Annotated in this window: 57 protein-coding genes (2 of these 57 only partly in view); 29 read left to right on the plus strand and 28 right to left on the minus strand. The window is 72.8% G+C overall.

What is annotated here, in order from left to right:
• Positions 1–288: 288 nt before the first annotated feature.
• From ACZ7GX_RS15095 to ACZ7GX_RS15105, 3 genes are all read right to left on the minus strand, one after another.
• Positions 289–558 (minus strand): hypothetical protein, encoded by a 270-nt coding sequence (locus ACZ7GX_RS15095; RefSeq protein WP_498776846.1) that lies wholly within the window; start codon positions 556–558, stop codon positions 289–291.
• Between the two features lie 61 nt (positions 559–619).
• Complete coding sequence (locus ACZ7GX_RS15100) at positions 620–1,552, minus strand: CU044_5270 family protein (protein WP_498776848.1); 933 nt, start codon at positions 1,550–1,552, stop codon at positions 620–622.
• On the minus strand, positions 1,545–2,114 hold the full coding sequence (locus ACZ7GX_RS15105) for an RNA polymerase sigma factor (RefSeq protein WP_498776850.1): 570 nt from the start codon (positions 2,112–2,114) through the stop codon (positions 1,545–1,547). The genes ACZ7GX_RS15100 and ACZ7GX_RS15105 overlap by 8 nt, the downstream gene beginning before the upstream one ends.
• A gap of 157 nt (positions 2,115–2,271) precedes the next feature.
• Here ACZ7GX_RS15105 and ACZ7GX_RS15110 point away from each other — a divergent pair, with 157 nt between their 5' ends.
• Positions 2,272–2,934: an LmbU family transcriptional regulator gene (locus tag ACZ7GX_RS15110; protein WP_498776852.1), complete on the plus strand. Its 663-nt coding sequence runs from the start codon at positions 2,272–2,274 to the stop codon at positions 2,932–2,934.
• Here ACZ7GX_RS15110 and ACZ7GX_RS15115 read toward each other — a convergent pair.
• The 5 genes from ACZ7GX_RS15115 to ACZ7GX_RS15135 form a co-directional block, all read right to left on the minus strand.
• Positions 2,903–3,355: a nuclear transport factor 2 family protein gene (locus ACZ7GX_RS15115; RefSeq protein WP_498776854.1), complete on the minus strand. Its 453-nt coding sequence runs from the start codon at positions 3,353–3,355 to the stop codon at positions 2,903–2,905. The genes ACZ7GX_RS15110 and ACZ7GX_RS15115 overlap by 32 nt on opposite strands.
• A 63-nt stretch (positions 3,356–3,418) precedes the next feature.
• Positions 3,419–4,453 carry a hemolysin family protein gene (locus ACZ7GX_RS15120; protein WP_498776856.1) on the minus strand — a complete coding sequence of 345 codons (1,035 nt, stop codon included), beginning with the start codon at positions 4,451–4,453 and terminating at the stop codon, positions 3,419–3,421.
• Positions 4,450–5,790, minus strand: coding sequence for a hemolysin family protein (locus ACZ7GX_RS15125; protein ID WP_498776858.1), 1,341 nt, complete (start codon positions 5,788–5,790; stop codon positions 4,450–4,452). Before ACZ7GX_RS15125 ends, ACZ7GX_RS15120 begins: the two co-directional genes overlap by 4 nt.
• Before the next feature lie 151 nt (positions 5,791–5,941).
• The gene (locus ACZ7GX_RS15130; RefSeq protein ID WP_498776860.1) at positions 5,942–6,982 is read right to left on the minus strand and encodes a LacI family DNA-binding transcriptional regulator; all 1,041 of its coding nucleotides are present in this window, start codon (positions 6,980–6,982) and stop codon (positions 5,942–5,944) included.
• Between the two features lie 113 nt (positions 6,983–7,095).
• Entirely contained in the window at positions 7,096–7,704 is a 609-nt protein-coding gene (locus ACZ7GX_RS15135) for a TetR/AcrR family transcriptional regulator (RefSeq protein ID WP_498776862.1), read from the minus strand.
• A 65-nt stretch (positions 7,705–7,769) separates the two neighbouring features.
• On the opposite strand from ACZ7GX_RS15135, the gene ACZ7GX_RS15140 reads away from it, so the two are divergent.
• From ACZ7GX_RS15140 to ACZ7GX_RS15155, 4 genes are all read left to right on the plus strand, one after another.
• Positions 7,770–8,534 carry an SDR family NAD(P)-dependent oxidoreductase gene (locus ACZ7GX_RS15140; RefSeq protein WP_498776864.1) on the plus strand — a complete coding sequence of 255 codons (765 nt, stop codon included), beginning with the start codon at positions 7,770–7,772 and terminating at the stop codon, positions 8,532–8,534.
• 126 nt (positions 8,535–8,660) lie between these two features.
• Entirely contained in the window at positions 8,661–9,800 is a 1,140-nt protein-coding gene (locus ACZ7GX_RS15145; RefSeq protein WP_498776866.1) for a Gfo/Idh/MocA family protein, read from the plus strand.
• Positions 9,797–10,915, plus strand: a complete 1,119-nt coding sequence (locus ACZ7GX_RS15150; protein WP_498776868.1) for a dihydrodipicolinate synthase family protein — start codon at positions 9,797–9,799, stop codon at positions 10,913–10,915. Before ACZ7GX_RS15145 ends, ACZ7GX_RS15150 begins: the two co-directional genes overlap by 4 nt.
• A complete protein-coding gene (locus ACZ7GX_RS15155; RefSeq protein WP_498776870.1) occupies positions 10,912–11,745 on the plus strand; it encodes a sugar phosphate isomerase/epimerase family protein in 834 nt (277 codons plus the stop codon). The genes ACZ7GX_RS15150 and ACZ7GX_RS15155 overlap by 4 nt, the downstream gene beginning before the upstream one ends.
• On the opposite strand, the gene ACZ7GX_RS15160 is transcribed toward ACZ7GX_RS15155, so the two are convergent.
• Complete coding sequence (locus ACZ7GX_RS15160) at positions 11,742–13,064, minus strand: Dyp-type peroxidase (protein WP_498776872.1); 1,323 nt, start codon at positions 13,062–13,064, stop codon at positions 11,742–11,744. The genes ACZ7GX_RS15155 and ACZ7GX_RS15160 overlap by 4 nt on opposite strands.
• Before the next feature lie 124 nt (positions 13,065–13,188).
• Here ACZ7GX_RS15160 and ACZ7GX_RS15165 point away from each other — a divergent pair, with 124 nt between their 5' ends.
• On the plus strand, positions 13,189–14,028 hold the full coding sequence (locus ACZ7GX_RS15165) for a PP2C family protein-serine/threonine phosphatase (protein ID WP_498776874.1): 840 nt from the start codon (positions 13,189–13,191) through the stop codon (positions 14,026–14,028).
• 35 nt (positions 14,029–14,063) lie between these two features.
• Here ACZ7GX_RS15165 and ACZ7GX_RS15170 read toward each other — a convergent pair whose 3' ends face one another.
• Positions 14,064–14,330 (minus strand): hypothetical protein, encoded by a 267-nt coding sequence (locus ACZ7GX_RS15170; RefSeq protein WP_498776876.1) that lies wholly within the window; start codon positions 14,328–14,330, stop codon positions 14,064–14,066.
• A 168-nt stretch (positions 14,331–14,498) separates the two neighbouring features.
• Here ACZ7GX_RS15170 and ACZ7GX_RS15175 point away from each other — a divergent pair, with 168 nt between their 5' ends.
• Complete coding sequence (locus ACZ7GX_RS15175) at positions 14,499–15,374, plus strand: helix-turn-helix domain-containing protein (RefSeq protein ID WP_498776878.1); 876 nt, start codon at positions 14,499–14,501, stop codon at positions 15,372–15,374.
• Positions 15,371–15,559, plus strand: coding sequence for a DUF397 domain-containing protein (locus ACZ7GX_RS15180; protein WP_498776880.1), 189 nt, complete (start codon positions 15,371–15,373; stop codon positions 15,557–15,559). The genes ACZ7GX_RS15175 and ACZ7GX_RS15180 overlap by 4 nt, the downstream gene beginning before the upstream one ends.
• A gap of 99 nt (positions 15,560–15,658) precedes the next feature.
• Here ACZ7GX_RS15180 and ACZ7GX_RS15185 read toward each other — a convergent pair whose 3' ends face one another.
• The 3 genes from ACZ7GX_RS15185 to ACZ7GX_RS15195 all read right to left on the minus strand — a co-directional run bounded on the left by ACZ7GX_RS15185 (position 15,659) and on the right by ACZ7GX_RS15195 (position 18,346).
• Positions 15,659–16,624 (minus strand): hypothetical protein, encoded by a 966-nt coding sequence (locus ACZ7GX_RS15185; RefSeq protein WP_498776882.1) that lies wholly within the window; start codon positions 16,622–16,624, stop codon positions 15,659–15,661.
• A gap of 100 nt (positions 16,625–16,724) precedes the next feature.
• Positions 16,725–17,243, minus strand: coding sequence for a hypothetical protein (locus ACZ7GX_RS15190; RefSeq protein WP_498776883.1), 519 nt, complete (start codon positions 17,241–17,243; stop codon positions 16,725–16,727).
• A gap of 62 nt (positions 17,244–17,305) precedes the next feature.
• A complete protein-coding gene (locus ACZ7GX_RS15195) occupies positions 17,306–18,346 on the minus strand; it encodes a serine hydrolase (RefSeq protein WP_498776885.1) in 1,041 nt (346 codons plus the stop codon).
• Between the two features lie 99 nt (positions 18,347–18,445).
• Here ACZ7GX_RS15195 and ACZ7GX_RS15200 point away from each other — a divergent pair, with 99 nt between their 5' ends.
• A complete protein-coding gene (locus tag ACZ7GX_RS15200) occupies positions 18,446–19,153 on the plus strand; it encodes an SDR family oxidoreductase (protein WP_498776887.1) in 708 nt (235 codons plus the stop codon).
• Here ACZ7GX_RS15200 and ACZ7GX_RS15205 read toward each other — a convergent pair.
• A complete protein-coding gene (locus ACZ7GX_RS15205) occupies positions 19,107–20,063 on the minus strand; it encodes a helix-turn-helix transcriptional regulator (RefSeq protein ID WP_498776889.1) in 957 nt (318 codons plus the stop codon). The genes ACZ7GX_RS15200 and ACZ7GX_RS15205 overlap by 47 nt on opposite strands.
• Before the next feature lie 42 nt (positions 20,064–20,105).
• Between ACZ7GX_RS15205 and ACZ7GX_RS15210 the strand changes: the two genes are divergently transcribed.
• Both ACZ7GX_RS15210 and ACZ7GX_RS15215 read left to right on the plus strand, forming a co-directional pair.
• A complete protein-coding gene (locus tag ACZ7GX_RS15210) occupies positions 20,106–20,750 on the plus strand; it encodes an alpha/beta fold hydrolase (RefSeq protein WP_498776892.1) in 645 nt (214 codons plus the stop codon).
• A gap of 33 nt (positions 20,751–20,783) precedes the next feature.
• Positions 20,784–21,515, plus strand: coding sequence for a maleylpyruvate isomerase family mycothiol-dependent enzyme (locus ACZ7GX_RS15215; protein ID WP_498776894.1), 732 nt, complete (start codon positions 20,784–20,786; stop codon positions 21,513–21,515).
• Positions 21,516–21,611: 96 nt separating this feature from the next.
• Here ACZ7GX_RS15215 and ACZ7GX_RS15220 read toward each other — a convergent pair whose 3' ends face one another.
• Positions 21,612–24,437 (minus strand): glycoside hydrolase family 9 protein, encoded by a 2,826-nt coding sequence (locus tag ACZ7GX_RS15220; protein ID WP_498776896.1) that lies wholly within the window; start codon positions 24,435–24,437, stop codon positions 21,612–21,614.
• A gap of 300 nt (positions 24,438–24,737) precedes the next feature.
• On the opposite strand from ACZ7GX_RS15220, the gene ACZ7GX_RS15225 reads away from it, so the two are divergent.
• A complete protein-coding gene (locus tag ACZ7GX_RS15225; protein ID WP_498776898.1) occupies positions 24,738–25,604 on the plus strand; it encodes an LLM class flavin-dependent oxidoreductase in 867 nt (288 codons plus the stop codon).
• Positions 25,604–26,500: an alpha/beta fold hydrolase gene (locus ACZ7GX_RS15230; RefSeq protein WP_498776900.1), complete on the plus strand. Its 897-nt coding sequence runs from the start codon at positions 25,604–25,606 to the stop codon at positions 26,498–26,500. Before ACZ7GX_RS15225 ends, ACZ7GX_RS15230 begins: the two co-directional genes overlap by 1 nt.
• A 7-nt stretch (positions 26,501–26,507) precedes the next feature.
• On the opposite strand, the gene ACZ7GX_RS15235 is transcribed toward ACZ7GX_RS15230, so the two are convergent.
• Entirely contained in the window at positions 26,508–27,017 is a 510-nt protein-coding gene (locus tag ACZ7GX_RS15235) for a carboxymuconolactone decarboxylase family protein (protein WP_498776902.1), read from the minus strand.
• A gap of 457 nt (positions 27,018–27,474) precedes the next feature.
• Between ACZ7GX_RS15235 and ACZ7GX_RS15240 the strand changes: the two genes are divergently transcribed.
• Positions 27,475–28,542, plus strand: a complete 1,068-nt coding sequence (locus ACZ7GX_RS15240; protein WP_498776904.1) for a glycoside hydrolase family 19 protein — start codon at positions 27,475–27,477, stop codon at positions 28,540–28,542.
• 38 nt (positions 28,543–28,580) lie between these two features.
• Here the strand turns inward: ACZ7GX_RS15240 and ACZ7GX_RS15245 are convergent, their stop codons facing one another.
• Both ACZ7GX_RS15245 and ACZ7GX_RS15250 read right to left on the minus strand, forming a co-directional pair.
• A complete protein-coding gene (locus ACZ7GX_RS15245) occupies positions 28,581–29,411 on the minus strand; it encodes an alpha/beta fold hydrolase (RefSeq protein WP_498776906.1) in 831 nt (276 codons plus the stop codon).
• Positions 29,412–29,422: 11 nt separating this feature from the next.
• On the minus strand, positions 29,423–30,439 hold the full coding sequence (locus ACZ7GX_RS15250) for a C40 family peptidase (RefSeq protein WP_498776908.1): 1,017 nt from the start codon (positions 30,437–30,439) through the stop codon (positions 29,423–29,425).
• Between the two features lie 193 nt (positions 30,440–30,632).
• Here ACZ7GX_RS15250 and ACZ7GX_RS15255 point away from each other — a divergent pair, with 193 nt between their 5' ends.
• Together ACZ7GX_RS15255 and ACZ7GX_RS15260 are read left to right on the plus strand one after the other, a co-directional pair.
• Entirely contained in the window at positions 30,633–31,373 is a 741-nt protein-coding gene (locus tag ACZ7GX_RS15255) for a lytic polysaccharide monooxygenase (RefSeq protein ID WP_498776910.1), read from the plus strand.
• An 87-nt stretch (positions 31,374–31,460) separates the two neighbouring features.
• Positions 31,461–32,027, plus strand: a complete 567-nt coding sequence (locus tag ACZ7GX_RS15260; RefSeq protein WP_498776912.1) for a DUF305 domain-containing protein — start codon at positions 31,461–31,463, stop codon at positions 32,025–32,027.
• A 60-nt stretch (positions 32,028–32,087) separates the two neighbouring features.
• On the opposite strand, the gene ACZ7GX_RS15265 is transcribed toward ACZ7GX_RS15260, so the two are convergent.
• Together ACZ7GX_RS15265 and ACZ7GX_RS15270 are read right to left on the minus strand one after the other, a co-directional pair.
• Positions 32,088–32,990, minus strand: coding sequence for an RluA family pseudouridine synthase (locus tag ACZ7GX_RS15265; RefSeq protein ID WP_498776914.1), 903 nt, complete (start codon positions 32,988–32,990; stop codon positions 32,088–32,090).
• Positions 32,991–32,992: 2 nt separating this feature from the next.
• Positions 32,993–33,589: a DUF4386 domain-containing protein gene (locus tag ACZ7GX_RS15270; protein ID WP_498776916.1), complete on the minus strand. Its 597-nt coding sequence runs from the start codon at positions 33,587–33,589 to the stop codon at positions 32,993–32,995.
• A gap of 89 nt (positions 33,590–33,678) precedes the next feature.
• Between ACZ7GX_RS15270 and ACZ7GX_RS15275 the strand changes: the two genes are divergently transcribed.
• Complete coding sequence (locus ACZ7GX_RS15275) at positions 33,679–34,347, plus strand: TetR/AcrR family transcriptional regulator (RefSeq protein WP_498776918.1); 669 nt, start codon at positions 33,679–33,681, stop codon at positions 34,345–34,347.
• Here the strand turns inward: ACZ7GX_RS15275 and ACZ7GX_RS15280 are convergent.
• On the minus strand, positions 34,331–34,954 hold the full coding sequence (locus tag ACZ7GX_RS15280) for a DUF4230 domain-containing protein (protein ID WP_498776919.1): 624 nt from the start codon (positions 34,952–34,954) through the stop codon (positions 34,331–34,333). The genes ACZ7GX_RS15275 and ACZ7GX_RS15280 overlap by 17 nt on opposite strands.
• Positions 34,955–34,976: 22 nt before the next feature.
• Positions 34,977–35,657 (minus strand): SDR family NAD(P)-dependent oxidoreductase, encoded by a 681-nt coding sequence (locus ACZ7GX_RS15285; protein ID WP_498776921.1) that lies wholly within the window; start codon positions 35,655–35,657, stop codon positions 34,977–34,979.
• A gap of 61 nt (positions 35,658–35,718) precedes the next feature.
• On the opposite strand from ACZ7GX_RS15285, the gene ACZ7GX_RS15290 reads away from it, so the two are divergent.
• Genes ACZ7GX_RS15290 through lipB form a run of 6 tightly spaced genes read left to right on the plus strand, consistent with a single transcriptional unit; the run spans position 35,719 to position 39,663 of the window.
• Positions 35,719–36,000 carry an acyl carrier protein gene (locus tag ACZ7GX_RS15290; protein ID WP_498776923.1) on the plus strand — a complete coding sequence of 94 codons (282 nt, stop codon included), beginning with the start codon at positions 35,719–35,721 and terminating at the stop codon, positions 35,998–36,000.
• Positions 35,987–37,198 carry a beta-ketoacyl-[acyl-carrier-protein] synthase family protein gene (locus ACZ7GX_RS15295; RefSeq protein ID WP_498776925.1) on the plus strand — a complete coding sequence of 404 codons (1,212 nt, stop codon included), beginning with the start codon at positions 35,987–35,989 and terminating at the stop codon, positions 37,196–37,198. The genes ACZ7GX_RS15290 and ACZ7GX_RS15295 overlap by 14 nt, the downstream gene beginning before the upstream one ends.
• 13 nt (positions 37,199–37,211) lie before the next feature.
• Entirely contained in the window at positions 37,212–38,183 is a 972-nt protein-coding gene (locus tag ACZ7GX_RS15300) for a beta-ketoacyl-ACP synthase III (protein WP_498776926.1), read from the plus strand.
• Between the two features lie 3 nt (positions 38,184–38,186).
• Complete coding sequence (locus tag ACZ7GX_RS15305) at positions 38,187–38,531, plus strand: 3-hydroxyacyl-ACP dehydratase FabZ family protein (protein WP_498776928.1); 345 nt, start codon at positions 38,187–38,189, stop codon at positions 38,529–38,531.
• Positions 38,528–38,971: a 3-hydroxyacyl-ACP dehydratase FabZ family protein gene (locus ACZ7GX_RS15310; RefSeq protein ID WP_498776930.1), complete on the plus strand. Its 444-nt coding sequence runs from the start codon at positions 38,528–38,530 to the stop codon at positions 38,969–38,971. The genes ACZ7GX_RS15305 and ACZ7GX_RS15310 overlap by 4 nt, the downstream gene beginning before the upstream one ends.
• 11 nt (positions 38,972–38,982) lie before the next feature.
• Positions 38,983–39,663: a lipoyl(octanoyl) transferase LipB gene (gene lipB / locus ACZ7GX_RS15315; protein WP_498776932.1), complete on the plus strand. Its 681-nt coding sequence runs from the start codon at positions 38,983–38,985 to the stop codon at positions 39,661–39,663.
• 38 nt (positions 39,664–39,701) lie between these two features.
• On the opposite strand, the gene ACZ7GX_RS15320 is transcribed toward lipB, so the two are convergent.
• Positions 39,702–41,462: a 1-deoxy-D-xylulose-5-phosphate synthase gene (locus ACZ7GX_RS15320; RefSeq protein WP_498776934.1), complete on the minus strand. Its 1,761-nt coding sequence runs from the start codon at positions 41,460–41,462 to the stop codon at positions 39,702–39,704.
• 556 nt (positions 41,463–42,018) lie between these two features.
• Here ACZ7GX_RS15320 and ACZ7GX_RS15325 point away from each other — a divergent pair.
• A complete protein-coding gene (locus ACZ7GX_RS15325) occupies positions 42,019–42,513 on the plus strand; it encodes an HAD domain-containing protein (RefSeq protein WP_498776936.1) in 495 nt (164 codons plus the stop codon).
• Positions 42,514–42,538: 25 nt separating this feature from the next.
• On the opposite strand, the gene ACZ7GX_RS15330 is transcribed toward ACZ7GX_RS15325, so the two are convergent.
• Positions 42,539–43,711, minus strand: coding sequence for an alpha/beta hydrolase (locus tag ACZ7GX_RS15330; protein ID WP_498776938.1), 1,173 nt, complete (start codon positions 43,709–43,711; stop codon positions 42,539–42,541).
• Between the two features lie 13 nt (positions 43,712–43,724).
• The gene (locus ACZ7GX_RS15335) at positions 43,725–44,507 is read right to left on the minus strand and encodes a MerR family transcriptional regulator (RefSeq protein WP_498776940.1); all 783 of its coding nucleotides are present in this window, start codon (positions 44,505–44,507) and stop codon (positions 43,725–43,727) included.
• A gap of 150 nt (positions 44,508–44,657) precedes the next feature.
• On the opposite strand from ACZ7GX_RS15335, the gene ACZ7GX_RS15340 reads away from it, so the two are divergent.
• On the plus strand, positions 44,658–45,392 hold the full coding sequence (locus tag ACZ7GX_RS15340; RefSeq protein WP_498776944.1) for a sugar phosphate isomerase/epimerase family protein: 735 nt from the start codon (positions 44,658–44,660) through the stop codon (positions 45,390–45,392).
• Positions 45,389–46,498 (plus strand): Gfo/Idh/MocA family protein, encoded by a 1,110-nt coding sequence (locus tag ACZ7GX_RS15345; RefSeq protein ID WP_498776946.1) that lies wholly within the window; start codon positions 45,389–45,391, stop codon positions 46,496–46,498. Before ACZ7GX_RS15340 ends, ACZ7GX_RS15345 begins: the two co-directional genes overlap by 4 nt.
• Here ACZ7GX_RS15345 and ACZ7GX_RS15350 read toward each other — a convergent pair.
• Together ACZ7GX_RS15350 and ACZ7GX_RS15355 are read right to left on the minus strand one after the other, a co-directional pair.
• Entirely contained in the window at positions 46,479–47,069 is a 591-nt protein-coding gene (locus ACZ7GX_RS15350) for a TetR/AcrR family transcriptional regulator (protein ID WP_498776948.1), read from the minus strand. The two genes, ACZ7GX_RS15345 and ACZ7GX_RS15350, sit on opposite strands and share 20 nt — an antisense overlap.
• A 109-nt stretch (positions 47,070–47,178) precedes the next feature.
• Complete coding sequence (locus ACZ7GX_RS15355) at positions 47,179–48,429, minus strand: YncE family protein (RefSeq protein ID WP_498776950.1); 1,251 nt, start codon at positions 48,427–48,429, stop codon at positions 47,179–47,181.
• A gap of 306 nt (positions 48,430–48,735) precedes the next feature.
• Here ACZ7GX_RS15355 and ACZ7GX_RS15360 point away from each other — a divergent pair, with 306 nt between their 5' ends.
• The 3 genes from ACZ7GX_RS15360 to ACZ7GX_RS15370 form a co-directional block, all read left to right on the plus strand.
• Entirely contained in the window at positions 48,736–53,193 is a 4,458-nt protein-coding gene (locus tag ACZ7GX_RS15360; RefSeq protein ID WP_498777196.1) for a carbohydrate-binding protein, read from the plus strand.
• Between the two features lie 64 nt (positions 53,194–53,257).
• Positions 53,258–54,076 (plus strand): TIM barrel protein, encoded by an 819-nt coding sequence (locus tag ACZ7GX_RS15365; RefSeq protein WP_498776952.1) that lies wholly within the window; start codon positions 53,258–53,260, stop codon positions 54,074–54,076.
• A 46-nt stretch (positions 54,077–54,122) separates the two neighbouring features.
• Positions 54,123–55,001, plus strand: partial view of an RICIN domain-containing protein gene (locus tag ACZ7GX_RS15370; protein ID WP_498776954.1) — the 5' portion only. Its footprint extends 18 nt past the window's final position; only the first 879 of its 897 coding nucleotides appear in the window; it begins with the start codon at positions 54,123–54,125; its stop codon lies off the right edge, out of view.
• Positions 55,000–55,001 carry a 2-nt sliver of an RNA polymerase sigma factor gene (locus tag ACZ7GX_RS15375; protein ID WP_498776956.1) on the minus strand. Its footprint extends 1,216 nt past the window's final position, so a 2-nt sliver of its 1,218-nt coding sequence is all that appears in the window; its start codon lies beyond the right edge, outside the window — the gene reads right to left on this strand; only part of the stop codon is in view: it crosses the right edge, with 2 bases visible at positions 55,000–55,001. The two genes, ACZ7GX_RS15370 and ACZ7GX_RS15375, sit on opposite strands and share 20 nt — an antisense overlap.

Raw genomic sequence — 55,001 nt, forward strand, 5'->3', positions numbered from 1 at the left:
ACGCTCCACCCCAGACGACACCCACCACACCGTAGTGACAACACACCCCGCCACCAGCACCAACACACCTACCAGCGCCTAACTAAACGGCATTGCCCTTGACACGCGCGGTAGGGCGGAGCCAGGTCGGCGGGATGACACGAAGCCCTTCCTTTGGGGAAGGGCGTGGGCAGGGCGTGTCAGTGGACGGGCGCCTGGGCTGGTGTTGGGTGGGCTGCGCAGGCGTCCCCGGCAAGGGGACCCCTGTTTTTATTTTGCCGGCGAGGTCTGACAATTTGAGGCGGTCGGTTAGAGCGGAGGGATCAGGCCTGGGAATTTGCGGGCGCCCACGCAGTGTGGGCACTCGCGGCCGTTGTCGACGGTTCGCGGGGTGCCCCCGATCACGGCGGAGGTCGGGTTGGCGATGAACCCCGCCCCGCCGCACAGGTGGCAGATGGTGCGGGGTTCCGAGGTCACGCCGAACAGGTCGTCCTCGTCCTCGACGTCATCGTCGTCGAACCCGTCCTCGTCCTCATCGGGGTCGAAGTCGTCCTCGTCGTCATCCTCACGCGGATCCACGTGACCAACCGTAGTCGGGTGGGACCGGGCGCGCCCCGGCGGACCGGTCCCACCCGCGGGGTCACGGCAGCTGCCCCACCTGGTCCACCACTGCCCGCGCGGTGATGGCGTGGAAGTTCGTGCCGAGCAGCTCGTAGGTCTTCGCGTCGAACACGATCACCACCGGCTTGGCCTTCGGCGACGAACCCGGCGGCACGGGCCACGTGATGCCGACCCCCGGCCGACCCGCCGCGTCACGAGCATCCGCCACCACCGTCAGCCCCGGCACGCGAGCCGCCGCCTCGTACAGCGCCGCCCTGCTCAACGGCGGCAGGAGCGACTCGTTGATCAGGCCGAGGACGTCCTTGCCGCGCGCGTTGACGCTGCCCGGCTCGCCGCTGGCGTTCGCGTCGAGGTAGGCCAGCATCCCGTCCACGTCGGTCGGCAGGTCGGACCGGTACGCCGGGCGCGGCTCGCACGGCTCCGTGCCGAGCACCACGGCAGGATCCTTGAAGACCTCCTGCTGCCCGTTCACGCACCCCGGGAACCGGGACGTCGTGCCGTCGGGGTGCTTGAGCAGGCCGTCGTGGGTGCCGTCGACCGACAACCAGATCTCCCGGGCCGGCTCCGGGCCCGCCTCGCTGCGCGTGTACACGAACTGGTCCGGGCGGGGCGGCGCGGACGGATCGGCGCGGGCCGCCCTGGCGGCGAACGCCAGCAGCCGCACGGGGTCGGTCACCGGCTCGGCCACCGGGGACGTCGTGGACGTGGTCAACGCCTGGCCACCCGGCGCGGGCTGACCGGAGGGCAGCAGCGTGATCGTCGCCGCCACGGCCGCCGCCAGGCCGATCGCCGACGCGCCGACCAGCGAGTACCTGGACCGGCGCTTGCGCAGCCGCACCGTGCCCCGTTCGGCGATGCCGGCCAGCAACGCCGCCCGCGCGGGCGCCAGCGCCGCCTCGTCCGGCAACGGCGTCTCGTCGCCCAGTTCGCGCAAAAGCTGCAGGTCATCCATTGTTCAGCAACTCCTCGACCTCGGTGGGGTTCCGCCCGCCCAACGCCTCCCTGACCTTGCGCCGGGCCCGGTGCAAGCGGGACCGCACCGTGCCGACGGGGATCGCCAGCGCCGCCGCGACCTCCTCGTAGCCCAGCTGTTCCCACGCCACGAGCAGCAGCACGTCGCGGTCCTCGGCGGACAGCCCGTCCAGCGCGCCCGCCAGCCGCGACCGCACGGCCCACGCGGTCACCTCGGCGGCGACGCGGTCCGAGTGGTCGTGCTCGGCGAGGTCCGCCGAACGCTCCCGGTAACGGCGCGCCTCGTGCCTGCGGTGCTGTCCGACGAGGTTGGTCGCGATGCCGTACAGCCACGGCCGGGCGTCCGGTCTGGCCGGGTCGTAGCGCTGCCGCTTGTCGAACGCGGTCAGGAACGTCTCGGCCACGAGGTCGTCCGCGACCTGCGCGCCGAGCCTGCGCTCGAGGTACCGCCGGATGTGCGGCGCGTGCCGGTCGAAGATCGCCGCGAAGGCGTCCGGCTCGTGCCGCGACCGGTCGATGATCTCGGCGTCGGTGGGTGTCATGGTGGCCTTTCCGGCTGGTTCCCGGTGAAGGGCGGTCACCCGTTATCCGCCGCCCGGCCCGATCGGGTTCACGGTGTGAGCGGAAGTTGACCGGTGTGTGAGGCCCCTGGAGTAACAAGAACACCCATAAGCTGATCAGGGGGAGCAAGTGGACAAGGTGAACGCAGTGCAGCGCCGTCGTCCCGGCGGCGCGGTCGAAGGCCGGATCCTCACCACGCCGGTGGGGCTGGCGTTCCCTCGGGACGTCACGTTCGAGACGTGGGAGCAGGCGGGTCAGCGGATCTCCCGCATCGCCAGCTCGTCGGCCTGGTACCTGGGTGACTGGCTGGTCTTCGGGCAGGACAAGTACACGGACAGGTACCGCCGGGCGGTCGAGGCCGTGGGGCTGGACTACCAGACGCTGCGCAACTACGCGTGGATCGCGCGGAAGTTCGAGCCGTCACGGCGTCGTCAGGGCCTGCCGTTCCAGCACCACGCCGAGGTGGCCGCGCTGCCGCCGGCCGAGCAGGACGAGTGGCTCGACCGCGCCCAGCGGGAAGGCTGGTCGCGCACGGCGCTGCGGCGGGCGTTGCGGGAGAGCCGCGACCCGGGCGCGAGGTCCGAGCGGGTGGTGATGCCGCGGGTCAACCCGGGCAGCGACGCGGTGGACCGGTGGCGGCGGGCCGCGATGGCCGCGAACGCCGACTTCGAGGCGTGGATCGTGACGGCCCTCGACCGCGCCGCCGACCAGGACCTCGAGTTGGTCAGCGTGCCGCCGTTGGCGGAACTGCCGGAGGAGCGCGAGTACGTCAGCTTGCCCGCTGTGAGGCCAGCGTCATGATGTGCTGATTGCCCGTGGCCCACGTCGTGGTCATGGTGATCGCGTCGATGCGCCAGCCGCCGTCGGCGCGCACGAGGCCGAAGCGGTAGTGGCCGCCCAGGGTCCAGGTCGGGTCGCCGTGCGGGTTCGCCAGCACGTGCACGGCCTGGAACTGGGCGGTCACCACGGCCCGGTCGCCGTCGACGTCGACCAGGTGGTTGGACACCAGGTGCTGCGTCGCGTCGAGGCCGCCGAGCCCGGCGCGCCACCCGGCGACGACGTCGGCGGCCGCGAGCCGGGCGGGCTCGCCGCCGGTGAGGCTGGTGTAGTCGAGGTGCACCTCGTCGGCGAACACGGTGAGCAGGGCGTCCCAGTCGCGGCGGTCGGCGAACCACGCCATGCGGGTGGTCGCGTCGACGATCTCGAAGCGGTCGTTGATCACGGCGAGAACCTTAGGCGGACAGGCGTGGCGCGGGGTCGGAATCACGGCACCCGCGCCACCCCGTCACAGCTCGCGGCGGACGTGCGTGCCGTCGCGGACGGTGCCGACGTACTCCTCGACCAGGTCCTCCAACGCCACCAGGCCGCGCACGACGCCGTCGGCCGACACGGCCTGCGCCAGGTGGCTCTGCGAGCGCCGCAGCGCCGCCACCGCGTCGTCCAGGCTCGCGTCCACCGGCACCCGCGGCAGGCCGCGGACCCGGCCCGGCGGCACCCGCGTCGACGGGTCGGCGTGCGCCAGGTCCAGCACGTCCTTCACGTGCAGGTAGCCGATCAGCCGGTCGTCCTCGCGCACCGGGAACCGGGAGAAGCCGGTGGCCGACACGGCGGCCTCCACCTCCTCCATGGTCGGCCGCGACGGCACCGACGTGATCCGGTCCAACGGCACCAGCACGTCGGCCACGGTCCGCTCGGCCGACGACAGCGTCTGCGTCAGCCGCCGGTGCTCGGAGTCCTCCAGCAAGCCCTCCTGCCGCGACTGCCCGATCAGCAGGGCCAGCTCGTCCCGCGTGTAGGCCGACTCCAGCTCGTCCCTCGGCGTCACGCCGACGAGCTTCAGCACCGCCGTCGACACCACGGTGAACCCGCGCAGCAGCGGCGCGACCAGCCGGCAGAACCAGTAGTGCGCGGGCACCAGCAGCAGCGCGGTGCGCTCGGGACCCGCGATGGCCAGGTTCTTCGGCACCATCTCGCCCAGCACGGTGTGCAGCGCCACCACGATGATCAGCGCCAGCGCGAACGCCACGCCGTGCCGCACCGCGTCCGGGATGCCGACGCCGTGGAACGGCGCCTCCAGCAGCGCCGCCACCGCCGGCTCGCCCAGCGCGCCCAGGCCGAGCGAGCACAGCGTGATGCCCAGCTGCGCGCCCGCGATCAGCAGCGGCAGCTCGCGGCCGGCCTTGATCACCGTGCGCGCCCGGCTGCTGCCCGTGTCGGCCAACGCCTCCAGCCGGTCCCGCCGGGCGGTGATGATGGCGAACTCGGCGCCGACGAAGAACGCGTTGCCCGCCAGCAGCAGCATGATCACCAGCACGATCATCGCGACACCCCCGAGTGGTCGGAGGTCGCCGGGGCGACCCGGGCCACCCTCAGCTCGGCGATCCGGTGCCGGTCCATCTGCACCACGGTGATCCGCCAGTCGTCCACCCGGATCTCGTCACCCGCGTCGGGGATCCGGCCCAGGGTGGCCAGCACCAGGCCCGCGACGGTCTCGTAGTCGCCCTCGGGCATCCGGAACCCGGTCGCCTCGGCGATCTCGTCGTCGCGCAGCAGCCCGGACACCAGCCACGCCTCGCCGCCGAGCCGCCGCACCGGCGAGGTCTCCCGCCGGTCGTGCTCGTCCCGTACGTCGCCGACGATCTCCTCGACCAGGTCCTCCAGCGTGACCAGGCCCGCCGTGCCGCCGTACTCGTCGACGACCAGCGCCGTCTGCAGCCCGGAGGCGCGCAGCCGGTCCAGCAGCGCGTCGCCCTCCAAGGTGGCGGGCACCGTCTGCACCGGCCTGGTCAGCGCCGACACCGGAGTGGTCGCCCGCTGCGACCGGGGCACGCCGAACGCCTGCTTGACGTGCACGATGCCGCGCACCTCGTCCAGGTCGCCGGTGTAGACCGGGAACCGGGAGAACCCCGTCTCCCGCGCCTTGGCCACCAGGTCGAGCACGGTCGCGTCCGAGCGCAGCGACTCGACCCGCACGCGCGGCGTCATCAGCTCCTCCGCCGTGCGGTCGCCGAACCGCAGCGAGCGGTCCAGCAGGGTCGCGGTGCTCGGGTCGATGGTGCCCTGCTCGGCGCTGGAGCGGATCAGCGCGCCCAGCTCCTGCGGCGAGCGGGCCGAGGCCAGCTCCTCCGCGGGCTCGACGCCGAGCCTGCGCACCAGCCAGTTCGCGGTGCCGTTCAGCAGGGTGATCAGCCACTTGAACACCGCGGAGAACCCGGCCTGCACGCCCGCGACGGCACGTGCGGTCGCCAGCGGCTTGGCGATGGCGAGGTTCTTCGGCACCAGCTCGCCGAACACCATCGACAGCGACGTGGCCAGCGCCAGCGCCAGCGTCAACGCGATCGGCCCGGCCACCGACGCGGGCACGCCGGCGCCGGTCAGCGCGGGGGAGATGAGCTGCGCGATGGCGGGTTCGGCGATGTAGCCGGTGATCAGCGTGGTGATGGTGATCGCCAGCTGCGAGCCGGAGAGCTGGAAGGACAGCGACCGGTGCGCCTTCTCCACGGTCCGCGCCTTGGCGTCACCCACCTGGGCGACGTGCGCCTCGACCGTGCTGCGCTCCAGGGCGGTCAGGGAGAACTCGGCGGCGACCGCGATGAACGTGCCGACGGTGAGGAGCACGACGGCGCCGAGGCCGAGCAGGCTGAACAGGATGGTCATCGGACCCACCGGTGGTGGGCGGGGCGGGGCTGGCAGCCGGGTATCGGACCCGGCTCGGTACTGCAGCCCGGTGACTGCGCGTCGCGCACGGAAGGGATCACTCCTCGTGAGGGGTGGTCGAACGGAGTCCAGAATAGAGCGTAATCACCGGTCAGCGCAGTCCGATACCGCTGGGTTGCGAAGTCGACGCCCGGAGCACGACCTCGCCGGCGACCCGGACCGTGCGCGGGGAGGCCACCACGTCGTCGAGCACCAGCCGTGCCGCCCGTTCGCCCATCTCCTCCAGCGGCAGGCGCACGGTGCTCAGCGCCGGCACCAGGTCGCGCAGGGTGGGGATGTCGTCGAACCCGGCGACCGAGACGTCCTCCGGCACCCGCAGGCCGTGTTCGCGCAAGCCCGCCATCGCGCCGAGCGCCATCACGTCGTTCACGGCGAACACGCAGGTCGCGCCGGTGCGCGCGGCGATCAGGTCGGCCACGGCCGCGTGCCCGCCGTCCCGGGTGAAACCGCTCGCGATCACGTTGGCGTCGGGCAGCTCCAGCCCTTCGTCGGCCAGTCCCGCCTTGAACCCGGCCAGCCGGTCGCGCGCCACCAGCAGGTCCGGCGGCCCGGCCAGCACGGCGAACCGGCGGTGGCCGAGCGCGGCCAGCTTGCGCGCGAGCGCACGGGCGCCGGAGCGGTTCGCGGGCACCACCGTGTCCGTGCCGAGCTTGGCCTGGGAGACGCACGCCACCCGGCCGCCCTGCGCGGTGAACGCGGTGATCTCCTCGGCCAGCAGCCGTGACGCCGACCGGTCGGTGGTGCGGCTGCCCGCGATCACCAGGGCACGGGCCCGGTGCGCGCGCAGCGTGTTGACCAGCTCCACCTCGCGGCGCGGGTCGCGGCCGGTCGTGCCGAGCACGACGACCAGCCCGGCGTCCTCGGCGATCCTCGTCACACCGGCGGCGATGCTGGAGAAGTAGGGGTCGGCGATGTCGTGCACGACCAGGCCCACCAGCACGCTGGAGTTGCGGGCCAGCGCCTGCGCCGAGGCGTTGGGCAGGTAGCCGAGCCTGCGCGCGGTGCCGAGCACGCGTTCGCGCAGCTCTTCGCTGACCTGCCGGGTGCTGCCGTTGAGCACGCGTGACGCGGTGGCGAGCGACACGCCCGCGTGCTTCGCCACTTCCGCCAGCGTGACCTGCCGCGACGTCAACGCCGCCTCCTTCGCGTTCCTGGTCGGGCGAGACTAGCCGTTTCGCCGGGCGGGGCGGGCGGGAGTTCGTCAGGTCGGGCCCCGGCGGGCGCTCGGGGTCGACCGGTGGGCGGTCAGGCGAAGTCGTCGTCGAACGCGGCGGCGAGCGCGGCGGCGATCAGGCCGGGCAGGTCCGGGCGGCCGTCCTCCCGGGCCCACCGCACCAGGGCGACGTGCAGGGCGGCCAGGCAGGCGCCCGCCGCGGCCTGCGCGCGGAACTCCGCCTCCGGGTCCGGCGTGTCGCCGAGCACCGCGTCGACGACGGCCTTCTGCGTGGCGTACTGGCTGTCCAGGTGGCGGGCGCGCAGGGCGGGCGTGTCGACCATCAGCCGGAGGCGGGCGAGGAGCAGGTCGCGTTCCGCCGACGGGGCGCCCTCGGCGGGTCCGACGAGGGAGCGGGTCGCGTCCACCAGGGTCCGCCCGATCCGGAGCACGACGGGCTCGTCGGCCGGCCGGGCCGCGACCCGCTCCGCGAGGAGGTCGTCGTACCGGTCGTGGAGCACCAGGTCTTCCTTGGTCGGGAAGTGCCGGTAGACGGTCATCGGCGAGACGCCGGACGCCCGCGCGACGTCGGTGACGGTGGTCGCGTCGTAGCCGTGCTCGACGAACAGCCGCATGGCCCGCGACTGGATCAGGCGTCGGGTCTCCGCCCGCCGGCGTTCGCGCAGGTTCGGCCCGTTCATGCGGGAGACGATACCGTTATGGTAGTAACTACCAACTAGGGAGTAACTAACATTCAGGAGTGGGCATGGGCAGGCTGGCAGGCAGGACCGCGCTGGTGACCGGGGCGTCGCGTGGCATCGGGCGGGCCATCGCCCGACGCCTCGCCGCCGACGGCGCGGACGTCGCCGTGCACTACGGCAGCGGCGAGTCGGCGGCGGAGGAGACGGTCGCCGCGATCGAGGCGGCCGGGGGGCGCGCCTTCGCGGTCCGGGCGGAGCTGGGCGTGGAAGGCGATGTCGACACCCTGATGGCCGACCTGGAAAGCGGGCTGGCCGGGCGGGGGCTGGACATCCTGGTCAACAACGCCGCCGCGCCGCCGGCCGGTCCGATCGGGACGGACACCCCCGAGCGGTTCGACCACCTCTTCGCGGTCAACGTCAAGGCGCCGTACTTCCTCGTCCAGCGGGCGCTGCCGCTGCTGCGCGACGGCGGCCGGATCATCACCCTGACCTCGGTCGCCACCAGGGTGGCCAACCCCGGCCAGGCGTCCTTCGCCATGGGCAAGGGCGCCCTGGAGACGATGACCCTCACCCTGGCCGGCGCCCTCGGCACCCGCGGGATCACGGTCAACGCGGTCGCTCCCGGCGCCACTCGGACCGACGTGAACGGGGCCGTCTTCGACGCCCCTGGGCTCGCGGAGTTCATCACCGGCCAGACCGCGCTCGACCGCCTCGGTCGGGCGGAGGACGTGGCCGACGTCGTCGCCTTCCTCGCCTCCGACGACGCGCGGTGGATCACCGGCCAGGTCCTCGACGCCAGTGGCGGCCTCCACCTCGGCCTCCGGGGCTGAGGTCGGGGGAGCACGCGGGACGCCCCTCGCGGACCGTCGCCGATCCCACCGGGAGGTTGACGTCCGCGAGGAGCCGACCGTAGCGTGTTGGAAAGCGCTTTCCACGAACTTGAGCGGGGTGTACGCATGGCGGTGCGCACGATCGGCGTCGCGTTGAACGGGGTCACGGGGCGGATGGGGTACCGGCAGCACCTCGTCCGGTCGATCCTGGCCCTCCGCGAGCGCGGCGGGATCCGGGTCGGTGACGACGTGCTGGTCCCCGAGCCGCTGCTGGTCGGCCGCAACTCCGCGAAGCTGAAGGAGATCGCCGAGCGGCACGACCTCCCGCGCTGGACCACCGACCTCGACGCGGCGCTCGGCGACCCGGACGTGTCGGTCTACTTCGAGGGCCAGGTCACGTCCGCGCACGCCGCCTCGCTCACCGCGGCGATCGACGCGGGCAAGCACGTCTACAGCGAGAAGCCGGTCGCGGCCACGCCCGAGGAGGTGCTGGAGCTGGCCCGGCACGCCGACGCGGCGGGCGTGAAGCACGGCGTGGTGGCCGACAAGCTCTACCTGCCCGGCATCCGCAAGCTCAAGCGCCTGCTGGACGGCGGCTTCTTCGGCCGCGTGCTGTCCGTGCGCGGCGAGTTCGGCTACTGGGTGTTCGAGGGCGACTGGCAGGCGGCGCAGCGGCCGTCGTGGAACTACCGCGCCGAGGACGGCGGCGGGATCGTGGTGGACATGTTCTGCCACTGGAGCTACCTGCTGGAAGGGCTGCTCGGCCCGGTGGAGGCGGTGACCGCGCGGGCCGTCACGCACGTGCCGACGAGGTGGGACGAGAACGGCGCGCCGTACGCGGCGACGGCCGACGACGCGGCGTACGCGATCTTCGAGATGACCGGCGGCGTGGTGGCGCAGGTGAACTCGTCGTGGGCGACCCGGGTCAACCGCGACGAGCTGGTCGAGTTCCAAGTGGACGGCACGCACGGCAGCGCGGTGGCCGGGCTGCGCAACTGCAAGGTGCAGTCGCGGGAGATCACGCCCAAGCCGGTGTGGGACCCGGACGTGCCCTCGTCGATCGACTTCCGGTCGCTGTGGCAGGAGGTCCCGGACAACGAGGTGTTCGACAACGGGTTCATGGTGCAGTGGGGCGAGTTCCTCAGGCACGTCGCCGTCGACGCGCCGTTCGCGCACGACTTCCACTCCGGGGTGCGCACGGTGCGGCTGGCCGCGCTGGGCCTGGAGTCCTCCCGCACCGGCCGCCGGATCGAGGTGCCGGCATGACCTCCGTGCGGCTGCCCGGCCGGGACGGCGCGTTCCGCGAGCACGAGCTGTCCCCGCCGAGGGCGTGGGACACCGGCGCGTTCACCTCGCGGGTGGCGTTCGCGGCGGCGCACGTGGTCGCGGACCCGTTCGGCGGCAACGGCCCCGGCACGCCCGCCGTGCTCGACTGGGACGCCACCCTGGCGTACCGCGTGCGGTTGTGGGAGCACGGTTTCGGCGTCGCCGAGGCCATGGACACCGCGCAGCGCGGCATGGGCCTGGACTGGGACACGGCGCTGGAGCTGATCCGGCGCAGCGCCTCGATCGCCTCCGGGAGGCTGGCGGCAGGCGTGGGCACCGACCACGACACCGCGGACCCGTTGACGGCGTACCGGGAGCAGTTGGCGGCCGTCGTCGAGGCGGGCGCGCAGCCGATCCTGATGTGCAGCCGCAAGCTGGCGGCGCAGGCGCGCGGGCCCGAGGACTACCAGAAGGTCTACGGCGCGCTGCTGGAGGAGGTCGACCAGCCGGTGGTCCTGCACTGGCTCGGCACGGCGTTCGACCCGGCGCTGGAGGGCTACTGGGGCTCGTCGGACGTGCCGACGGCGACCGGGCACTTCCTGGACCTGATCAAGGCCTACCCGGACAAGGTCGACGGCGTGAAGGTGTCGCTGCTGGACGCCTCGCACGAGGTCGGGTTGCGGCGGGCGCTGCCGGCCGGCGTGCGCTGCTACACCGGCGACGACTTCCACTACCCGGAGCTGATCGCGGGCGACGGGCACGGGCACAGCGACGCGCTGCTGGGGATCTTCGACGCCATCGCGCCGGCCGCGTCCACCGCGTTGCGGGCGTTGGACGCCGGTGACCGCGCCCGGTACGACGAGGTGCTGGAGCCGACGGTCGCGCTGTCGCGGCACGTCTTCGGCGCGCCGACGTACTACTACAAGACCGGTGTGGTGTTCCTGGCCTGGCTCGGCGGGTTCCAGGACGCGTTCGGCATGGTCGGCGGCCTCCAGTCGGCCCGGGACGTGGTGCACCTCGGCGAGGCGTTGCGGCTGGCGGACCTCGCCGGCCTGCTGCCCGACCCGGACCTCGCCGCCCGGCGGTGGGGACGACTCCTGGACGTGCTGACGTGAGGCTCTCGTTGAACCAGGCCACGGTGAAGCGGGCGTCCGTGCCCGAGGTGGTCGACCTGTGCGTGCGCCACGGGATCGGCGCGGTCGGGCTGTGGCGCGACCCGGTGGCCGAGCACGGGCTGGAGCGGACGGCCGCGCTGGTCGCGTCGGCGGGGCTGGAGGTCTCGTCGCTGTGCCGCGGCGGGTTCTTCACCGGGTTCGACCAGCGGCTGGACGACAACCGGCGGGCGATCGACGAGACCGCCGCGCTGGGCGCGGGGTGCCTGGTGCTGGTGCCCGGCGGCGTGCCGGACCGCGACCTCGTCGCGGCACGGGGACGCGTCGCGTCGGCGCTGGAAGTGCTGGCGCCGTACGCCGAGGCGGCCGGTGTCCGGTTGGCGGTGGAGCCGATGCACCCGGTGTTCTGCGCCGACCGCGGCGTCGTGTCGACGTTGGGCCAGGCGCTGGAGCTGGCCGCGCCCTACCCCGCGTCGGTGGTCGGCGTCGTCGTGGACGCCCTGCACGTGTGGTGGGACCCGGCGTTGGCGGCCGACGTGCGGCGGGCCGGCCCGCGCATCCACTCCTACCAGGTGTGCGACTGGGTGACGCCGCTGCCTGCCGACGTGCTGCTGGGCCGCGGCCTGCCCGGTGACGGGCACATCGACCTGGTCGGGCTGACCTCGCTCGTCGCCGGGACCGGCTACGACGGGTTCGTCGAGGTCGAGGTGTTCAACGAGGAGGTGTGGGCGCGGCCGTTCGACTCGGTCGCGGCGGACCTCGTGCGGCGGCACGCGACGGGGTGGGAGCCGGTCGTGGACGGCGGCCACGACCGACTGCCCGTCACCCCTTAACGGGGCAGCTCGCGACCCGCGGCGAGCAGTCTGAGGGTGCTGACCGACGGCGTCAGCGCGTACAGGGCCCCGGTGGTCCGCACGAAGTCGCCGCCGATCACGGCGTCGACCCCGGTGGGCGCGCCGCGCTCGCCCGGCGCGAAGTCCGGGTTGCGCGCCCACGTCCGCTGGATGTACTCGAACTGCTCCGCCAACGACGTGCAGTGGGCCACGAACACGAGGCCGCGCTCGCCGTCGTCGGCCGCACCGGGTTCGGCGGGGCCGGTGCCGAACGGGATGCCCCGGCGCAGGATCCGGTGCTCCCGGGGCGTGCGGTGCGTGAACGACCTCGGGTTCGTCTTGCGGATGTGGGCCGGGCACGGCGTCGCCGTGCCCGCCGGGTCGTCGGAGTAGTCGAAGTCGTTGTGGCCCAGGCTGGTGGCGAGCGGGCGGCCGTCCGGGTGCCTGCCGATCAGCTCCGGTCCCCGGCCGTGCCGCTCGACGGCGTCCTGCCAGCCGGCCACGTCCTGGGTGAGGCGGCGGACCACCTGGATCGAGCCGTCGGTCAGCCAGGCGGCGGCGTGCGGTCGGGCCGACTCCGCCGGGTGGCCGAAGACGAACTCGCCCGCGTCCACCAGGAGCGTGCCCGGCCGGCCGGCGCGGTGACCCGGCCGTTCGGGGTCCTCGTGGTGGAAGCCGCGCACGCCGGGCTGCGAGATGCCGTGCCGGTAACCGAAGTGCTCGCGCCCGCGCCGGTCACCGGGGAGCGTGGCGGCGTGCTGCTCGTGGACCGTCACGACGCCGAGCAGGGTGTCGAGCACGTCCAGGTTGCGCTCGGTCTCCGCCAGGCGGTCCGGGTCGTCGGACGCGACCGTGACCACGGCGTGGACCCGCTGGTCCGCGCGGCCGAACAGCCAGTGGTCCGGGGCCGAGTCGCCGGTGTCGCCGTTGGCCCGCGCCGCTTGTTCGGCGGTGTGCGGGAAGTGCTCCCGCAGGTCTTCCCGCGTCGCGTCGGGGTTGATGCTCAGCTCGACCAGGCCCTCGGGCGTGAGCGACACCGTCGCCCAGGTGGCGGTCAGCCCTTCGGGGTCGCCGCCGAACATCGTGCGGCCGAGGGAGAAGACCTCGTTGAAGGCCTCCACGTCGGCGGTGGCGCTGACGTGCCCGAGCATGGCGGCGAGCCACGTGCGCCCGAGCCGGTCGTCGGTGAAGCGGACGAACCGGAACAACTGGTGGTCTTTGTTGAACGCGGCCAGGACGTTGCCCTGGATGTCGCGGGACCGGCGCAATGGCGGACGCACCTCCCGCCGTCGTGCGTGCCGGTGCAGCAGGTCGGTCATCGTTCACCCCCTGCCGTACAGGAGCGTCACGGTGCGCGCTGGATACGTCGCGCTGAGTCGGAATCCCCCGACCGTGTAGCGCGTCTACCCCCACAGGTGACGGCGACTGCGCGAAGATCCGACCATGACCGACCCGGCCGACCTCGGCGCGCACGTCCAACCGGGAGTGGCGACCTCCCAGGGCCCGAACCGCCCGCTCAACGCCGACGCCCACGCCCTGCACCGGCACCGCGGCACGTTCGCGGCGGCGGTGGTGGACGGGACGGGCTCGACACCGGAGGTCGCCCACTTCGCCCGCGTCGCCGCCTCCGTCGCCGCCCGCGTCGCCGCCCGGGAGACCCCGGTGCTCGGCATCGTCACGGCCGCGATCCCTTATGCCGAGGGGGATGACGACGACAGCGCCGAGCCCAACGGGGCGATCGTCGTGGCCTCGGTGCGAGCGGGCGGGTACTGGCGCGTCGCCTACGCCGGCGACAGCTCCGCCTACGGCCTCAAGGACGACGGCACCCTGCGCCGCTTCACGACCCCGCACACCCTCGGCGAGGAGATGCGGCAACAAGGCGTCCCCGAGGCCGAAGCCGTCGCCCACGACCACAAGCTGCGCCACAACCTGGGCCGCGTCCCGATCTACGGCGTCGAGGGCTTCGAGGCGGTGGCCCGGCTGCTGGTCCTCGCCTCCGACGGCCTCAAGCTGCCCCTCGACGAGTTCCGGGACCTGCTCCTCGAGCACGGCGACGACCCGCAGCGGTGCGCCGAGGAGCTGGTCGCCGCGACCCGCGCGCGCGGCAGCCGTGACGACGTCACGGTCCTGGTCATCCCCCACCCCGACCGCCCTGCGACCACCCGTGTCACCGACGAGAGGAACGACCATGGCGAACGCCGAGCAGAAGAACCCCCAGGACCCGCCGCCGGACGAGAGCCCGACGCAGGAGTTCCCGAAGGTGCCGTCGAAGTAGTCGCCTGACGGAGCCGGGTGGCGCGGCCGCGCCACCCGGCCCCCTAGCCGAGCCACACCAGGTGGGCGCGCCGGGTGCCCGCCGACCGCGAGCTGATCTCGAACAGGACGCGCGCGTTCTCCGCGCTCCGGGAGCTGAGGCGGAAGCCGCCTTCCACCGCGCTGACCTCGGCCCGGTCCTCGAAGGCGACGCCGTAGCCCGCCACCCGGACGCTCTCCCGCTCCCCGTGCTCCTCCACGATGGCGAACAGCCTCGGCGCTTCCTCCTGTGCCACTTCGTGCACCAGCGCGGTGAATTCCTGCTCGGTCATGGTGCTCCTCTCGCCCCACCGGTCCAGGCGGTGGTGGTTACGCTGCGTCGTCGATACCGTGACTGCCCGCAAGGCTGCCGACCTCCGGCGTGGAACGCAAAAAACGCAAAGAGGTGCCTTGCATTCGCCGTGCAGCACTCGTGCAGCATCGAGGGAGGACCGGACGTCGTGGCCGCGAAGAAGAGCACGCCGACCATCAGGTTGCGCCGGTTGGCCGGACAGCTCAGACGACTTCGCGAGAGCACCGGCCTGCGCCGGGAGGACGTGGAAGACCGGACCGGGCTCCACTCCACCACCCTCTACCGCATCGAGACGGCCCGGTCCCGCCCCCAGTACCGGACCTTCGACATGCTGCTCAAGCTGTACGGAGTGCCGACGGACGAACAGATCCGGCTGAAGGCGCTCTACAAGCAGTCGGCCGGTGAGGGGTGGATCCAGCCCTGGCACGAAAGCCTGCGTGAGGAGTACACGACCTACATCAGCTTCGAGCGTGAGGCTCACGGCATCCGCCACTACTCGGCGATGTTCGTCCCCGGCTTGCTCCAGACCGAGGACTACACCCGCGCGGTGGTCCGTGGGGTTCCGTATGCGGCATCCCCTGAGCAAGTCGAAGACCGGGTCCGCACCCGGATGGAGCGACAGGCGGTCCTGACGAAAGAACGGCCGATCAAGCTCTGGGCGATCATCGACGAGGCCGCGCTGCACCACGAGGTCGGAGGCCGGGACGTCATGCTGGCGCAGCTCGACCGCTTGGGAGAAGCGGCCACGGCTCCGAACACGACGATCCAGGTCGTGCCGTTCAGCGCGGGTGCTCACCTCGGGATGTCCGGTCAGTTCCTCATCCTGGACTTCGATGATCCACTGGACACCGACTTGGTCTACATCGACAGCCAGGCAGGTGAGATATTTTTGGAGTCCGACACCGACATCGAGCGCTTCCGGGACAGCTTCGACCACCTGGTCGCGGTGGCCATGAGCCCTGACGACTCGGTCAGGCTGATCGCTGGGATCGCCAACCGTCACGGACGGAGGAGGTACGGGTGACTTTGGCCTGGCGCAAGAGCAGCTACAGCGCGGAAGGCGAATCCTGCGTCGAGGTCGCGCCGGTGGGGGAGAGGGTTGCCGCGCGGGACTCCAAGAACCCCTCCGGCCCGACGTTGTCCTTCTCGGCCGGGGAGTGGCGGAAGTTCCTCGCCGGACTTGAGGACGGCCGGTTCGAAGGCTCCTGACGGGCATGAGGAGCCTCGCTCACGCGTCTGCAAGGACGAGGCTTTCTCGACGGGAACCCATGGGAATCGGACAGATGCGGTCGAGTGCGGGTGCGGCGGTCACTTACGCAAGATCTGCAGCAAGCTTGGTTCGTCGCCCTCCACCATGATCAGCGCGTCGAAGTTGCCGGACACGATGTGCTTCGTCGCACCGCTGTACTGGGCTTCGTAGCTGACCTCGGAGGCGTAGCTGCCGGTCACGTGGATCAGCCCGCTTGACTTGTCAAACGTGATGCTCACGTTGAGTATAGGATCGCCGGTGAAGGTCCACGAAACCTGTTCCCGTTTGGCGAGGTTGGGTGCTTGTGGGCACTTGAGAGGCAGCGGAATACTGGTTGCTTCTTCGCACTCCCGGAACATCGCTCGCATCAGCGGGCGCAGTTCGTCGAGGGATACGCCGGTAGCGCGTTTCTGGATCTTGGCATCGGACAGCGCTGCGATGTTGCCGATCGGTCCGACGCTGGGCGTGTCATCGTGCCAATCGACCCGTGTCTGGTATCCGAAAACATACGTGCTCAACTTCTCGCCCCAGTAATCCTGGTACACCACGGACATCACCACGTTGCCGCGGACGTTGAAGTGGTCGTCCCGCCAGGCTGCCTGGTACCCGTCGGCAGGGTCACCGTGCAGCGTCCACGAGACGACCTGGTTCCCCACAGCCGTTGAGCTGCCTACCTGAGGGCAGTTGAGCGGCGTGAGCACCACAGCCTTCGCGCAGTTTCGGAGCGCCTCCCGCACGGCGGTCGCGACGTGGTCGTTCGTGGCGGCAGAGGGTCTGGCGCCGCTGTCCTCCGTGAAGTCTTCGTCCGGGTCGGAGAAGCAGGAGAACAGGATCATGAGCAGAACGACCGCCGCGATCGCGCCGCCCACCGCACGTCCCGGCTTGGCCGCTGCACCGGACGGGGCCGGAGCCGGTGGCGGGGCCTCCGCGAAGCCGATGTTGATCGTCGGCTGGAACAGGTTGCCGGTGTTGGCGGTTGAGCCGTTGCCGGACGCGGTGGCCGAGCCGGTATCCCCGGCATCCATGCCAGAAGATGGTGTCATCCGTGCCAGTACTCCTCGTCGCCGCGCAGCTCAGCCGTACCAAGACGCGGCCTCCTGCGGGTCTCCCGCTGTGCGTTCTCGATCAGTCCAGTTGGATACCGGTGTTGGCGTTCCCTCCACCGGTTGCCTTGGCGTTGCCTGTATTGCGCACCTGCATCGAACCGACTCCCCGAGCCTTCCCCCGAATACCAGTGTTGGCGTCAGCGCCTTCCTCGGCCGTGGCGTCACCGGTGTGTGAAACGACCACTGATCGTCCTGAGTTTGTGCCGCGCAAAGCTGCCCAGACCGCGACACCGACCGCTGCGACTGCTCCTAGGGCCGATGCCACGGCGGCGATCTTGTTCGCGTCGGCCCACTCTGCCACGGCGAACCAAACGCCCAGACCGGCCACTGCGATGAAGGTGGTGATCAGTACTGCTCGCCCAACAGTCATGGTAAGAGCATCGCCCATATGAGTGCTGTCGTCACACATGGTGCCGTGGACCACGGCCGGCTGTTCACCCCAACAGCGCATCTTCGACCAGTTGGCGCTGCGTGCCTGTGACGGAAGGGTGTTGAGGCTGCTCCACTTGGCCGGCGCGAGTGGAGGGATGGCGTTCATACGACAGCAAAGAGCCCGACCCGCCTGAAAGCGAGCCGGGCTCCGTCCCTGCAGGGGTGTGATCAGCCGCCGTTGCTCGGCTGGTACCGCTGGGCGCGGTAGGTGCGCGGGGTGTTCGCGGTGATGCGGAGGGCCGAGTCGTACAGCGTGCGGCCCAGGGCGGCGCGTGCGCGCAGGGCCGGGTGGGTGGTGCTGTAGTTGTCGGCGTTGGCCGCCTGGTCACCGGCGAACTGGCCGGACGCGAACAGCGCGTAGGTGATGATCGGCTTGCCCGCCGCGTCGAACACGATGCCGGCCTCGTTGCGGCCGTCGTTGAACCAACCGGCCTTCGTCGCCACGTTCAACCGCTCCGCCGACGACAGGTTGAGCCGGATCCCGTCCGTGAACGACGTCAGCGACCGCAGCACCTTCAGCAGGTGCTCGGTGGACGCCGCCGACAGCAGCTGACCCGCGGCCAGCTTCTGGAGCAGCGTGAACGTCTCCCGGGGCGTGGTGGTGCCCAGGAAGAACCGGTTCGGGTTCGCCACCGGCACGACCTGCGTGTGCACGAAACCCTTGGCGCGCAGGATCTCGTTCAGCTCCAACGCGGGCACGACCAGGCCGCACAGCCGCACCGCCGTGTTGTCCGAGACCGTCAGCAACGCCGCCAGCGCGTGCCCGACCGTCACCGAGCTCGGGTAGGCCCCGTCGAGCCCGAAGATCCCGTCGGTGTCCTGGATGACGATCGCCTGCGTGACGTCGACCCGCTGGTCCAGCGTGATCAGGCCGCGGTCGACCTTGTCCAGCACGGCCACCGCGACCGCGATCTTGTTCACGCTGTACGCCTCGACCACGCGGTCGGCCTCGACCTCGACGGCGGGCTTCACCGTGCCGTCCGGGTCGGCCACGCCGATGTAGGACGACCACGTGCCACGCGCGCGCGAGACCAGCGCGGAGTACTTCCACGCGATCTTGCGGCGTGCCTGGTCAGCCGTGGTCGGGATCAACGCGTCCCACTCCGCCTCGGTCGTCTGCGCCTGCGCCGCACCGGCCGTCGTGCCGAGCACGGCGCCGGCCGCCGCGACCGAGCCCAGCCCGAGCGCGAACCTGCGGTTGATGTTCATGTGCCCCCAATCAGTGGATACGCCCCTTGAGACGCCCCAACTGGCCCAAATGTTGCTCCGAACCGGTGAACCCGATCTAACCAGCGGTAATCTGCGGCCATGGCGCAAGGGGTGTTCGTGGTGACCGGGGCCAGTCGGGGCATCGGCGCGGCGACCGCCCGCCTGGCCGCCGAAGCGGGGTACCGGCTGGTCCTCACGGCCCGGGACGCGTCCCGGCTGGCCGAGCTCGCGGCCCGGATCGGCGGGTCCGACCGGGTGTGGGTGGCCTCGTGCGACGTGCGGGTGTACGACGAGGTCGCGGCGCTGATGGGCCGGGTCGAGGAGGAGTGGGGGAGCGTCGACGTCGTGTTCGCCAACGCGGGCGCGAGCGTGACGACCTCGTTCACCTCGACCGACGGCGCGCCGCCCGCCGAGTGGAGCGACATGGTGCTGACCAACGTGTGCGGCCCCGCGTTCACCGCGCGGGCGGCGATGCCCGCGTTGATGCGCCACGCCGGCCACCTGGTGCTCACCGGGTCGGCGGCCGGTCGCGGCGTGCGGCCGGGGAACCTCTACTCGGCCACCAAGTGGGCGGTGACGGGGCTGGCGCAGGCGATCCGCGCCGAGTGCGTCGGCACGGGCGTCCGCGTCACGCTCGTGCAGCCCGGCCTGACCGACACCGGCGGCATCCCGCCGTCGCGCGCCGCCGACCCGAAGCTCGCGCCGGAGGACGTGGCCCGCGCCGTGCTGTACGCGGTGGGCCAACCTCCGTCGGTGGACGTCAACGAGATCCTGGTGCGCCCGGTCGGCCAGGACGCCTACCGGTGAGCCCGGACCCGGCCGCGCGCAACGCGGCCAGCACCTCGGGCGTCGCGTCGAGCGCGTAGTCCGCGCCGAGCAGCAGCAGGTCTGCGGCCACGTGCTCGATCTCGTCGGCGCCCAACCGCACCCGGCACGTCCGGTCGTCGATCGGCTCGACCCGGCCCGGCAGCGCCACCACCAGCCGTGACCGCACGACGTCCGCCGGCGCGTCGACCACCGCCGTGCACGTGTAGCGGTACGGGGCGGCGGTCAGCGAGCGCGCCACGTACGTGGCCGGGTCCTCGGGCGGCTCACGCGGCGTGAAGCGGCGGCCGGTGGCCCGCGGCGCGCCCATCCGGTCCACCCGGAACGTCCGCCAGTCCTCCCGCGCCGGGTCGTAGGCCAGCAGGTACCAGCGCCGGTAGGCGGTCACCAGGCTGCGCGGCTCCACCCGCCGCTCCTGCCCGCGGTGCGTGAACGCGACCACCTCGTGGTCCCGGCACGCCGTCGCCAGCACGCCCAGCGCCGCCGGGTCGGACACCGGGCCGGCCACCGCCATGACCGCGATGGCGTCCCGCACCGCCGCGATCCGCTGCCGCAGCCTGGACGGCAGCACCTGCTCCAGCTTCGCCAACGCCCTGGTCGACGACTCCTCGATGCCCTGCACGCCCGCCGCCGTGCGCAGGCCGACGGCCACCGCCACCGCCTCGTCGTCGTCCAGCAGCAACGGCGGCAGGTTGCGGCCCGACGCGAGCCGGTAGCCGCCGGCGGCGCCGGTCGTGCCGTCGACCGGGTAGCCCAGCTCGCGCAGCCGCTCGACGTCGCGGCGCACGGTCCGGTCCGTGACGCCGAGCCGCTCGGCCAGCTCCGACCCCGTCCAATCACGCCTGCCCTGCATCAGGGACAGCAGGCGCAGCATCCTCCCCGGCATCGTCATCACGGACACCCTATGTCCTAAAGGGCTCCTAGCGTGGTGGCCATGACGACTTACGTGCTCATCCCCGGCGCCTGCCACGGCGGGTGGTACTACGACCCGATCTCCGAACGGCTGCGGGCCGAGGGCCACCAGGTGCACGCGGTCACGTTGAGCACCGGTCGGGTCAACCTGGACGACCACGTGGCCGAGGTGCTGGACCTGGTCGAGCGGCACGACCTGCGTGACGTCGTGCTCGTCGGGCACAGCTACGGCGGCATGGTGATCACCACCGTCGCCGACCGCGTGCCCGACCGGATCGCGACCCTGGTGTACGTGGACGCGTTCGTGCCGCGTGACGGCGAGTCCGCGTACGACATCGTGCACGGCGACTGGCGCAAGTGGTACGTCGAGGGCGCGGCGGGGGACGGGTTCTCCATGGCGCCGCTGCCGATCTTCGACGAGCGCGCCACGGCCCACCCGCTGGCCACCCTGCTGCAACGGGCGTCGATCACCGGCGCCGTCGACCGGGTGACCGACCGGCGGTACCTGTTCATGGCCGACTTCCCGGACAGCCCGCTGGCCACCACGTACGAACGGTTGCGCGACGACCCGGGCTGGCACGTCGAGGCGTGGCCCGCCGGGCACAACGTGCTGCGCGACGCGCCGGAGCGGTTCCTGGAGGCGCTGAAGTCCGCAAGAAAGCAATAACAGTGTGATCCATAGACGCTCTAGCGTGGACGGATGAAGGTCCACGACATGCTCGTTGAAGAGCGGCGTCGGATGGCGGACCTCCTCGACGGGCTGGACGCGGGCCAACTGGCCACGCCCAGCCTCTCGGCGGGGTGGACCGTGCACGACATCGGCGCCCACCTGATCACGTACCTGAAGTTCGGCCAGCTCAAGCTGTACTGGGGCATCGTCTCCATGGCGGCCGACTTCGACCGGCTCAACCGGGAGCTCACCGCCAAGGCGGCCCGGATGCCCACCTCGGAGATCACCGCGCGGCTGCGCCGGTGGTCGACGTCGAAGACGACCATCCCGCGGTCGGGCTACGACCCCGTGCTGGCCGACATCCTGCTGCACGACTACGACGTCCGCCTGCCGCTGGGCATCGAGCGCGACATGCCGGAGGACCGGCTGTGGGTGGCGTTCCAGCACCTGGCGGCCAAGCCGTCGCCGGGGTACGCGATGGGCTCCCGGCTGGCGGGCCTGCGGCTGGAGGCCGTGGACACCGGCTGGGCGTCCGGCAGCGGTGCGGTGGTGCGCGGGGACGCCGAGTCGCTGGTGCTGGCGATGAGCGGCCGCGCGGTGGGGCTCGACGCGCTGGAGGGCGACGGCGTGCCGCTGCTGCGGGAACGCGTCGCCGCGCCGCCGCCGCGCGGACCGCTGGAGCGGCTGAAGACCGTGCTCAACGTCGTGGTCGACCCGCCGCCCGCGGACCGCCGTTCCCGCGACGCCGTCGGCGGTTCCTGACACCCAGGGAAAAGCGAACCGGTGGCGGGGTCCGTGGGGACCCCGCCACCGGTCATGCGGTCGGTCCGTGGTGCCGGACCGCCCGTTCTGGTCGGATCACCCCACGGTGCAGGGGTTACCGTTCACGCGGAAGTCGGTCGGCGGGGTCGTCGTGCCCGACCCCGAGGAGTTGAAGCCGACGTTGACCGAACCGCCGACCGGCACGTTGGCGTTCCACCCGACGTTCGTCGCGGACGCCGCCTGACCCGACTGGGCCCACGTGGCCGACCAGCCCTGCGTGATCTTCTGGTTGCCCGGCATGGTGAACTCCAGCTTCCACGACGTCCACGCCGACGGGCTGGTGTTCGTCACGGTGATGTTCACCGACATGCCCGTGGACCAGGTCGAGGCGCGCCAGACCACCTTGCAGTAGTTGGCCGACACGTCCGGCTTGGTCCGCACGCTCACCTGCGGCGACATGCCCGAGCGCAGGTTCGCGCCGTTCTTCGCGATGACGGCGAACTGGTAGGCCGTGTCCGGCCGCAGGCCCGTCAGCGTCGCCGTCGGCGAGGTGACCGTGGCGACGACGCGCAGCGCGTCACCCTCGACGGAGATGACGTCGTACTCCTTGACGCCGCTCTCCGGGTCGGTGGACGCCGTCCACGTCAGCTTCGTGCCCGTCGTGGTGGTGTCGGAGGCCACCGGGGTGCCCGGGGTCGACGGCGCGGTGGTGTCGACCGGCGGGGCGGTCGTGACCTTCTCCGCGGCCCAGCTGGCGATCCACGCGAACGCGGAGTTCCAGTTGACCGTGACCTCGTTCACCGAGTACGCCTCGATGTGGTCCACGAAGCACTTCTGCGCCTTGCAGCCCGTGAGCAGGCGCGCCGCGATCGGGTCCTGCAACGCGCTGTTCGGGCCACCCGAGAGCGCGCCGGGCGGCGCGGTCGGCAGGGTCGGCTCCAGCTGGTTCGCCCAGTGCCGGTGGTGCACGTTCTTCACCGGCTGCTCGCCGTAGCCCGAGACGTACGAGTACGACATCGGGTTGCGGCCCAGCAGGTAGTTCAGGCCCTGGAACACGCCCGCGCGGTACTTGGCCGCGCCGGTGAAGTCGTGCGCCAGCGCGAGCACCGAGATGTTGTTCGCGACGAGGCCGTTGGAACCCCAGTCGTAGCCCTCGGTCGGGCGGTACGGCGCGGGGTAGCCCTGGGTCGACATCTGCGACAGGTGGGCGTCCGCGACCGTGGTGAACGCCGACTTGATCGCGGTGATGTCCGAGGCGGGCAGGCCGTTGGGCACGAGCGCCAGCGTGATGTCGCCCAGCGGGCCGGTGGAGCCCCAGTCGAAGCCGCGCGCCGTCAGGCTCTTGCCCTTGAAGTGCGTCGACGACGTGAGGTCGCTGCGGTAGGAGGACTCACCGGTGGTGGTGAACATCTCCGCCGCGGCCCAGTAGAACTCGTCGGTCAGCGTGGCGTCGCTGTAGGAGCCGCCGCCGGTGCCGTCGTTCGGGTCGGCGATCTTGTTCGGGTTCGCCTTCGCCGCCGCGTACGCCTTGGTGGCCGCCGCGAGCGCCTTCGCCGAGAACGCCGGGTCGATCGTCTTCCAGATGCGGGCCGCCTGCGCCGCCACCGCGGCCGTGTTCAGCGTCGCCGCCGTGCTGGTCGCGGAGAGGCGACGGGCCTGCGGGTCCTGGTGGGGGAGCAGCGGCAGGCCGGTCCAGTTCTGGTCGTGGATCTTGTGGTGCACCATGCCGTCGGGCGCCTGCATCTTCAGCAGGAACTCGACCTCCCAGCGCGCCTCGTCCAGGATGTCCGGCACCCCGTTGGCCTTCTCCGGGATGTTCAGCTTGCCGTCGCCGAGCGCGGCCGCGTCGCCGATCAGCTTCGCGCGCTCGTAGGTGTTGAGCACCTGCCACGCGGAGATGCCGCCGTTGACGACGTACTTGCCGTGGTCGCCCGCGTCGTACCAGCCGCCGCGCACGTCGAGCGTGTAGCCGCAGGTGATGGTCGCGAGGCAGGGGACGTTGTCGTCACCCTGGTTCGGCGCGACGTTGAGGTGGCCGGCGGGGCGCGCGTACTGCTCGCCCACGTACTGCGCCTCGATCGGGATGCCGCTGCGGTTGTGGTAGAAGTACGCCAGCGCGTCGTACCGCAGCTTCTTGATCTCGTCCGTCGCGATGTCGAACGGGAAGCTGGTCTCGGTGCCGACGGTCAGCGTGTAGCCGGTGCCCGCCGTGTCGAACGACGAGAAGTCGATCAGGTGCGTGGAGTCGCCGGACTCGGCGTCCAGGCCCTTCGGCGTCGTCTGGCCCGAGGCCACCGTCGTGCCCGCGGAGTTCTTCAACGCCCACGGCTGCGCGGTGGTCGCGTCCGAGGTCAGGGTCGCGTGCTTGGGCAGGCCCGGCACGTAGGCGACCTGGTTGACGTTGATCTTCTTCGCCGGGTTGGCCGGGTCGCCGCCCGGCGGCTTCACGCCGCCGATGAGGGAGACGTTGTCCACGCAGACCGTCGTGTCGGCCGCCACGGCGCCCAGGTGGAACGTCACCTGGCCATTGCCCGCGTCGGGGAAGTCCAGCGTGGAGGTGAACGTGAAGGTGAAGCGCTGCTTCGTGGTGGTCAGCGCGATGTCCTGCTTCGCGATCGTCCGGTAGGGGCTCACGCCCTCACCGGCCGCCGCAGCCGCCGGCCGGGCGACCGAGGCGTAGGCGTCGAAGGACATCGTGTAGGACTGGCCCGCCTCGAACGGCACGCCGTTCTGGCCGATCAGCGAGTCCCACGGGTTGACCGTGCCGCCGGTGACCGTGGCGCACAGCTCGCCGTTCGTGACGCGGTTCGACACGCCCGCGCTGGCCCACCACGGGTCGGCCGAGCCGCTGCTGAACGTGCCGTTGACCAGCCGTTCGTAGTCCGCCGCGTAGGCCGTTCCGGACGCTAGCGCGCCGCTCACCGCCACTAGTGCGAGGGCCGCGGTGGCCTGGCGGCGCCACCGGGGAGAAGGAAGCGATCTCATGGACTTGGGTCTCCTCCGTCTGCTCTGACGGTTGACGACGCTTCTGGGAGCGCTCCCTGGGAGCGCTCCCAGGGACTCTAGAGTGACTCGGCTTACATTCACAACCCTCGATTTGACCTCTAGTTAGCTGGAGGTCACACAGTGTGAGCGCCAACTTCGGTCGCTTTTCGGGGATGAGGTGCGCGTAATGCGTTCGACGGGGTTCGACGGGATGAGCGCTGCCGTCGCGGTGGCACGATGACGCACGTCGGGATCACGTTGCCGGGCTTCGGGACCGACGCGGTGGAGCACGCGCAGCACGCCGAGGGGCTGGGGCTGGAGTCGGTGTGGCACGGCGACCACCTGATCCCGGTGAACCCGTTCCTGGACTCGACGTTGGTGCTCGCGACGGTCGCCGCCACCACCAATCGGATCAAGCTGGGGTTCGGCGTGATGGTCCTGCCGCTTCGGCCGGTCGCCTGGGCGGCCAAGCAGGTCGCCACCCTGCAGCACCTGTCCGGGGAACGGGTGCTGCTCGGCGTCGGCATCGGCGGCGACGCGCACGGCGAGGCGGCGTGGCGCGCGGTCGACGTGCCGTTCGCGGAACGCGGCCGGCGGGCGGACGCGGCGCTGGCCGTGCTGCCGGGCCTGGTGCGGGGCGAGGCGGCGTCGGTGCACGGCGCGGACGTCGTGCTGTCGCCGGGCGCGGCGATGCCGCCGGTGCTCGTCGGCGGTGGCGGCACCGCCGCGCTGCGGCGGGCGGCGCGGTTCGGCGACCACTGGTACCCGGCGTTCGTGCCGTTCCGCGTGGTGTCGTCGGGCACGGCGCGGTTGCGGGAGCTGGCCGGGGAGCACGGGCGGCCGGTGTGCGGGGTGACGGTCGGGGTGAGCGTGGCGCTGGGCGACGTGCCCGCGTCCGTGGTGGAGCACCGGATCCGGTCGATGACCGACTACGGGCTGACCGAGGGGCAGGCGCGGGAGGTGCTCGTGACCGGGTCGGTCGAACGGGCCCGCGACCACTTCGGGCGGCTGGCGGAGGCGGGCGCGGACCGGGTGGTCGCGATGCCGTTCACCGAAGACCGGTTCCGGCAGGCCGAGCTCGTCGCACGGGCTACGGTGGCGTGATGACCGAGAGGATCTTGCGGGCCAACGGCGTCGACCTGTGCGTGGAGACCTTCGGCGCGCCGGCGGACCCGGCGGTGCTGCTCATCGCCGGCGCGACGGGGTCGATGCTGTCGTGGGCCGACGGGTTCTGCGCGCGGCTGGCGGACGGCGGGCGCTACGTCATCCGGTACGACCACCGCGACACCGGTCGGTCGCTGACCTACCCGCCGGGCGAGCCGGGCTACGGGTTCGCGGACCTGGCGGCGGACGCGGTCGGCGTGCTGGACGCCCTGGCGGTGGCGCGGGCGAACGTCGTCGGCATCTCGATGGGCGGTGGGCTCGCGCAGCTCCTCGCGCTCGACTTCGCCGACCGGGTGGCGTCGCTGACGCTGATCGCCACCAGCCCGGCGGGCCCGAACGCGCCGGGCCTGCCGCCCATGTCGCCCGCGTTGCAGGCGCACTTCGCCGCCGGCGCCCCACCCGCGCCCGAGTGGACCGACCGCGCCGCCGTGGTCGAGCACCTGGCGACGGCGGACCGGCCCTACGCCGGACCGCGTCCGGTGGACCTGGACGCGGCGCGCGCGACGGCGGGGCGCGTGTTCGACCGGGCGCGGGACATCGCGTCGAGCGCCAACCACTTCCAGGCCGGCGGCGGTGAGTCGTGGCGCGCCCGGTTGGGCACGATCTCGGCGCCGACGCTGGTGGTGCACGGCGACGTGGACCCGCTGACCCCGCCGGGGCACGGCGAGGCGATGGCGCGGGAGGTGCCCGGCGCGCGGTTGCTGCTGCTGGAGGACTGCGGCCACGAGTTGCCGCCGGGTGTCTGGGACGTGGTCGTGCCGGCGATCGTGGAGCACACCGACCTGGCCGGGCCGTCACCCGAGGAGGTGGCGGCGCGGAGCCTGCGGCTCGGCTGACTCCCGCTCAGCCGCGGTCGATGATCGCGGCGTAGCCGTGGGGCACGATGCGCTCGGCCATCTGCCGGTACGCCTCCGGGTCATCGGGCGCCCACGTGGCCAACCCGTCGACGTAGCGGTTGGCCGCGCAGAACATCGCGGCGATCAGCACGGTGTCGTGCACCTCGATGTCCGTGGCGCCCTGCTCCTTCGCCTTGGCGATCAACTCGGCCGTCACCGCGCGCCCGCTCTCGGTCACCGCCGTGGCGATGTCCAGCAACGCCAGCATCTTCGGCGTGTGCTCGTAGTCCTCGGGCAGTTGGGCGGCGGCGAAGGCGCCGTGGGAACCCGCGCAGAACTTGCACTTGTTCAACTCGGAGACGTGCGCGGCGATCAGCTCGCGCTCGCCGCGGGACAGGTCGCTCGGGCCGCGCAGCATCACCTCGGTGAGTTCGGTGAGCGGTCGGCCCGTCTCGGGGCGGTAGTTCATCAGCCCGGCCATCCCGGGCAGGTCGTTGTGCAGCTCGATGTGCGGCATGTGATCAGTGTTCCGAGCGCGGGACACCCTGGTCGAGCGGCGATCGGGCGAAAACAAAACACAGTTATGTTACGTGTTCGCCCGACTCGCCGCCCCGGTTCACCTGGACGGGCGGTGCGTGCCGCGTCCGAGTGCGTGTCAGGCGCAGGCGTCGCGGTCGATCTGGTAGGCCGGGGCGTTCCGCTCGGCGCGCACCGGCGTGGTGGAGATCGCTGGGGCGACACGGTGTGGGCCGGGTCGCAAGCGGAGTGCTCGACCGAGCCCTGTCCTTTGTGGATGAACGGGATAGGCGTGACCCGCTGCCCGGGCGCTGGTGCGCCGTTCGTGTGAGCGCTCCCATGACGCGGGGCAAGAATGTGCGAGTAGTTCGCGTTCACCCTTGACTGGTGTAGACCATTTCCGGTTGAGTGGCCCCCATCACACGTCCGAGGGCGCTCGAACGGAAAAGAGTGATCTTGTGTCGAGATTCCGCGTAGTGGCGGCGATCGCCGCTTTCGTGGTCGGGGCGGCGCTGACCGTCGTGGTGGCCAACACCGCCGCCGCGGCCGCCTGTGCGTCCGCTTGGACCCCGTCGGCCGTCTACACCGGCGGCATGACGGCGTCGCACGCCGGGCACAACTGGCAGGCCAAGTGGTGGACCCAGAACGAGACCCCGGGCTCGGCCGCGGTCTGGGCCGACCAGGGCGCCTGCGGCGGTGGCACGACGCCGCCGCCCGCCTGCGACTACCCGGCGTGGGTGCAGGGCCAGTGGTACACCGCCGGCAGCATCGTGCGCTACACCGACGGCAAGTACTACATCGCCGAGCACGACAACCCGGGCTACGACCCGGTCATCAGCACCTGGTACTGGAACCCCCACAACTGCGGCTCGACCCCGACCACCACGACCACCACGCCCGCGCCGGGCGGCTTCGTGGTGAGCGAGGCGCAGTTCCGGCAGATGTTCCCGAACCGGAACCCCTTCTACACCTACGCCGGGCTCACGGCCGCGCTCGGCGCGTACCCCGGTTTCGCCAAGACCGGCTCGGACACCGTCCGCAAGCAGGAGGCGGCGGCGTTCCTGGCCAACGCCAACCACGAGACCGGCGGGCTGGTGCACATCGTCGAGCAGAACCAGGCGAACTACCCGCACTACTGCGACGCGGGCCAGCCCTACGGCTGCCCGGCCGGCCAGGCGGCCTACTACGGCCGCGGTCCCATCCAGCTCAGCTGGAACTTCAACTACAAGGCGGCGGGCGACGCGCTCGGCCTGCCGCTGCTGACCAACCCGTGGCTGGTGCAGAACGACGCCTCGGTGGCCTGGAAGACCGCCCTCTGGTACTGGAACACGCAGTCCGGCCCGGGCACGATGACCCCGCACAACGCGATGGTCAACGGCTACGGCTTCGGCGAGACGATCCGCAGCATCAACGGGTCGCTGGAGTGCGGCGGGCGCAACCCGGCGCAGGTCCAGAGCCGGGTCGACGCCTACCAGCGGTTCGTCGGCATCCTCGGCGTGCCGGCGGGCGCCAACCTGTACTGCTGAGGTGGTGACGGGGGTCGCGCGGCGGCCCCCGTCCCGCATCACCGGTCCAGGTGCGCGAGCACGGCCCACCCGAACGACCCCGGCGACTCGACCCACGGCAGGTGGCCCGCGCCGGGCAGCACGACCCGCGCCACGTCCGGCAGCGCGGCGGCCAGCGAGTCCACCGCCCACCGGGGCCGCACGTCCGCCGCGCCGTCCACGATCAGCGTCGGCACGGGCAGGTCGCGGCAGCGGGCGATCATCTCCTCCTCGTCCCGCTCGCGGGATTCCGCGTTCAACGCGGCGTTGGCCTCCTCGTTCACGCCGAACCACGGCGTGGCCAACTCCTCGGCCCGCTGCCGCGCCGTGGCCGGGTCGGCGAAGTCCGCCGTCCACCGGCGGACCGCCGCGTCACGCCCGGCCTGGCCCGGGACGTCCGGCCCGAGCCGTTCGGCGAGGTTGCGCCGGTACTCCTCGCGCCACCGCCGGCCCAACCCGGTGCCGGAGACGTAGACCAGCGACGTGACCCGGTCGGGGTGGGCCAGCGCGTAGTGCAGCGCCACGTCCGCGCCCCAGGAGTGGCCGAGCAGGGCCATCTTCGACAGTCCGAAGTGGACTCGGACGGCGTCGAGGTCGGCGAGCGTCCGGGCTGTCGAGTACGGCCCCTCGCGCTCGGACCGGCCACCGCCGCGCTGGTCCCAGCGGATCACCCGCACCCGGTCGGCCAGCAGGGCGGCGAGCCCGTCGAGCACGTCCCACAGCCCGGGGCCGCCGTGGCACAGCACGAGCGGCTCGCCTCGCCCCCAGTCGACTCGCCCCGAGTCGGCACGCCCCGAGTCGACAGCCCACAACACGCGGCCGTCGTCCGCGATGACCTTGTGCTCCTCCATGCAGCCCAGTGTCAGCCAACCAGGCGTCGGATCACACTGATCGGACCAATTGAGTCGATGTCGGCGATCTTCACCGGCACGCCCTCGGTCGACGCGTGCACCGCGCGCACGCCGTCCACGGCCATCGCCACGTGCGACTGGCCGGCGTAGTAGATGATCAGGTCGCCCGCCCGGACCTGCGCCCTCGTCACCGCCCTGCCCGCCGTGGCCTGCACGTAGGTGGTGCGCCCGATCGTCACGCCCGCCTCGCGGTAGGCGGCCTGCGTGAGGCTGGAGCAGTCCCACGCGTCGGGTCCGTTGGCGCCGAACACGTACCGCTCGCCGCGCTGGGCGAGGGCGAAGTCCAGCGCCACGCCGGCGGCTCCCGGCGGGACGGCGACGTCCGAGGTGTCGCCGGGAGCCGCGAGCACCGCCTTGTCGGCCGCGCTGAGCGACCGGTACTGCGCCCGCGCGTCCGCGACCTGCCGGTCCACCGCCGTCTTGCGGCCCGCGAGGTCGGCGACCAGTCGTTCCGCCTCGCCGGCCGCGGTGGCCGCGCGTCGCTGCGCGTCCTGCGCGCCGGCCGTGGCCCGTTCGGCGTCGTCGACGGCGGCCGACAGCCGGCCCAGCGCCTCCTCGTTGTCCGCGGCGAGCACGCCGAGCGCGCTCATCCGGTTCAGGAAGTCCTGCTGCGAGTCGCTGATCAGCAGCGCGGACAGCCCGGTGAACCGCGCGCCCTCGAACGACGCCTCGGTGAGCAGGTCGACCTGCCCGCGCACGGCCTCCTGGTCGGCTCTCGCCCGGTCGCCGAGCCGCGTGGAGTCGGCGAGGTCGGCGTTGGCGCGGTCCAGCTCGCCCTGCTTGGCCTTGAGGTCGTCCTGGGCCTTCAGGTGCTCCTCGTGCAGCCGTTCGGCCTCGCGCGACAGCTCCTCGTACGTCGCCAGCGCGTCGGACGCGTTCGGCTGCGCGAGGGCGGGCGCCGGCACGGTCAGCGCCGCGACGACGGCCGCGGCCAACGCGGTGGCGCGCCTACCCGGATGTGCGTTCACAGTCAGGGCTACGGGTGGCTGGACCAGTCGGTTCAGATCCTTGACCCGGATGACGTTCACGATTATGGTCTAGACCACATCGCGGGGTGTGACGCACCGTTCCCGGTTCGTCACCGTCGCGTGTTCCGGCCGCCGCGGAAATGGACCCTGCCTTGGAGACCCCCTCCGGGTCTCCTCCGAAGGAGCTGGACACATGAGCCTGAAACGCAAGCTCGCGGTGGCACTGGCCGCCGTGGGCATCACCCCGTTCTTCGTCGTGATGTCGGCGGGAACGGCGAGCGCGCACGGCTACATCTCGTCGCCGCCCAGCAGGCAAGCGATGTGCGCGCAGGGCCGGATCTCCAACTGCGGCCCCATCGTCTACGAACCGCAGAGCGTGGAAGGTCCGAAGGGCCAGCGCAACTGCCACGCCGGGTTGAGCCAGTTCGCCCAGCTCAACGACGACAGCCGGCCCTGGCCCACCACCCAGGTGGGCAACAGCGTGACGTTCAACTGGACGCTCACCGCCCGGCACGCCACCAGCACGTGGGAGTACTACGTCGGCGGCACCCGGATCGCCGAGTTCAACGACGGCGGCAGGCAGCCCGCGGCCACCGTGACGCACAACGTGAGCCTCGGCGGTCGCACCGGCCGGATCAAGCTGCTGGCCATCTGGAACATCGCCGACACGCCCATGGCGTTCTACTCGTGCGTCGACCTCCAGGTCGGCTCCGGTGGCGGCACGCCGACCACCACGACCACGCCGACCACGACCACACGACCGACGACGACCACGACGCAACCTCCCGCGGGCGGCACGTGGGCGGCCAACACCGCCTACTCGGTCGGTTCGCAGGTGACGTACGGCGGGGTGGGCTACCGCTGCATCCAGGCCCACACGTCCCTCGTGGGCTGGGAGCCGCCGAACACCGCGTCCCTGTGGCAGCGGCTCTGAACCCCTGACGCGGAGCCGATGTGACCGCAGCCCGTCCGCGCCGACCCTGTGACGGCGCGGGCGGGCCGTCCGGCGAAGGAGACGACCTTGCGACGCCTCGCAGCCCTGGTGGCCGGTGTGCTCGTGCTGGCCGGTTGCGGCTCCACCCCCGCGGCGGCCCCGGCCCCCGCTCCGACCGTGGTGGAGAGCAACGAGTTCAACGAGACCGACGTGATGTTCCTGCAGATGTCCGTGCCGCACCACAAGGCCGGGCTGGAGATCGTGCGGCTGGCCGAGGACGGCCCCGTGCGCGCGGAGGTGAAGACCCTGGCCGCGGCCATCGAGGTCACCCAGCTGTCCGAAGTGGACTCGATGACCCAGTGGCTGGCGGACTGGAAGCAGCCCGAGACGGCGGGCCAGGACCCGCAGCTGCACGCCGGGCACGGCGGTGACCACTCGACCAGCCCGGAGGCCATCGCCGAAGTGGCCGCGACCGGTTCCGCCGACTTCGAGAAGGCGTTCCTGAACCTGCTCATCGGCCACCAGCACAACGCGGTGGCGATGGCGAAGCTGGAGAAGGAGGTCGGCGTCAACCCGCAGGCGAAGGAGCTGGCGGAGCGGATCTTCCACTCCCGCACCGCGCAGATCGCGCAGATGCTCGGCTACCTCGGCTAGGGCCGTGACCGGCGCCCTTCGCCGCGGCGGACCGCCCGACGGAGGCCGCCGGTCGCGGCACTAGAGGTCGAGCCGCAGGCCGCTGGTGAAGCGACGGTGCTCGCCCGTCACCGGATCGGTGAACTCGAGCACCTTCGCCAGCAACTGCAACGGGTCGGTGAAGTCGTCCAAGGGCTTCTCGCGCAGGACGGGGTAGAAGTCGTCGTGGCGGATGGGCACGCCGAGCGACGCCATGTGCAGGCGGAGCTGGTGCGTGCGGCCGGTGCGGGGCAGGAGCCGGTACCGGCCCCAGCCGTCGCGGTGCTCGACCAGCTCGACCCGCGTCTCGGCGTTCGGCGGACCGGGCACCTCCTGCGCGGTGATGACGCCCTTGACCTTCACGATCCGGCTGCTGACGGTCCTCGGCAGCGTCAACGCCGGGTCGTGCGGCGCGATGGCCTCGTACTCCTTGCGCACCGCGCGGTCGGCGAACAGGGTCTGGTACTTGCCGCGCAAGGTCGGTTCGACCACGAACATGACCAGCCCGGCGGTCACGCGGTCCAGCCGGTGCGCCGGGCTCAGGTGCGGCAGCCCGAGGTCGCGGCGCAGCCGCACGAGCGCGGTCTCGACCACGTGCTTGCCGCGCGGGATGGTGGCCAGGAAGTGCGGCTTGTCGACCACGAGGATGGCGTCGTCGCGGTGCACGACCCGGACCTCGAACGGCACCGCCACCTCGTCGGGCAGGTCGCGGTGGAACCACACCGCGCCGCCGGGCGTGAACGCGGCGTCCGGCGCGATGGGCCCGGCGAGGTCGTAGACGCGGCCTTCGGCGAGCATCAGGTCGATCCGCTCCGGCGCGACCCGGGGCAACCGCTCGACCAGGTGATCGCGAACGGTCGCCCACGGCCCCTCGTCGGGGAACCGCAGGCGTGCCGGGTCGAGGCCGTGGCGCTGGTCGAGCGGCGGCCGGAGCTTGCGCCTCATCGTCACGCAGCGTACGCCGGGGCCTTCTCGTCCGAGGCCACCGGAGTGGCGAACCCCTTGACGACCAGCAGCACGCCCAGCGCGATCTCGAACAGCCCGCCCGGCACGGAGAGCGCCACGCCGACGCCGTAGCCGAGGACTTCGAGCACCGCGCCCAGCAGGAAGACGGCGTAGCCGACCACGCCCCACGCCGCGATGGCGCGGGGGACCAGGCGGGCGCGGAGCAGGACCCGGCAGAACAGCACGCCCACCGCGCCCACGGCCATCATCGCGACCTGGTAGCTGTAGTGGTTGCCCGCCGCGCCCACCCCGGCCGACGCCGGCAGCAGCACGAACACGACGCCGACGGCCAGCAGCGCCGCCTCGACCGCCCGGCCGACCAGGTACGCGTGCGCGGTGAGCTCGCTGTGCGGGCGCAGCACCGGGAACGCCAGCACGCCGATGCCGACCACGACGGCGGAGTTCGCCAGCATGAGCAGGGCCCCGGCGCCCACCTGCGCGCTCGAACCCGAGCCGACCAGGGCGGTGCCCCCGCCGTACGCGACGAACGCCACGAGGAACAGCGTCCCCACGGTCCGGCCGATGGCTCTCGATGACATGGGGTTCCCCTTCGACGGCGGGCTCAGCCTTACTTAGTAAGGCGGACGGTACCGTACTAAGTACGGAGCTGTCACCGCCGGAGGTCGGGTTGTCGAAGCAAGGCGCACCACTGAGCCGGGAACGCGTCCTGCGCGCCGCCGTCGCCATCGCCGACGCGGGCGGGATCGCGGGGTTGACCATGCGGTCCCTCGCCGACGCGCTCGGGGTCAAGCCGATGTCGCTGTACCACCACGTGGCGAACAAGGACGAGATCCTCGACGGCATCGTGGACGTGGTCTTCGGCCGGATGGAGCTGCCGACGCCCGGCGGCGACTGGCGGCACGAGATGGTCAAGCGGGCGAACTCCGCGCGCGACGTGCTCCGGCGGCACCCGTGGGCGATCGGCCTGCTGGAGTCGAGGAAGGCGCCCGGCCCGGCGACGCTGCGGCACCACGACGCGACCATCGGCACCCTGCGCCGCGCCGGCTTCCCGGTCGCGACGACCGCCCACGCCTACGCCCTGCTGGACAGCTACGTGTACGGGTTCGCGGTCCAGGAGGCCGCGCTCCCGTTCAGCGGCCCCGACTCCGCCACCGAGGTGACCGAGGACATCCTGGCGCACCTCGCGCGGGAGGACTACCCGTACCTCGTGGAGATGGCCACCGAGCACGTCCTGCGACCGGGCCACGACTTCGCCGACGAGTTCGCGTTCGGGCTCGACGTGATCCTCGACGCCATGGCGGCCTGGCTGCCCGGGGGGATCAGTCCAGGCTCGTGAACTCGACCTGGTACCCCAGCGCGCCGAACATGCCGGTCAGCATCTTGCGGGTGTTGTCGTCGGCCCGCTGCACCAACCCGGACTCCCGCGCCGCGTCGGAGATCTTCTGCTCGGCCGCCACGTAGAACGGCTGCTGGTCCTGCGTCTCCACGAGCGAGGCCAGCCGGTCGAACAGCCCGCGCTCCTGCGCGAACACGTAGCACCGCTGCTGGTCCAGGTTCGGCTTGTCCAGCACCGCCTTCGGCAACGCCAGCTGGACCTTGCGCGCCTCGCCGGACGCGGTCGTCGGCGGCACCCGCAGCGCGTCCTCGGCCAACCCGCCGAAGTCGACGTAGGCGTTCACCGTGCCGGCCGCCACGAACAGCGTCCGCTGCCCGGCCAACGCCGACGGCACGTACCGGACGTCGCGCTCGAGGTCGAGCACGACCTGGAACTCGCCCGCCGAGGCGTGGTACTGGCTCAAGTCCCGCAACGACTGCAGCAACGCGGGTTGGCTGCGGTCGATCGTGTCCGTGCCCGTCAGCAACCGGGGCACCACCAACACCGCCGCCACCAGGACCCCGACCGCCACCAGCGCCGCCGCCGCCACACCGATGCGCCATCTCATGGCGGCGGGATACCCCGGCGCGCTACCAGGGAATCCGCCTCCCGTCGCGGAAGAACCCGCCGGTCGGCCCGTCGTCGGGCAACGTCGCCGCCCACACCACGCTCGCCGCGCCCTGCTCGACCGGCCGCCCGCCGGCGCCGCCCAGGTCTGACGCGACCCACCCCGGGCACACCGCGTTGACCTTCATCGCCGGCAGTTCGGCCGCCAACATCAAGGTCAACGCGTTCAACGCCGCCTTCGACGTGCCGTAGGCCGGCGTGCCGCCGCCCATCGACGCCAACGACGCGGCCTCGCTCGACACGTTCACCACCCGCGCCCGCCGGGCCGCCCGCAGCAGTGGCAGCAGGGCCAGGACGGTCCGCCACGGCCCGTAGAAGTTGGTCTCCATGGCCTCCCGGACGACCCCCAGATCGGCCGACGACGCGCGCTGCCAGGTGTCGTAGTGGATGGCCGCGTTGTTCACCAGCACGTCCAGCCGCCCGTGCCGCGTGGTCAGGTGCGCGGCCAGTTCGGCCGCCGACGCGTCGTCGGTCACGTCCAGCCGGCAGTGGTCGACGCCCAGCCGTTCGGCCGCCGACCTGGCCTTCCCCGCGTCACGCGCGGTCAGCACCACGACGTGGCCGAGCGCGGCCAGCCGACGGCACACCTCCAGCCCGATGCCCCGGTTCCCGCCCGTCACGACCGCCACCGGCGCGTCCGCCATGCCCGTCCTCCCCGAGTCCTGCCGCCCGGACATTCTCCCTGGTTGACCGGCGGTCCGGCCGATGAGGTTCGATGGTGGGGAGGAGTCGCGCGAACGAGGGGAGACCGCCGTGTACGAGACGCTGAAGAAGATCCTCGTCGACACGTTGAAGGTCGAGCCGGAGCAGATCACCCCGGAGGCGACCAAGGACGACCTCGACCTGGACTCGCTCGCGTTCGTGGAGCTGTCGATGGTGCTCGGCAAGGAGCACGGGCTGCACATCAGCGACGACGAGCTGTTCGACATGGAGACCGTCGGCGACATCGTGGCGCTGATGGAGGAGCGCGCCGGTGACCGGTCTTGACATCGCGGTGACCGGGCTCGGCCTCGTCACGCCGGGCGGTGTCGGCGTGGAGGCGGGCTGGGCGGCGGTGCGCGCGGGCCGTTCGACCGCCGCGCACGACCCGGTGCTCGCCGGTCACGAGGTGACGATCTCGTGCCGCGTCCCCGACTTCGACGCCGACGCGCTGCTCGGCGCGCGGCGGGCCGTCCGGCTCGACCGGTTCACCAGGTTGGCGCTGGTCGCGGCACGGGAGGCGGTCGCCGGGGAAGACCTCGCCGGCTGGGACGCGGCGCGGGTCGGCGTGGTGATCGGCACGTCGGCGGGCGGCGTCGAGACCTTCGAGCGGCAGCACGGCGTGCTGCTCGCCGACGGGCCGACCGGGGTGTCGCCGCTGGTGCTGCCCATGCACCTGCCGAACATGGTCGCGGGTCAGCTCGCGATCGAGTTCGGCTTCCGCGGGCCGAACCTGGTGGTGTCGACGGCGTGCGCGTCCGGCGCCACCGCGATCGGCGTCGCGTGCGACCTGCTCGCCGCGCGGCGGTGCGACGTGGTGCTGGCCGGCGGCGTCGACGCGCTGCTCACCCCGGTGACCATGGCGGGTTTCGCCCGGATGGGCGCGCTGTCGCGGCGGGACGACGCGGCGACGGCGTCGCGGCCGTTCGACGTGGACCGGGACGGGTTCGTGGCGGGCGAGGGCGCGGCGGTGCTCGTGCTGCGGCGCGCGGAGGACGCGCGGGCCGACCGGCGGCGGGTCCGGGCGCGGGTCGTCGGGTACGGCGCGACCGCCGACGCGCACCACATCACCAACCCGGACCCCGAGGGGCGGGGCGTGATCGCGGCGACGAAGGCGGCGCTGGCGGACGCGGGCGCGTCGGCTCCGGACGTCGACCACGTCAACGCGCACGGCACGTCGACGCAGCTCAACGACCTGGTGGAGGGGCGCGTGCTGGCGGAACTGCTGCCGTCCGGGCCGCTGGTGACGTCGACCAAGGGCGTGACCGGGCACATGCTCGGCGCGGCCGGCGCGGCGGAGGCGGTGTTCACCGTGCTCGCGGTCGAGCAGGGCCTCGTGCCGCCGACCGCGAACCTCGCGACCCTCGACCCCCGGCTGGACCTCGACGTGGCGACCTCCGCGGTGCCGAGGGAGATCGACCTGGCGTTGAGCAACTCGTTCGGGTTCGGCGGGCAGAACGCGGTGCTCGCCATCGCGAAGGCGTGAGCGGGGGAGGACGATGACCTACCGCGGTGCGGTGCTCCTCGGGGTCGGCGCGAGCCTGCCGGCACGGGTCGTCACCAACGACGACCTGGCCGCCCGCCTGGACACCTCGGACGAGTGGATCAGGTCGCGCACCGGCATCGGCGCGCGGAGGTGGGTGGAGCCGGGCACGTCGACGTCGGACCTGGCCGTCGACGCGGGCGCGCGGGCCCTGCGCTCCGCCGGGACGTCCACTGTGGACGCGGTGATCGTCGCGACGACCACGCCGGACCGGTCGTGCCCGGCGATCGCGCCGGACGTCGCGGCCCGGCTGGGCCTGATCGGCGTGCCCGCGCACGACGTGGCCGCCGTGTGCACCGGCTTCCTGTACGGCCTGGCGAACGCGGTCGGCCTCATCGCGAGCGGCGCGGCGCGGACCGTGCTGCTGATCGCCGCCGAGACGTTCTCCACCATCCTCGACCCGGACGACCGCGGCACGGCGGTGATCTTCGGTGACGGGGCGGGCGCGGTCGTCGTGGGCGAGGGGGAGGGCATGATCGGCCCGTGCGTGCTCGGCAGCGACGGCACCGGGGCCGACCTCATCCAGGTGCCGGCGGGTGAGCGGCACTTCCGGATGAGCGGCAAGGAGGTGTTCCGGCAGGCGGTCGAGCGGATGTCGGACGTCGCGCTGGAGGCGTTGGCCCGCACCGGCCTCGGCCCGGAGGACGTCGACCACCTCGCGCCGCACCAGGCGAACCGGCGCATCTGCGACGCCGTCGCCCGCCGACTCGGGCTCGACGAGGCGAAGGTGCTGGCGGACCTCGAGGCGGTCGGCAACACGGCCGCCGCGTCGATCCCCGTGCTGCTGGCCGACGCCGCCGCGGCCGGTCGGCTCAAGGCAGGCGACCGGGTGCTCACCGTGGCCTTCGGCGGCGGCCTGACCTGGGGCGCGGCCACGCTGGTATGGCCGGACGTGACCGCGGACTTCGGCGTGCTGGGGGAGGGCTGACCGGTGACCGGCTACCTCGCGTCGCCCGTGGAAGTGCTGGAGCGGTCCGGGACGACCGTCGTCGCCCGCATGGCGGTCGCGCCGGACGACCCGCTGTTCGCGGGCCACTTCCCGGGCTTCCCGATCTTCCCCGGCGTGGCGGTCGTGGAGTTCGCGCACCGCGCGGCGACCGCGACGGGCGCGGTGCGGCTCGCCGCGGTCGAGTCGACCCGGTTCGTGCGGCCCACGTTCCCCGGCACGACCTTGACCGTGCGCCTGACCTGGGACGACGACGGGCGGCGGTGTGCGGCGGTGGTAACCGACGACGAAGGTGTGGTCGCCCGGATCAAGCTGCGGTACGAGCCGTGACGACCTCCTCCGAGATCCTCCGCCTCCTGCCGCACCGGTACCCGCTGCTGCTGGTGGACCGGGTGGTGGACGTGGCGCCGGGCGAGTCGTTGACCGCGCTCAAGGCGGTCAGCGCCAACGAGCCCTGGCACGCCGGTGACGGTGACTTCCCGTCGACGTTGCTGCTGGAGTCGTGGTGCCAGGCCACCGTGCTGCTGTCGTCGTGGGGCGAGCCGGACACCGGTCGGGTGGTCCTGTTCGGCGCGCTCGCGGACGTGGAGTTCCACCGGCCGGTCGTGCCGGGCTGCGTGGTGCGGCACTCGGTGCGGATCCTGCAAGTCCGCGGCGACACGGTGGCGTTCACCGGGGAGGCGGAGGCCGACGGGCACGTCGTGATGACGGTCGGCCGGGTCGTGACGACCACGCGTGCCGCCGCCGACCTGCGGCCTGGGAACCTGTGACCATGGGTGCGATGCGATTCGTGCACGGCGGGTTCGGGCCGGACGCGGTGGCGTACGAGCAGGCGTACGCCGAGCAGCGGCGGCTGCACGCGGCGCGCGTCGCGGACGAGATCACCGACGTCTGCGTGCTCCAGGAGCACCTCCCCGTCTACACGGCGGGCAAGCGCACCAAGACCACCGCGTTCCCGCCCGACGACGTCCCGGTGCTGACCGTGGACCGCGGCGGCGAGATCACCTGGCACGGTCCCGGTCAGCTCGTCGGCTACCCGGTGGTGAAGCTGCCGGTGCCGCTGGACTCCGTCGGCCACGTCCGCCGGATCGAGGACGCGCTGATCGGCACGTGCGCCGAGTTCGGCGTGGTGACGGCGCGGCTGGCCGGGCGCAGCGGCGTGTGGGTGCTCGGCGACCGGCCGCCCGCGCCGGACGTGCCGCCGTCGGCTGCCCGCGCGCACGGTCAGCACCGCAAGATCGCCGCGATCGGCGTGCGCATCGAGCGGTGCACCAGCCTGCACGGGTTCGGCCTCAACTGCGACCCCGACCTGACCCCGTTCGACCGGATCGTGCCGTGCGGCATCGAGGACGCCGGCGTGACCTCGTTGTCCGCCGAACTCGGCCGCCGGGTCACGCCCGCCGACGTGGTGCCGGTGGTCGAACGCCACCTGACGAGGGTGTTCGCGACCGATCGCCGGTGAGACGGGCCGTCGTCCGCCGGGGTGGGGCCCGACACCGGTCAGGACGTCCAGCCCGGCAGGAAGCGGGCCGCCGTGCGGGCGATGCCGGCGGCGTCCAGGTCGTGCATGCGCGGGATGTCGGCCCGCGAGCCGTGCGGCAGGAAGTCGTGGGGCAGGCCGAGGATCCTGATCCGGCGGCTCAGGCCCGCCTCCCGCAGCGCGCCGGCGACGGCCTCGCCGACCCCGCCGCCGCGCACGCCGTCCTCCACGCACACCACCACCCGGTGCTCGGCGGCCAACGCCACCACCGCCGGGTCGACCGGCGTCACCCAGCGCGGGTCGCACACCGTCACGCCGACGCCCTCGCCGGCGAGCGCCACGGCGGCGGCCACCCCGTCGGACGCGAGCCCGCCGACGGTCACGAGCAGCACGTCCCGCCGGGACGACCGGTGCAGCACGTCCACCCGGCCGAGCCGGTCCACCGCGGGGACGTCCGCGCCGACCGCGCCTGCGGGGAAGCGGACCGCGGTCGGCCCGTCGTCGGCGACCGCCTCGTCCAGCAGCTGGCGCAGCCGGGCGCCGTCGCGGGGCGCGGCCACCCGCATCCCGGGCACGACGCGCAGCAGCGCCAGGTCCCAGGCGCCGTGGTCGCTCGGACCGTCCTCGCCGGTCACCCCGGCCCGGCCGAGCACGAACGTCACCGGCAGGCGGTGCAGCGCGACGTCCATCAGCACCTGGTCCGCCGCCCGGGTCAGGAACGTCGAGCACACCGCCACCAACGGCCGCAGCCCGCCCATCGCCAGGCCCGCCGCGCACGTGACGGCGTGCTGCTCGGCGATCCCGGTGTCGAGCACCCGGTCGGGGAACGCCTCGGCGAACGCGGTCAGCCCGGTCGCGTGCGGCATGGCCGCGGTCAGGCACACCAGGTCGGGGTGGCGGTCGGCGAGCACCAGCAGGTGCCGCCCGAACACCGACGTCCAGCCCGGACCCCCGGCGGCCGACGGCGCGGGCACGGCGTGCAGGCGGTCCACCGGATCGTCCTCCGCCGGCGGGTGGCCCCTGCCCTTCTCGGTCACGCAGTGCACGACGACCGGGCGCCGCAACGCTTTCGCGGCCGCCAACGCCTCCTCCACCCGGACGACGTCGTGCCCGTCGACCGGGCCGAGGTAGCGCACGCCGAAGGCGGCGAACACGTCGCCGCCCGCGCCCGCGCGCAGGGCGGCGAGGTGCCTGCCCACCGCGCCCACCGTCGGCGCGCGGGAGCGGCCGTTGTCGTTGAGCACCACCACGACCGGGTGGTCGACGTCGCCGAGGTTGTGCAACGCCTCCCACGCCAGGCCGCCGGTGAGCGCGCCGTCGCCGACGACCGCCACCACGTGCCGGTCGTGCTCGCCGCGCAGCCGCGCCGCCCGCGCCAGACCGTCCGCATAGGACAGTGCGGTGGACGCGTGGGAGTTCTCCACCAGGTCGTGCGGCGACTCCTCCCTGCTGGGGTACCCGGACAGGCCGCCCTCGCGGCGCAGGTCGACGAACGCGTCCGCCCGGCCGGTGAGCATCTTGTGCACGTAGGACTGGTGCCCGCCGTCGAACACGATCCGGTCGTGCGGCGACCGGAACACCCGGTGCAGCGCCAACGTCAGCTCGACCACCCCGAGGTTCGACCCGAGGTGACCACCCGTGCGGCCCACCGCCTCGACCAGGCGTGCCCTGAGCTCGCGCGCCAGCTCGTCGAGCGCGTCGCGCGGCAGGCCGGGCAGGTCGGCCGGACCGGTGCACCGGCGCGCCGGCGCGCGGACGGCACTGGGCAGGGTGTCGGTCATCAGGCCACTCCATGCGGTGCGAAAGCCCTTGCGGCAACGTGGGGTGAGGCGAACGTGCCGCACCCGGCCGGCCGGGACAAAGCGGGCCGCCGCGTTTCACGCGAACGAGATCGCGGGCGCCACACGGACGTGTGCGTGCCGTGCCGGGAATCCGGGGCACGACCCGCGAGGGCGGTGAATGCCGGGGCTGGGAGACGGGGGAGCCGGGGCGGGGAGCCGGCAGCCGGGAGCCGGGGCTGGAGGGCTGGGGCTGGGAGCCGGCAGCTGGGAGCCGGGGCAGGAGCCGGGAGCCGAGGGCTGGGCGCGGTGAGGGCCGGGCTGGGCGCGGTGGGCGGTGGGGGATCTGTCCGGTGGGGACCTGCCCGGTGGGCGGCGGGGCCGGGGGTCCCGTGGAGCGGCGGGGCCGGGCGTGGGCGCGGTGGGGCCAAGGCTGGGGCGGGGGCGTGCCCGGTGAGTTCCGTCCCGGTGAGTTCCGTGCCCGAAACGCCGGGCCGGTGGGCGTCACGCCCGCCGAGCGGCACGGGGTCGAGGTGATCGGGCGAGTAGCGTCGGTCGGGTGAGGCCGCTGGTGCTGCTGGACGTCGACGGGCCGCTGCACCCGTTCGCCGCCCGCACCCCGCCGGACGGGTACGTGGAGCACCGGTGGCGGCTGTCGCGGTGGGGGCGGGCGGTGCAGCGGGCTTGGTTGAACCCGTCGCACGGGCCGGCGTTGCTGGAGTTGGCCCGGCGGGCCGGCGCGGAGCTGGCGTGGGCCACGACGTGGGAGCACCGGGCCAACACGACGGTCGGCCCGGCGCTCGGCCTGCCACCGCTGCCGGTGGTCGGGGTGCGCGCCTACGAGGGCAAGGCGGACTGGAAGTTCGGCGCGGTCGGCCGGTTCGCCAGGGACCGGCCGCTGGTCTGGCTGGACGACGACTTCGACCTGTTCCCGACCGCGCGCCGGGCGTTCCTGGACCGCCGCCGCGACCCGACCGCCCTGATCGCGGTCGACCCGGCCACCGGCATCACGGCCGATCACCTGGCGGCCGCGGCGGCGGCCCTGGACTCCTAGTGCCGCGTCCCGACGGTCACGCCCGCTAGCGCAGGGTGCGGTCGAAGAAGGACACCACGTGCCGGCGCACGGTCGGCACCGCGACGGCCGGGTCGAGCGTGCCGACCATCGCGGTGCGCCCGGCGTCGTCCATCAGGCCCGCGTCGTGCAGTTGCGGCGTCAAGGCGGCGAAGTCGGTCAACGTCCAGTGGTTCGCGTCGGCGATCACGTGCTGCCGGACGCCGCCGTGCGCGAGCATCGCCGCCCACGCCCGCCGGTAGCGGTCGTTCTGGAAGCCCTCCGTGCCGAGCAGCAGCAACGGCCGGTCCACCCCGTGCCGGGCGACGGGGAGCAGCTCGCCGTCCTGGCCGGGCTGCTCCGGGTGGTAGTCCAGGAAGCCCTCCATGTTGATCGCCGCGTCGATCCGGCGGCGCCGGTCCTCGTGCATCGCCTCGGCCGCGATCGTGCCGCCGAGGCCCTGGCCGTACATGCCGACCCGGCGCAGGTCCAGCGCACGGCCGAGGTTCGCCGGGAGCGCACGGCCGTCGGCGTCCGGGTTCCCGCCCGACGCCAGGAGCTCCAGCCGGTCGAGCACGAGCCGCACGTCCGCGAGCCGGGTGGCGATGATGGCGCGGTACAGCCCCGGGTTCACGCTGGGGTTGTCGGTCAGGGCGACGTGCCGCGTCCCGTTCGGCAGGTCGACCGCGAAGGTCTCGCCGGGGTGGTCGATCGTCACCACGACGTAGCCGCGGCTCGCCAGCTCCTCTGCGGTGGTGACGCCGAACGCGCGCGTCTCGACCAGCCCGGGGTCGTAGAGCACGACCGGTCGGCGGCCGGGGAGCACGGGCGCGTCCACGTGCGAGTGGGTGGCGATGGCGGCCCAGTCCACGCCGCTGGCCGGCAGGTGTGGGAGCCCCCACGGCGTGTACGACGGGAGCGCCGCCGCGGCGCCGGGAGTCAGCTGCGGGGCCACCGGGCGGTCCCGCACGTCGAGCGCCGGGTAGTGCACCGAGGTCATCACGTCGCGCGACCGGCCGTCGGCGGACCACGGGTCCGGCCGGTCGACGTCGACCAGGTGCAGCGCGGTGACGCCGACGCGGTGCGGTCCGGTCGGCGCGGGCAGGGTCAAGGTCGGGCCCGGGTCCGCCTCGGCGACGCCGGTCAGCGTCGAGGCGAGGACGGCCAAGGCCGCTATGGACACGCTCGTCTTGTGGAACACGTTTCCCCCTGTTTCATTCGGCTGACAATGCCGCGTACATGCGGCCCAGGTAGTCCCACAGGCCGTCGCCGAGGTCGTCCACCGACTGACCCGGCAGCACGTCCCGCAGCACGCCGCGCCCGTTCTCGCGGAAGAACGCGCCCATCGAGCTCAGGATCTCCCGGTCGCCGGCGGCGAAGGTCTCGCCGACGTCGACCAGGCGCCGGGCGGTCCGGCGGACCTCCGGGTCGTCCACCGGGTCGCCCGCGCGGTAGTGCGCGACCACCTTCGCGAGCACCTCGGGCCACTCCTCGTCGAGCCTCTTGCGGGCGTCCGGACCGATCTCGAAGGCGTGCCGGTCCAGGAAGTCGCGCTGTTCCCGGGTGAGGCGGCCGTCGAAGATCGTGGTGCTGCCCAGCAAGGCGAGCAGCCGGTCCGGGTCCGGCCGGGTCGGCCCGCTCAGCTGGGCGAGCAGCCCTCTCGTCTGGCGGCGCAGCGCGTTGAGCCGCCAGACCTGCTCGTCCAGCTGTTCCAGGTGGCCGGCGAGCACCCGGACCAGCGGCCCGGGGTCGGACGCGCCGGCCAGCACACCGCCGATCTCCTCCAGCGACATGCCGAGCTGCCGCAGCAGCCGGATCTGGTAGAGCCGGTGCAGGTCGCCCTCGGTGTAGCGCCGGTGGCCGGCGGGCGTGCGCTCGCTGGGCCGCAGCAGGCCCAGCTCGTCGTAGTGGTGCAGCGTCCGCACCGTCATCCCGGCCACCTTGGCCAGCGCGCCGACGCTCCACCGCGGCTGGTCGAGGCCCCCCTCAACGCCCATGGCACGACCCTAGAACCTCACGTCGCGTCAGGTTCAAGTCTGTTTCCCGGACGGGGCGGGACGTCATACTATGGCGTGAATTTCTACCAACTGGTAGAAATCTGTGGGAGCGCTTCCATCCACGCCCGACGCCGACGTCAGGAGCCCGTGATGAGCAGAACGTCCGTGCAGCTGTACTCCGTCCGCGACGCGTTCGCGGCCGATCCCGGCGACACCCTGCGGCGACTGGCCGCGATCGGCTTCACCCACGTCGAGCCCTACGGCGTCCTGGAGAACGTCGACGTGCTGCGCACCGCGCTGCCCGAGCACGGCCTCACCGCGCCGACCGCGCACGCCCAGCTCCTCGGCGCCGACCAGCACGCCGTCTTCGCCGCCGCGGCCGAGTGCGGCATCGAGGTCGTGATCGACCCGTACGTGGACGCGGAGCTGTGGCAGGACCCCGCGGACATCGCCGCCACCGCGTCCGCGCTCAACGCCGCCGCCCGGGTCGCCGCCGGTCACGGCGTCCGCGTCGGCTACCACAACCACTGGTGGGAGCTGGCGTCCCGGATCGACGGCCGCAGCGCGTTCGAGGTGCTGGCCGACCGGCTCGACCCCGAGGTGGTGCTGGAGGTCGACACCTACTGGGCGACGGTCGGCGGCGAGGACGCGCCCGCGCTGCTGCGCCGCCTCGGCGGCCGGGTGCACGCGATCCACGTCAAGGACGGCGGCCTGGCGCGGGACGCGTCGGGCCAGGTCCCGGCCGGTCAGGGGCGCGTGCCGGTGGCGGACGTGCTGGCCGCGGCGCCGCAGGCGTTGCGCGTGGTCGAGTTCGACGCCTACGACGGTGACGTGTTCGCCGGTCTCGCCGAGAGCCACGCGTTCCTCGCCGAGGTCGCGGCGTGAGCGCCCCGGTCGGCGTCGGGGTCGTCGGCACGGGCGTCATCAGCGAGGAGTACCTGCGCAACCTGACCGCGTTCCCGGACGTGCGGGTGCTGACCGTGGCCGACCTCGACCCGGAACGGGCGGCGGCCCAGGCGCGGCGGCACGGCGTGCCGCGATCGTCCACTGTGGACGAGCTGCTGGCCGACCCGGACGTCTCGATCGTGGTCAACCTGACCGTGCCGGCCGCGCACGTCGCGGTCAGCCTGGCCGCGGTCGAGGCCGGGAAGCACGTGTGGGTGGAGAAACCGCTCGGGCTCGACCTGCGCAGCGCGCGCGACCTGCTCGACCGGGCCGCGCAACGGGGTCTGCGGGTCGCCTGCGCGCCCGACACCCTGCTCGGCGCCGGGTGGCAGACCGCGCGGCGGGCCGTCGACGGCGGTCGGATCGGCGAGCCGCGCACGGCGCTCGCCCTGTTCCAGACGCCGGGTCCGGAGAGCTGGCACCCCGCGCCGGAGTTCCTGTTCCAGGCGGGCGGCGGGCCGTTGCTCGACATGGGCCCGTACTACCTGACCGGGCTGGTGCACCTGCTCGGCCCGATCCGCCGGGTCACCGCCGCGGGCGGCCGGGCGCGCGACACGCGGGTGATCGGGTCCGGGCCGCGGGCGGGCACCGAGTTCGAGGTGACCGTGCCGACCACGGTGACCGCGCTGGTCGAGTTCGAGCGCGGCGGGACGGCGCAGGCGGTGTTCAGCTTCGACTCGGCGTTGTCGCGCACGGGTTTCGTGGAAGTCGCCGGCACGCTGGGCACGGCCGTGCTGCCCGACCCGAACGGCTTCGCCGGCCCGACCGAGCTGCACCTGTTCGACGGTGTGCAAACGCTTGCGCCGCAAGGGCACTCCGCGTCACGGGGCACCGGCGTGCTGGAACTGGCGCGCGCGATCCGGGCCGGCGAGCCGGAACGCGCGTCCGGCGAGCTCGCCTACCACGTGCTGGACGCGATGCTGGCAATGGAGGAGTCCATCGCGCTCGGGCACGCGGTGGACGTCGGCAGCACGGTCGAGCCGCCGCCCGCGCTGCCGGTCGACTGGGACCCGAACGCGCCGACCCTCAGTCGAGCGGAACGGTGAGGAGGGCGCCCAGGTAGAACCGCAGCGAGCCGACCAGGTCGACCTCGTCCGGCGTGGTCAGCCACTGGACCTGCAAGCCGTCCATCAACGCGATGAACGCCAGCGCCGCCGCCGCCGGGTCGACGCCCGGGCGCAGCTCGCCCCGGTCCGCGAGGGCCTGGAACGAGCCGACCACGCCCTCGCGCGCCGCCCGGTAGTGGCGGACGAAGTAGTCGTGCGCCGGGTGGTCCGCGGCGACGGCCTCGGCGGCCAGGCGCGAGTAGAGGTCGACGATGCCGGGGTGGCGCACGTTGTGCTCGGCCAGGGCGAGGAAGTGGCGCAGGACGTCGACGCCGGGAGTGGCCTGCAACCGCTCCCGCTCGGCGTCCTCCGCGTCACGGCGTTCCAGCACGGCGGCGAGCAGCGCTTCCTTGGTGGGGAAGTAGTACAGCAGCCCGGCGTGCGTGATCCCGGCGCGCTTGGCGATCTCGCGCAACGACGACCCGTGGTACCCGGCCTCCCCGTACACCGCGACCGCCGCGGTGATGATGTCCTCGCGGCGGATCCGGCCCTTCAGGTAACCGCCGGTCACCGGCTCGCCGTCGTCTCGCGCACGCGGACATCATGCCGCACGGCCCCGCCCGCGGCGCGTCGCCGGGTGATCGGATCAGACCGCGGTGATCAGGTTCCCGGTACCCGGCTCACGGTCGCGGGGTCCACGTCCGCAGCCGTCCGGCCGCCAGTTCGGCGAACCGGCCGGTGCGCGGGTTGTGCGCGATCGGCGTGAAGCCCTCGACCACGCCCGTCCGCGCGCCGGCCGCGGGGTCCCAGACCTCCAGTCCCGCCGGCGTGCCGACGTAGAGCAGGCCGCCGTGCCCCCACATCCGGCCGACCGGGCCGGCGAACGCCGTCACCCGCCGCGCGTCCACGACGTCGTGCACCTCGACCCCCTCCACCGCCGGCCGGTCGTACCGGTCGATCGGCTGCAGCACCGCGGTGCGCTCGTCCAGCCACGCCATCGGCACGTCCCAGGCCCGGCGGACGGCCAGCTGCCTGCCGTGCTCGGTGGCGTGCACGTCGCCGCCCAGCCACGCCGCCAGGTCGTGCACGACCGTGACCGCGTCCGGGCTCCACACCCAGCCGTCGTCCAGCAGCCACCGCCCCGACGGGTCGACCAGCAGCGCGCCGTGGAAGTAGTCCAGGTAGTGCTCGGGTTTCAGGTCGTCGCCCGACCACGTCGTCACCCGCTCGGTGAGCAGCCGGCCGGAGGCGAGGTCGAACGCGTCGAGCCGGTTCCAGTCGGTCGCGGCGACGACGACCGCGTCGCGGTCCGAGCCGACGAACGCCAGCGGGAAGGGCGTGTCGCGGTAGCGGTAGTCGCCGCGGTCCAGGGTCAGCACCGGCGTGCCGGTGACGAGGTCGAGCACCACGCCGTACCGGCCGAAGTCGGTCACCACGGCCGCGTGCCGCCCGTCCGGCGAGGCGTGCACCGCCGGGCGCGGTGGGTCGGCGGGCCGGGGATCCGAGGGCTCGGCGGGCCGCGGCACCGGCGCGACGAACGACGTCCCGGTCGGGTCGACCCGCACCAGGCCGGTCTCGGCGAGCACCAGCCAACCGCCGGGCACCGCCGCCGCGCACCACGCGTTCACCGGCTCGACCGGGCAGTCCGCCGTCGTCCACGTGCCGCCGGGATCGCCGTCGCGGTGGCGCACCTCCGGCCGTCCGATCCAGTCGACCAGGTCGCTGTAGTCCTCCACCCGCTCCGCGCACCCGACGCACAGCACGATCAACGACGGGTCGTCCCGCTTCGCGCACGCCTCGCACAGCCGGTCGTACGCCACGCCGACCCCGGTGAACCGCCCGTAGTGGTCAGGGGGTCGTTCGGCGACGAGGTGCGCGCAGCCCCTGGTCCCGGAGGCGTGCGCGGCATGCCCGCACGGCAGCACGTCCACCCGGCCCATTGTGGACCACCGGTGCGACCACTCGTCGGCGTTGACGGACCGTGCACATGGACGCGGGGGCCTTCGGCCATTCGGGCATGACTTTTGTCTAAAACCAGCAAAAGTATTGCCACCTTCGGTTGGTTCTGAACAGAATTGCGCTCGCGTTCCAGCTGTGAGCTGGACCACAGAGTCACCGTCCGCGAAGCCCAGCGTCGTGCGAACGAGGAGACAGCGGTGCGAAGCACGCTCGGAACCCGCCCCCGAACCACCCGCAGATCAGCCACCGCCCTCGCCCTCACCGCCGCCCTGGGCGCGATGACCCTGGTCGCGACACCCGCGACGGCGCACCCCGACGGCGAACACCTCCTCGTCTTCTCCAAGACGGCGGGCTTCCGGCACGACTCGATCCCCGACGGCATCGCCGCGATCACCGAGCTCGGCTCGGCGAACGGCTTCACCGTCGAGGCGACCGAGGACGCCGCCGCGTTCACCGACGACAACCTCGCCAGGTTCGACGCCGTGGTCTGGCTGTCCACCACCGGCGACGTGCTCGACGAGCCGCAGCAGCAGGCGTTCCAGCGGTTCGTGGAGAACGGCGGCGGCTACGCGGGCGTGCACGCCGCCGCCGACACCGAGTACTCCTGGCCCTGGTACGGCGCGCTGGTCGGCTCGTACTTCAAGTCGCACCCGCCGATCCAGGAGGCCGACGTCGCGGTCGAGGACCACGACCACCCGTCGACCGCGCACCTGCCGGACACCTGGACCCGCACCGACGAGTGGTACAGCTACCAGTCCAACCCCCGGTCCCGGGTGAAGGTGCTGGCCGCGTTGGACGAGGCCAGCTACACGCCGACCGACCCGTCCGGCGACCACCCGATCTCCTGGTGCCACACACCCGGTCAAGGCCGCTCCTGGTACACGGGCTTGGGCCACACCAAGGAGTCCTACGCCGACCCGGCGTTCCGCCGACACCTGCTGGGCGGCCTGCGGTACGCGCTCGGCGTCGCGCCCGCCGACTGCGAGCCCGAGGACGCGCCGCCGACCGACCGGGACTTCGACCAGGTCACGCTCGCGCTCGGCGAGGAGAAGACCGGCGAGCCGATCGCGCTGGCCGTGCTGCCGGACCGCGAGGTCGTGCACACCTCCCGCGACGGCCGGGTCTGGCTCACCAGCCCGGAAGCCACGACCACGCTCGCCGGCCGCGTCCCCGTCTACAACCACGACGAGGACGGGCTGCAAGGCGTCGCGGCCGACCCCGACTTCGCGAACAACCGCTGGCTCTACCTGTACTACGCGCCACCGCTGGACACCCCGGCCGGTGACGCGCCGGAGAACGGGACCGCCGCGGACTTCGAGCGGTTCAAGGGCCACAACCAGCTGTCCCGCTTCAAGCTGACCACCGACGGCGTGCTGGACCTGGCCAGCGAGCAGCGCATCCTGCAGGTGCCCGCCGACCGCGGCCTGTGCTGCCACGCGGGCGGCGAGATCGACTTCGACGCGCAGGGCAACCTGTACCTGTCCACCGGCGACGACACCAACCCGTTCGCCTCCGACGGCTACACGCCGATCGACGAGCGCGCCGACCGCAACCCCGCGTTCGACGCGCAGCGTTCGTCGGCCAACACCAACGACCTGCGCGGCAAGGTGCTGCGGATCAAGGTCCAGGACGACGGCACGTACACCGTCCCGGAGGGCAACCTCTTCGCGCCCGGCACGGACAAGACCCGCGCCGAGATCTACGCGATGGGCTTCCGCAACCCGTTCCGGTTCGCCGTCGACAAGGCCACCGGCTGGATCCACCTCGGCGACTACGGCCCGGACGCGGGCGCGGCGAACCCGGCCCGCGGCCCCGGCGGCAGCGTCGAGTTCAACCTGGTCAAGGCGCCCGGCAACTACGGCTGGCCCTACTGCGTCGGCGACAACGTCCCGTACGTCGACCACGACTTCGCCACCGGCACGTCCGGCGGCGCGTTCGACTGCGCCGCGCCGAAGAACACCAGCCCGCGCAACACCGGCCTGGTCGACCTGCCGCCCGCGCAGCGCGCGTGGATCGGCTACGACGGCGGTTCCGTGCCCGAGTTCGGCAACGGCGGCGAGTCGCCGATGGGCGGCCCCACCTACCACTTCGACCCGGAGCTGGACAGCCCGACCAAGTTCCCGGAGTTCTTCGACGGCAAGACCTTCGCCTACGAGTGGGACCGCGGCTGGATCAAGACGATCGAGGTCGGCGCGACCGGCGAACGCGGCGCGATCAGCCCGTTCTTCGACTCGATGACGCTGACCCGGCCGATGAACCTGGAGTTCGGCCCGGACGGCTCGCTGTACGTGCTGGACTACGGCAGCGGCTACTTCGGCGGCGCGGAGGACTCGGCGGTCTACCGCATCGACTACGCCAGGGGCCGCCACACGCCGGTCGCGAAGCTGAGCGCCGACCGGACCTCCGGCCCGGCGCCGCTGACCGTGCGGTTCGACCCCGGCGGCACGGCCGACGAGGACGACGACCCGCTGACCTACGCGTGGGACTTCGACGGCGACGGCACCACCGACGACACCACGGCCGGACCGGTCACCCACACCTACACCGCGGTCGGCCAGTTCACCGCCAAGCTGTCCGTCACCGACCCGACCGGCCTGGTCGGCTCGGCCAGCGCCGTGGTCAACGTCGGCAACACCGCGCCCGTGGTGGTGCTGACCGCGCCCGCCGACGGCCGGGTGTTCAGCTTCGGCGACGAGGTGCCGTTCTCCGTCACGGTCACCGATCCCGAGGACGGGCAGGTCGACTGCGCGAAGGTGACCGTGGAGTACATCCTCGGCCACGACAGCCACGGCCACCCGCTCACCCGCGCGACCGGCTGCGAGGGCGTGCTCCCGACACCGTCCGACGGCGGGCACGGCCTGGACGCCAACATCTTCGGCGTCATCAACGCCTCCTACACCGACAACGGCGCGCCCGGCGCGCCCGCGTTGACCGGCGAGGCCGAGGCGATCCTGCAACCGAGGGCCAAGCAGGCCGAGTACTTCACCGCCATGCAGGGCGTGCAGGTGGTGGAGACCGGCACGGCCGAGGGCGACAAGCGCGTCGGCTACGTCGACGACGGCGACTGGATCGCGTTCGACCCGGTGAACCTGGGCGGCGTCGAGGCGATCGGCTACCGCGTGTCCTCCGGCGGCAGCGGCGGCACGATCGAGGTGCGCGTCGACTCGCCGACCGGCCCGCTCGTGCAGCGGCAGCCCGTGCCGTCGACCGGCGGCTGGGACAACTACGTCGAGCTCGCGCCCTCGGCGATCACCGACCCCGGCGGCTCGCACCGGTTGTTCCTGGTGTTCAAGGGTTCCGGCAGCCTGTTCGACGTGGACGCGATCCGGTTCACCGCCGGCGCCGCGCCGCCGTCGTGGGAACCGGTCCGGCGCACGCCCGCCGAGTCGTACTCCGCGCAGCGGGGCACCTCGGTGATCCAGGCCGAGGAGGCGCAGGACGGCCGGCAGGTCGGCAACGTCCACGACCGCGACTGGATCGCGTTCGACGGCGTGTCGCTGGCCGGCGTCACGGGCATCGGCTACCGGGTCTCCTCGGCCACGGCGGGCGGCACGATCGAGGCGCGTGTCGACTCGCCGACGGGTCCGCTGGTGTCGAGCACGCGGGTCGGGAGCACGGGCGACTGGCGCGTGTACGCAGAGCTGCCACCCGCGGCGATCACCGATCCCGGCGGCACCCACCGGCTGTACTTCGTGTTCCGCGGCGGTCGTGGCGCGTTGCTGGACCTGGACACGATCACGTTCCGCGGGCCGGGGACGGTCACGGCGGTCGACGTGCCGGCGGAGGCGTTGAGCGGGCAGCAGGGCGTCGCGGTGTACGACCGCGAGACCGCGCAGGGCGGCAAGCGGGTCGGCGAGATCAACGACGGCGACTGGGTGTCGTACGACGACGTCGACCTGTCGAAGGTCGCGGGCCTCGGCTACCGGGTGTCCTCCGGCGGTGTCGGCGGCACGCTGGAGGCGCGCGCCGACTCGCCGACCGGGCCGCTGGTGCACGCGCCGGTGACCGTGCCGGTGACGGGCAGCTGGGACTTCTACCTCGACCTCGCGCCGCAGGAGGTCCTGCTGACCGGCGTGCGCGACCTGTACCTGGTGTTCAAGGGCGGTCCGGGCGCGCTGTTCGACGTCGACACCATCCGGCACCTGCGCTACCAGCGGGCCGGCGCGTGCACGCCCACCAAGCCGGAAGCCGGTTACCGCAGCCTCTACGACGGCACGGGCGTGACCGGGTGGCGGCAGGCCGGTCCCGGCCGGTTCGTGGAGGAGGACTGCGCGCTGCGCACCGAAGGCGGGCTCGGGCTGCTGTGGTTCGAGGAGGAGTTCTCGGCCTACAGCCTCAAGTTCGACTGGAAGGTCGCGGGCGACGACAACTCCGGCGTGTTCGTCGGTTTCCCCGACCCCGGCACGGACCCGTGGGTGGCGGTGAACCAGGGCTACGAGGTGCAGATCGACGCGACCGACGCCCCGGACCGCACCACGGGCGCGATCTACTCGTTCCAGTCGGCCGACCTCGCCGCCCGGGACGCCGCGCTGAAGCCGCCGGGGGAGTGGAACGCCTACGAGATCGTCGTGCGGGGGCAGCGCATCCGCGTCTTCCTCAACGGGGTGCTGGTGAACGACTTCACCAGCACGGACCCGGCACGTGACCTGACCACCGGGCACATCGGCCTGCAGAACCACGGCGACGGCGACGACGTGTGGTTCCGCGACGTCCGCGTCAAGGAACTGCCCCGATGACCGGAGCCCGGAGCCCGCAACCACCGAACCCCGCCGACCGTTCCCAGCCGATCGAGGAGTAACCATGCCGTCCCGCCGCACGTTCCTCAGCACCGCCCTCGCCACCGGCGCGGTCGTCGCCCTGCCCTCCGCCGCGTCCGCCGCCGACCGCCCGTGCCGCCGGGTGCCGAAGGAGTCGATCAGCATCCAGCTCTACACCTTGCGGGGCATCATGGGCGACGACCCGGAGCCCGTGCTGTCGGCGTTGGCCGACATCGGCTACCGCAAGGTCGAGCTGGCCGGCACGTACGGTCGCAGCGCCGCGGAGTTCGCCGCGGTGCTGCGGCGGTGCGGGCTGCGGGCGACCTCCAGCCACGTCGGCATCGACGGCGACCTCGACCAGGTGATCGCCGACGCGCGCACCCTCGGGCACAAGTACGTCGTGGTGCCATGGGTGGACTACCCGACCCTGGCGCAGTGGCGGTCGTTCGCCACCCGGTTGGAGGCGGCGGGGGACAAGGTGCGGCGCGCGGGGTTGAGCCTCGGCTACCACAACCACGCGCACGAGTTCGCCCCGGTGGAGGGGGTGCGGCCGTTCGACGTGATCACGGCGGGCACGACGCGGCGCAACGTGCACCTGGAGCTGGACCTGTACTGGGCGGTGGCCGGCGGGGTCGACCCGATCGCGGTGCACCGGGCGAACTTCCCGCGCGTGCGGCAGTTCCACGTGAAGGACCGGGCGGCCGACGGGTCCTTCGCCGACCTCGGCAAGGGGACGATCGACTTCGCGGCCATCTTCCGGGCCGCGAACGTGACCGAGTACATCGTGGAGAACGACCAGCCGCGCGACGCCCTCGTCACCGCGCAGGTCGGTTACGACTACCTGGTGAACCTCCGGTTCTGAGGGAGCCGCTTGCCCGTGACGACGGGCAACCGCCAAGATTGCGCGCGTGACGTCGCACGGTGCCCAGCCGGATTCGGCACGTGACGTGGCCGAGTTCGTGGCGATGTTGCGGGAGCTCAAGGAGAAGTCGGGGTTGACCCTGCGCGGCCTGGAGGAGAGCGCGGCCGCGCAGGGCGAGGTGCTGGCCCGCAGCACGGCCGCGGACATGCTGCGCCGCGACAGCCTGCCCCGGGCGGAACTGCTGACCGCGTACGTGAAGGCGTGCGGGGTCGAGCAGCCGGAGGCGTGGTTGCGCGCCCGTGAGCGGCTGGCCGCGGGCGGCGCGACCGTCGTGCCCGAAGCACCGGCTCGCCCCCGTTGGCGCCGCCCGTGGGCGGTGGCGGCCGCCGTCGTGGTGCCGGCGCTCGTGGCCACGGCCGTGCTGCTGTGGGATGGCGCGCCGGACACGGCGGCGATCGGCCCGACCACCTCGCCGCAGGCCGGACCGGGGCCGTCGGCGCCGGGCATCCACCCGGTGGGCGCGCCCGACCTGTGCCTGACCGAGGGCCGTGACAGCACCAAGGAGTACCCGCACGCGGTCGCGGCGCTGCGGCCGTGCGGCGATCCCGGGCCGCGGGTGTCGCTGCACGCGGTGGGCGCCGAGTTCACCACCATCAAGTGGGACAACCCGTCGCAGGGCGTCGGTTGCCTGACCGTGCGGCGCTCCGAACCGGCGATGAGCCTGCTCGAACCGTGGGACCGGTGCTCCGACGACAACCTCGACCAGCTGTTCCGCCTGGAGCAGACCGGACCCGGCCGGTACCGCTTCCGCTCGGCGGACGGCGTGGCGTGCGTCGGCCTGCGCGGCGGCGAGGTCCGGGAAGGCGCGGAGGCGGTCCACGAACCGTGCGCCGACGAACCGGATCAGCAGTTCACCGTCGACCTC

The sequence above is a fragment of the Actinosynnema sp. NPDC037264 genome (assembly GCF_055603705.1).

Coding starts and splice junctions, on each gene's coding strand:
- ACZ7GX_RS15285 (WP_498776921.1), bottom strand. CDS start 35,657: ATGGCGGACGCGCCGGTGGCGGTCGTGACGGGCGGGAACCGGGGCATC.
- ACZ7GX_RS15230 (WP_498776900.1), top strand. CDS start 25,604: ATGACCGAGAGGATCTTGCGGGCCAACGGCGTCGACCTGTGCGTGGAG.
- ACZ7GX_RS15140 (WP_498776864.1), top strand. CDS start 7,770: ATGGGCAGGCTGGCAGGCAGGACCGCGCTGGTGACCGGGGCGTCGCGT.
- ACZ7GX_RS15245 (WP_498776906.1), bottom strand. CDS start 29,411: ATGGAGGAGCACAAGGTCATCGCGGACGACGGCCGCGTGTTGTGGGCT.
- ACZ7GX_RS15120 (WP_498776856.1), bottom strand. CDS start 4,453: ATGATCGTGCTGGTGATCATGCTGCTGCTGGCGGGCAACGCGTTCTTC.
- ACZ7GX_RS15225 (WP_498776898.1), top strand. CDS start 24,738: ATGACGCACGTCGGGATCACGTTGCCGGGCTTCGGGACCGACGCGGTG.
- ACZ7GX_RS15135 (WP_498776862.1), bottom strand. CDS start 7,704: ATGAACGGGCCGAACCTGCGCGAACGCCGGCGGGCGGAGACCCGACGC.
- ACZ7GX_RS15280 (WP_498776919.1), bottom strand. CDS start 34,954: ATGAGATGGCGCATCGGTGTGGCGGCGGCGGCGCTGGTGGCGGTCGGG.
- ACZ7GX_RS15100 (WP_498776848.1), bottom strand. CDS start 1,552: ATGGATGACCTGCAGCTTTTGCGCGAACTGGGCGACGAGACGCCGTTG.
- ACZ7GX_RS15190 (WP_498776883.1), bottom strand. CDS start 17,243: ATGAACGCCATCCCTCCACTCGCGCCGGCCAAGTGGAGCAGCCTCAAC.
- ACZ7GX_RS15290 (WP_498776923.1), top strand. CDS start 35,719: ATGAGGTTCGATGGTGGGGAGGAGTCGCGCGAACGAGGGGAGACCGCC.
- ACZ7GX_RS15145 (WP_498776866.1), top strand. CDS start 8,661: ATGGCGGTGCGCACGATCGGCGTCGCGTTGAACGGGGTCACGGGGCGG.
- ACZ7GX_RS15210 (WP_498776892.1), top strand. CDS start 20,106: ATGACGACTTACGTGCTCATCCCCGGCGCCTGCCACGGCGGGTGGTAC.
- ACZ7GX_RS15365 (WP_498776952.1), top strand. CDS start 53,258: ATGCCGTCCCGCCGCACGTTCCTCAGCACCGCCCTCGCCACCGGCGCG.
- ACZ7GX_RS15205 (WP_498776889.1), bottom strand. CDS start 20,063: ATGACGATGCCGGGGAGGATGCTGCGCCTGCTGTCCCTGATGCAGGGC.
- lipB (WP_498776932.1), top strand. CDS start 38,983: ATGCGATTCGTGCACGGCGGGTTCGGGCCGGACGCGGTGGCGTACGAG.
- ACZ7GX_RS15165 (WP_498776874.1), top strand. CDS start 13,189: ATGACCGACCCGGCCGACCTCGGCGCGCACGTCCAACCGGGAGTGGCG.
- ACZ7GX_RS15160 (WP_498776872.1), bottom strand. CDS start 13,064: ATGACCGACCTGCTGCACCGGCACGCACGACGGCGGGAGGTGCGTCCG.
- ACZ7GX_RS15270 (WP_498776916.1), bottom strand. CDS start 33,589: ATGTCATCGAGAGCCATCGGCCGGACCGTGGGGACGCTGTTCCTCGTG.
- ACZ7GX_RS15195 (WP_498776885.1), bottom strand. CDS start 18,346: ATGAACATCAACCGCAGGTTCGCGCTCGGGCTGGGCTCGGTCGCGGCG.
- ACZ7GX_RS15265 (WP_498776914.1), bottom strand. CDS start 32,990: ATGAGGCGCAAGCTCCGGCCGCCGCTCGACCAGCGCCACGGCCTCGAC.
- ACZ7GX_RS15255 (WP_498776910.1), top strand. CDS start 30,633: ATGAGCCTGAAACGCAAGCTCGCGGTGGCACTGGCCGCCGTGGGCATC.
- ACZ7GX_RS15185 (WP_498776882.1), bottom strand. CDS start 16,624: ATGGATGCCGGGGATACCGGCTCGGCCACCGCGTCCGGCAACGGCTCA.
- ACZ7GX_RS15320 (WP_498776934.1), bottom strand. CDS start 41,462: ATGACCGACACCCTGCCCAGTGCCGTCCGCGCGCCGGCGCGCCGGTGC.
- ACZ7GX_RS15200 (WP_498776887.1), top strand. CDS start 18,446: ATGGCGCAAGGGGTGTTCGTGGTGACCGGGGCCAGTCGGGGCATCGGC.
- ACZ7GX_RS15235 (WP_498776902.1), bottom strand. CDS start 27,017: ATGCCGCACATCGAGCTGCACAACGACCTGCCCGGGATGGCCGGGCTG.
- ACZ7GX_RS15340 (WP_498776944.1), top strand. CDS start 44,658: ATGAGCAGAACGTCCGTGCAGCTGTACTCCGTCCGCGACGCGTTCGCG.
- ACZ7GX_RS15125 (WP_498776858.1), bottom strand. CDS start 5,790: ATGACCATCCTGTTCAGCCTGCTCGGCCTCGGCGCCGTCGTGCTCCTC.
- ACZ7GX_RS15150 (WP_498776868.1), top strand. CDS start 9,797: ATGACCTCCGTGCGGCTGCCCGGCCGGGACGGCGCGTTCCGCGAGCAC.
- ACZ7GX_RS15170 (WP_498776876.1), bottom strand. CDS start 14,330: ATGACCGAGCAGGAATTCACCGCGCTGGTGCACGAAGTGGCACAGGAG.
- ACZ7GX_RS15105 (WP_498776850.1), bottom strand. CDS start 2,114: ATGACACCCACCGACGCCGAGATCATCGACCGGTCGCGGCACGAGCCG.
- ACZ7GX_RS15215 (WP_498776894.1), top strand. CDS start 20,784: ATGAAGGTCCACGACATGCTCGTTGAAGAGCGGCGTCGGATGGCGGAC.
- ACZ7GX_RS15300 (WP_498776926.1), top strand. CDS start 37,212: ATGACCTACCGCGGTGCGGTGCTCCTCGGGGTCGGCGCGAGCCTGCCG.
- ACZ7GX_RS15360 (WP_498777196.1), top strand. CDS start 48,736: ATGACCCTGGTCGCGACACCCGCGACGGCGCACCCCGACGGCGAACAC.
- ACZ7GX_RS15335 (WP_498776940.1), bottom strand. CDS start 44,507: ATGGGCGTTGAGGGGGGCCTCGACCAGCCGCGGTGGAGCGTCGGCGCG.